Annotated in this window: 40 protein-coding genes and 1 pseudogene (1 of these 41 cut by a window edge); 33 read left to right on the forward strand and 8 right to left on the reverse strand. The window is 61.9% G+C overall.

Annotation, left to right across the window (positions count from 1 at the left end):
- Positions 1-316: 316 nt before the first annotated feature.
- From nuoA to C1N62_RS05120, 16 genes are all read left to right on the forward strand, one after another.
- Complete coding sequence (nuoA, locus tag C1N62_RS05045) at positions 317-757, forward strand: NADH-quinone oxidoreductase subunit NuoA (protein WP_137762596.1); 441 nt, start codon at positions 317-319, stop codon at positions 755-757.
- A 15-nt stretch (positions 758-772) separates the two neighbouring features.
- The gene (locus C1N62_RS05050; RefSeq protein WP_137762597.1) at positions 773-1,447 is read left to right on the forward strand and encodes an NADH-quinone oxidoreductase subunit B family protein; all 675 of its coding nucleotides are present in this window, start codon (positions 773-775) and stop codon (positions 1,445-1,447) included.
- A 145-nt stretch (positions 1,448-1,592) separates the two neighbouring features.
- Complete coding sequence (nuoC, locus tag C1N62_RS05055; RefSeq protein ID WP_137762598.1) at positions 1,593-3,392, forward strand: NADH-quinone oxidoreductase subunit C/D; 1,800 nt, start codon at positions 1,593-1,595, stop codon at positions 3,390-3,392.
- A gap of 2 nt (positions 3,393-3,394) precedes the next feature.
- A complete protein-coding gene (gene nuoE, locus C1N62_RS05060) occupies positions 3,395-3,931 on the forward strand; it encodes an NADH-quinone oxidoreductase subunit NuoE (RefSeq protein WP_168195807.1) in 537 nt (178 codons plus the stop codon).
- A complete protein-coding gene (gene nuoF / locus C1N62_RS05065; protein WP_137762599.1) occupies positions 3,928-5,298 on the forward strand; it encodes an NADH-quinone oxidoreductase subunit NuoF in 1,371 nt (456 codons plus the stop codon). Before nuoE ends, nuoF begins: the two co-directional genes overlap by 4 nt.
- 94 nt (positions 5,299-5,392) lie before the next feature.
- Entirely contained in the window at positions 5,393-8,119 is a 2,727-nt protein-coding gene (gene nuoG, locus C1N62_RS05070) for an NADH-quinone oxidoreductase subunit NuoG (protein WP_137762600.1), read from the forward strand.
- Complete coding sequence (gene nuoH, locus C1N62_RS05075) at positions 8,116-9,093, forward strand: NADH-quinone oxidoreductase subunit NuoH (protein ID WP_137762601.1); 978 nt, start codon at positions 8,116-8,118, stop codon at positions 9,091-9,093. The genes nuoG and nuoH overlap by 4 nt, the downstream gene beginning before the upstream one ends.
- Before the next feature lie 14 nt (positions 9,094-9,107).
- Positions 9,108-9,650 (forward strand): NADH-quinone oxidoreductase subunit NuoI, encoded by a 543-nt coding sequence (nuoI, locus tag C1N62_RS05080; protein WP_137762602.1) that lies wholly within the window; start codon positions 9,108-9,110, stop codon positions 9,648-9,650.
- Between the two features lie 13 nt (positions 9,651-9,663).
- The gene (gene nuoJ / locus C1N62_RS05085) at positions 9,664-10,209 is read left to right on the forward strand and encodes an NADH-quinone oxidoreductase subunit J (protein WP_137762603.1); all 546 of its coding nucleotides are present in this window, start codon (positions 9,664-9,666) and stop codon (positions 10,207-10,209) included.
- A complete protein-coding gene (gene nuoK / locus C1N62_RS05090; RefSeq protein WP_137762604.1) occupies positions 10,206-10,508 on the forward strand; it encodes an NADH-quinone oxidoreductase subunit NuoK in 303 nt (100 codons plus the stop codon). The genes nuoJ and nuoK overlap by 4 nt, the downstream gene beginning before the upstream one ends.
- Positions 10,505-12,349 (forward strand): NADH-quinone oxidoreductase subunit L, encoded by a 1,845-nt coding sequence (nuoL, locus tag C1N62_RS05095; RefSeq protein WP_137762605.1) that lies wholly within the window; start codon positions 10,505-10,507, stop codon positions 12,347-12,349. Before nuoK ends, nuoL begins: the two co-directional genes overlap by 4 nt.
- 107 nt (positions 12,350-12,456) lie before the next feature.
- Positions 12,457-13,986, forward strand: coding sequence for an NADH-quinone oxidoreductase subunit M (gene nuoM, locus C1N62_RS05100; RefSeq protein WP_137762606.1), 1,530 nt, complete (start codon positions 12,457-12,459; stop codon positions 13,984-13,986).
- A 6-nt stretch (positions 13,987-13,992) separates the two neighbouring features.
- A complete protein-coding gene (gene nuoN, locus C1N62_RS05105) occupies positions 13,993-15,450 on the forward strand; it encodes an NADH-quinone oxidoreductase subunit NuoN (RefSeq protein WP_137762607.1) in 1,458 nt (485 codons plus the stop codon).
- Positions 15,451-15,668: 218 nt separating this feature from the next.
- On the forward strand, positions 15,669-17,363 hold the full coding sequence (locus tag C1N62_RS05110; protein ID WP_137762608.1) for a ShlB/FhaC/HecB family hemolysin secretion/activation protein: 1,695 nt from the start codon (positions 15,669-15,671) through the stop codon (positions 17,361-17,363).
- A gap of 16 nt (positions 17,364-17,379) precedes the next feature.
- On the forward strand, positions 17,380-26,010 hold the full coding sequence (locus tag C1N62_RS05115; RefSeq protein ID WP_168195808.1) for a hemagglutinin repeat-containing protein: 8,631 nt from the start codon (positions 17,380-17,382) through the stop codon (positions 26,008-26,010).
- Positions 26,011-26,014: 4 nt separating this feature from the next.
- Complete coding sequence (locus C1N62_RS05120) at positions 26,015-26,452, forward strand: hypothetical protein (protein WP_137762610.1); 438 nt, start codon at positions 26,015-26,017, stop codon at positions 26,450-26,452.
- 203 nt (positions 26,453-26,655) lie between these two features.
- Here C1N62_RS05120 and C1N62_RS23130 read toward each other — a convergent pair whose 3' ends face one another.
- Positions 26,656-26,835, reverse strand: a complete 180-nt coding sequence (locus C1N62_RS23130) for a hypothetical protein (RefSeq protein WP_168195809.1) — start codon at positions 26,833-26,835, stop codon at positions 26,656-26,658.
- 58 nt (positions 26,836-26,893) lie between these two features.
- On the opposite strand from C1N62_RS23130, the gene C1N62_RS05125 reads away from it, so the two are divergent.
- From C1N62_RS05125 to menE, 11 genes are all read left to right on the forward strand, one after another.
- Positions 26,894-28,165 carry a VENN motif pre-toxin domain-containing protein gene (locus tag C1N62_RS05125; protein WP_168195810.1) on the forward strand — a complete coding sequence of 424 codons (1,272 nt, stop codon included), beginning with the start codon at positions 26,894-26,896 and terminating at the stop codon, positions 28,163-28,165.
- A 6-nt stretch (positions 28,166-28,171) separates the two neighbouring features.
- Positions 28,172-28,420 (forward strand): hypothetical protein, encoded by a 249-nt coding sequence (locus C1N62_RS05130; RefSeq protein ID WP_137762612.1) that lies wholly within the window; start codon positions 28,172-28,174, stop codon positions 28,418-28,420.
- A gap of 175 nt (positions 28,421-28,595) precedes the next feature.
- Complete coding sequence (locus C1N62_RS05135; protein WP_137762613.1) at positions 28,596-28,868, forward strand: VENN motif pre-toxin domain-containing protein; 273 nt, start codon at positions 28,596-28,598, stop codon at positions 28,866-28,868.
- A gap of 63 nt (positions 28,869-28,931) precedes the next feature.
- Complete coding sequence (locus C1N62_RS05140; protein WP_137762614.1) at positions 28,932-29,420, forward strand: DUF1097 domain-containing protein; 489 nt, start codon at positions 28,932-28,934, stop codon at positions 29,418-29,420.
- A 120-nt stretch (positions 29,421-29,540) separates the two neighbouring features.
- Positions 29,541-29,873 (forward strand): stress response protein ElaB, encoded by a 333-nt coding sequence (gene elaB, locus C1N62_RS05145; RefSeq protein ID WP_137762615.1) that lies wholly within the window; start codon positions 29,541-29,543, stop codon positions 29,871-29,873.
- Positions 29,874-30,014: 141 nt separating this feature from the next.
- A complete protein-coding gene (menF, locus tag C1N62_RS05150; RefSeq protein WP_240775727.1) occupies positions 30,015-31,367 on the forward strand; it encodes an isochorismate synthase MenF in 1,353 nt (450 codons plus the stop codon).
- Positions 31,368-31,478: 111 nt separating this feature from the next.
- Positions 31,479-33,143 carry a 2-succinyl-5-enolpyruvyl-6-hydroxy-3-cyclohexene-1-carboxylic-acid synthase gene (gene menD / locus C1N62_RS05155; RefSeq protein WP_137762617.1) on the forward strand — a complete coding sequence of 555 codons (1,665 nt, stop codon included), beginning with the start codon at positions 31,479-31,481 and terminating at the stop codon, positions 33,141-33,143.
- Entirely contained in the window at positions 33,143-33,928 is a 786-nt protein-coding gene (gene menH, locus C1N62_RS05160) for a 2-succinyl-6-hydroxy-2,4-cyclohexadiene-1-carboxylate synthase (RefSeq protein WP_168195881.1), read from the forward strand. Before menD ends, menH begins: the two co-directional genes overlap by 1 nt.
- Positions 33,915-34,772, forward strand: a complete 858-nt coding sequence (menB, locus tag C1N62_RS05165) for a 1,4-dihydroxy-2-naphthoyl-CoA synthase (protein WP_137762618.1) — start codon at positions 33,915-33,917, stop codon at positions 34,770-34,772. The genes menH and menB overlap by 14 nt, the downstream gene beginning before the upstream one ends.
- Entirely contained in the window at positions 34,772-35,728 is a 957-nt protein-coding gene (gene menC / locus C1N62_RS05170; RefSeq protein WP_137764911.1) for an o-succinylbenzoate synthase, read from the forward strand. Before menB ends, menC begins: the two co-directional genes overlap by 1 nt.
- A complete protein-coding gene (gene menE / locus C1N62_RS05175; RefSeq protein WP_137762619.1) occupies positions 35,716-37,074 on the forward strand; it encodes an o-succinylbenzoate--CoA ligase in 1,359 nt (452 codons plus the stop codon). Before menC ends, menE begins: the two co-directional genes overlap by 13 nt.
- A gap of 39 nt (positions 37,075-37,113) precedes the next feature.
- Here menE and katA read toward each other — a convergent pair whose 3' ends face one another.
- Entirely contained in the window at positions 37,114-38,553 is a 1,440-nt protein-coding gene (gene katA / locus C1N62_RS05180) for a catalase KatA (RefSeq protein ID WP_137762620.1), read from the reverse strand.
- A gap of 336 nt (positions 38,554-38,889) precedes the next feature.
- Here katA and C1N62_RS05185 point away from each other — a divergent pair, with 336 nt between their 5' ends.
- The 3 genes from C1N62_RS05185 (at position 38,890) to mltB (ending at position 41,942) form a co-directional block, all read left to right on the forward strand.
- Positions 38,890-39,432: a YfaZ family outer membrane protein gene (locus C1N62_RS05185; protein WP_137762621.1), complete on the forward strand. Its 543-nt coding sequence runs from the start codon at positions 38,890-38,892 to the stop codon at positions 39,430-39,432.
- 121 nt (positions 39,433-39,553) lie between these two features.
- Positions 39,554-40,744 (forward strand): nicotinamide mononucleotide deamidase-related protein YfaY, encoded by a 1,191-nt coding sequence (locus tag C1N62_RS05190; protein ID WP_137762622.1) that lies wholly within the window; start codon positions 39,554-39,556, stop codon positions 40,742-40,744.
- Positions 40,745-40,859: 115 nt separating this feature from the next.
- A complete protein-coding gene (gene mltB, locus C1N62_RS05195; protein WP_137762623.1) occupies positions 40,860-41,942 on the forward strand; it encodes a lytic murein transglycosylase B in 1,083 nt (360 codons plus the stop codon).
- A gap of 71 nt (positions 41,943-42,013) precedes the next feature.
- Here mltB and yfaE read toward each other — a convergent pair whose 3' ends face one another.
- The 4 genes from yfaE to ubiG all read right to left on the reverse strand — a co-directional run bounded on the left by yfaE (position 42,014) and on the right by ubiG (position 47,024).
- Positions 42,014-42,295: a class I ribonucleotide reductase maintenance protein YfaE gene (yfaE, locus tag C1N62_RS05200; protein ID WP_137762624.1), complete on the reverse strand. Its 282-nt coding sequence runs from the start codon at positions 42,293-42,295 to the stop codon at positions 42,014-42,016.
- A gap of 1 nt (position 42,296) precedes the next feature.
- Positions 42,297-43,427, reverse strand: a complete 1,131-nt coding sequence (nrdB, locus tag C1N62_RS05205) for a class Ia ribonucleoside-diphosphate reductase subunit beta (protein WP_137762625.1) — start codon at positions 43,425-43,427, stop codon at positions 42,297-42,299.
- Positions 43,428-43,480: 53 nt separating this feature from the next.
- On the reverse strand, positions 43,481-45,766 hold the full coding sequence (gene nrdA, locus C1N62_RS05210; protein WP_137762626.1) for a class 1a ribonucleoside-diphosphate reductase subunit alpha: 2,286 nt from the start codon (positions 45,764-45,766) through the stop codon (positions 43,481-43,483).
- 511 nt (positions 45,767-46,277) lie between these two features.
- Complete coding sequence (gene ubiG / locus C1N62_RS05215; RefSeq protein ID WP_137762627.1) at positions 46,278-47,024, reverse strand: bifunctional 2-polyprenyl-6-hydroxyphenol methylase/3-demethylubiquinol 3-O-methyltransferase UbiG; 747 nt, start codon at positions 47,022-47,024, stop codon at positions 46,278-46,280.
- 220 nt (positions 47,025-47,244) lie between these two features.
- Here ubiG and gyrA point away from each other — a divergent pair, with 220 nt between their 5' ends.
- Together gyrA and rcsC are read left to right on the forward strand one after the other, a co-directional pair.
- Positions 47,245-49,881 carry a DNA topoisomerase (ATP-hydrolyzing) subunit A gene (gyrA, locus tag C1N62_RS05220; RefSeq protein ID WP_137762628.1) on the forward strand — a complete coding sequence of 879 codons (2,637 nt, stop codon included), beginning with the start codon at positions 47,245-47,247 and terminating at the stop codon, positions 49,879-49,881.
- A 149-nt stretch (positions 49,882-50,030) separates the two neighbouring features.
- Positions 50,031-52,961, forward strand: a complete 2,931-nt coding sequence (gene rcsC, locus C1N62_RS05225; RefSeq protein WP_137762629.1) for a two-component system sensor histidine kinase RcsC — start codon at positions 50,031-50,033, stop codon at positions 52,959-52,961.
- Between the two features lie 84 nt (positions 52,962-53,045).
- On the opposite strand, the gene rcsB is transcribed toward rcsC, so the two are convergent.
- Positions 53,046-53,696 (reverse strand): response regulator transcription factor RcsB, encoded by a 651-nt coding sequence (gene rcsB, locus C1N62_RS05230; RefSeq protein ID WP_137762630.1) that lies wholly within the window; start codon positions 53,694-53,696, stop codon positions 53,046-53,048.
- Positions 53,689-56,367: a phosphotransferase RcsD gene (gene rcsD / locus C1N62_RS05235; protein WP_137762631.1), complete on the reverse strand. Its 2,679-nt coding sequence runs from the start codon at positions 56,365-56,367 to the stop codon at positions 53,689-53,691. The genes rcsB and rcsD overlap by 8 nt, the downstream gene beginning before the upstream one ends.
- 845 nt (positions 56,368-57,212) lie before the next feature.
- Between rcsD and C1N62_RS23560 the strand changes: the two are divergent.
- Positions 57,213-57,671: pseudogene (locus tag C1N62_RS23560) on the forward strand (Ig-like domain-containing protein); its annotated part runs 7,806 nt beyond the window's last position; the annotation flags it as partial.

Raw genomic sequence — 57,671 nt, forward strand, 5'->3', positions numbered from 1 at the left:
GTTGTTCGCGACTGCTTACCCCTTTTCACATCCTTCTGTTAACGCTCATTTTTTAACTGACACGATTTAGCGCATCCTAGCGCACCTCATGTTAATAAAATGATAACCATGTAAATTAATATGGAGTTACTTTTGTTAAAGTTGACAAAAGGTTATAGAAAGGAGTAAAAAGCCCACATTAAAACACTGCCTTAACGACCTTAAACGCACTGTTTTGTTGTGGTTATTAATCCTTCCCTTGAATCGATGTGGTGCAGAAGCTGCCGGAAAAAAGAGCAGATCCATGGTCGCCGCTTTTGATGAGTAAGCTAAGAGTATGTCAACAACCACTGAAGTCATGGCCCATAACTGGGCGTTCGCCATCTTCCTTATCGTTGCTATTGGGCTTTGCGGTCTTATGCTTCTCGGCGCGTTTTATCTGGGTGGGAGAGCCCGGGCGCGTGGAAAAAATATTCCGTTTGAGTCAGGGATAGATCCGGTAGGGTCGGCAAGAATGCGGCTTTCAGCCAAATTCTATCTGGTAGCCATGTTTTTCGTCATTTTCGACGTGGAAGCCCTGTATCTGTATGCATGGTCCACCTCCATCCGCGAGAGCGGCTGGACCGGGTTCGTCGAAGCCGCCATTTTCATTGTCGTGTTGCTGGCCGGGCTGGTGTATCTGGTGCGTATCGGCGCACTGGACTGGGCACCGGCGCGCAACACTGGCCGCCGCCGGCCAGAGGCAATTACAAACAACACCCAACGTCATCCGCAGTAACAGCGAGGCATTAAGATGGACTATACGCTGACCCGCGTAGAACCTGACGGTGAGAACGACCGTTACCCCCTGCAAAAACAGGAGATCGTTACCGATCCCCTGGAGCAACATGTCCACCGCAGCGTCTATATGGGGAAACTCGAGCACGCATTGCACGACATGGTGAACTGGGGACGCAAAAACTCTCTTTGGCCCTATAACTTCGGCCTGTCCTGCTGCTATGTGGAGATGGTGACCTCCTTCACCGCCGTGCATGACGTGGCGCGTTTTGGGGCGGAAGTATTGCGCGCCTCACCGCGTCAGGCGGACTTCATGGTGGTGGCCGGTACGCCGTTCACCAAGATGGCCCCGGTCATCCAGCGCCTGTATGACCAGATGCTGGAGCCGAAGTGGGTGATCTCGATGGGCGCCTGCGCCAACTCTGGCGGCATGTATGACATCTACTCCGTGGTGCAGGGCGTGGACAAATTCCTGCCGGTGGACGTCTACATTCCCGGCTGCCCGCCGCGCCCGGAGGCCTACATGCAGGCGCTGATGCTGCTGCAGGAGTCGATTGGCAAAGAGCGTCGTCCGCTCTCTTGGGTGGTGGGTGACCAGGGTGTCTACCGCGCCAACATGCAGTCAGAGAGAGAGCGCAAGCATGGCGAGCGCATTGCCGTGACAAACCTGCGCACGCCTGACGAGATTTAACGCTGCGGTCGCCTGTTCGTTCATTGGGCAGCCGCACCGCACCCCTGATTGGCCCGGGCGTTGAGCAAGCGCCGTTACCGGCAGGGAAGAAGAATAAGCGGCGGCAGACCCGGTCAACGCAGACCATTTTGTGTGGTGAAAAATTATGACAGATTTAACGACGCAAGACCTCGCCCAGCCAGCCTGGCAAAGCCGTGACCATCTCGATGATCCGGTTGTAGGTGAATTGCGCAACCGTTTTGGGCCGGATGCCTTCACTGTTCAAGCGACCCGCACCGGGATGCCCGTGGTATGGGTAAAACGTGAACAACTACTGGAAGTGGCCACCTTTTTACGCAAGCTGCCAAAACCCTATGTGATGCTGTATGACCTGCATGGCATGGACGAGCGCCTGCGTACCCACCGCCACGGCTTGCCGGAGGCGGATTTCTCCACGTTTGTGCACCTGCTCTCCATTGAGCGCAACCGGGACATCATGCTCAAGGTGGCGCTGAAGGAGAATGACCTGCACCTGCCTTCGCTGACCTCCATCTACCCTAATGCCAACTGGTATGAGCGTGAGACCTGGGAGATGTTCGGCATCACCTTCGACGGCCACCCGCACCTGACGCGCATCATGATGCCGCCGACCTGGGAAGGGCACCCGCTGCGCAAGGACTACCCGGCGCGCGCCACCGAGTTTGACCCCTTCACGCTGACCAAGCAGAAAGAGGCGCTGGAGATGGAGGCGCTGACCTTCAAGCCAGAAGAGTGGGGCATGAAGCGTGGCACCGAGAACGAGGACTTCATGTTCCTCAACCTCGGCCCGAACCACCCGTCTGCGCACGGGGCTTTCCGCATCATCCTGCAACTGGATGGCGAAGAGATTGTCGATTGCGTCCCGGACATCGGCTACCACCACCGTGGCGCTGAGAAGATGGGCGAACGTCAGTCCTGGCACAGCTACATCCCCTACACTGACCGCGTCGAGTACCTCGGCGGCTGCGTCAATGAGATGCCCTATGTGCTGGCGGTAGAGAAGCTGGCCGGCATCGTGGTGCCGGATCGCGTCAACGTCATCCGTGTGATGCTCTCCGAGCTGTTCCGCATCAACAGCCACCTGCTCTACGTGAGTACCTTCATTCAGGACGTCGGCGCCATGACGCCGGTCTTCTTCGCCTTTACCGACCGCCAGAAAATTTATGATCTGGTGGAGGCAATCACTGGCTTCCGTATGCACCCGGCGTGGTTCCGCATCGGTGGCGTGGCGCACGACCTGCCGCGCGGCTGGGATCGCCTGCTGCGTGAGTTCCTCGACTGGATGCCGGCGCGCCTCGACTCCTATGTCAAAGCCGCACTGAAGAACAGCATCCTGAAGGGGCGTTCTCAGGGTGTCGCTGCCTACAACGCCAAAGAGGCGCTGGAGTGGGGTGTGACTGGCGCGGGCCTGCGTGCCACCGGCATCGATTTCGACGTGCGCAAGGCGCGCCCGTACTCCGGCTATGAGCACTTCGACTTTGAAGTGCCGCTGGGCGATGGCATCAGCGACTGCTACACCCGCGTGATGCTGAAGGTGGAAGAGATCCGCCAGAGCCTGCGCATTCTGGAGCAGTGCCTGAAGAATATGCCAGAGGGGCCGTTCAAGGCCGATCACCCGCTGACCACGCCGCCGCCGAAAGAGCGGACGCTGCAACACATCGAGACCCTGATCACCCACTTCTTGCAAGTGTCGTGGGGGCCTGTGATGCCGGCGAATGAGTCATTGCAGATGATTGAGGCGACCAAGGGGATCAACAGCTACTACCTGACCAGTGACGGCAGCACCATGAGCTACCGCACGCGCATCCGGACGCCGAGCTTCCCGCACCTGCAACATATTCCCTCGGTAATCCGTGGCAGCCTGGTATCCGACCTGATCGTGTACCTCGGCAGTATCGATTTCGTCATGTCAGATGTGGACCGCTAACGATGACAGAGTTCAATAAAGTGACCCAACCCCAAGCCATCAACATCGTGACGCCAGACGCGACGGAGGCGTTCGTGCTCTCCGCAGCGGAACGCGACGCGATTGAGCATGAGAAGCACCACTACGAAGATGCGCGCGCAGCCTCCATTGAGGCGCTGAAGATTGTGCAGAAGCAGCGCGGCTGGGTGCCGGACGGCGCCATCTATGCCATCGCTGAGGTACTGGGCATCCCGGCCAGCGACGTAGAGGGCGTGGCGACGTTCTACAGCCAGATCTTCCGCCAGCCAGTGGGCCGCCACGTGATCCGTTACTGCGACAGCGTGGTGTGCCACATCACCGGCTATCAGGGCATTCAGGCGGCCATTGAGAAGAAGCTGAGCATCAAGCCGGGGCAAACCACCCCGGATGGCCGGTTCACCCTGCTGCCCACCTGCTGTCTGGGCAACTGCGACAAGGGGCCGACCATGATGATTGATGAGGATACCCACAGTCACCTGAAGCCGGACGATATTGACGGGCTACTGGAGCAGTATCAATGACAACCACGGGCTTTACTCCAAGAACCATCGTGCGCACCGCCGAGCAGCACCCGCTGACCTGGCGTCTGCGTGATGACAAGCAGCCAATCTGGCTGGACGAGTACCGCAGCAAGAATGGCTACGCTGGCGCGGAAAAGGCACTCAAGGGCATGGCGCAGGATGAAGTCGTGACGCTGGTCAAGGACGCCGGGCTGAAGGGCCGCGGCGGCGCGGGCTTCTCCACGGGCTTGAAATGGAGCCTGATGCCGAAAGACGACAGCATGAACATCCGTTACCTGCTGTGCAACGCCGATGAGATGGAGCCGGGCACCTACAAAGACCGCCTGCTGATGGAGCAGATGCCCCACCTGCTGGTGGAGGGGATGCTGATCGCCGCCTACGCGCTGAAAGCCTACCGTGGCTACATCTTCCTGCGTGGCGAATATATCGAGGCGGCGGTGAACCTGCGTCGCGCCATCGCCGAGGCCACCGAAGCGGGCCTGCTGGGCAAAAACATCTACGGCAGCGGCTTCGATTTCGAACTGATCGTGCACACCGGTGCTGGCCGCTACATCTGCGGCGAGGAAACCGCGCTGATCAACTCGCTGGAGGGGCGCCGCGCCAACCCGCGCTCCAAGCCGCCATTCCCGGCCTCTGCTGGCGTTTGGGGCAAGCCGACCTGCGTGAACAACGTTGAAACCCTGTGCAACGTGCCAGCGATCATTGAGCACGGCGTGGAGTGGTACAAGGGGCTGTCCGCAGGCAAGAGCGGCGACGCTGGCACCAAGATGATGGGCTTCTCCGGCCGCGTGAAAAACCCAGGCGTCTGGGAGCTGCCATTTGGCATCACCGCCCGCGAGATCCTGGAGGATTACGCTGGCGGTATGCGTGACGGGTTGAAGTTCAAGGCATGGCAGCCGGGCGGGGCGGGCACTGACTTCCTGACCGCCGATCACCTCGACCTGCCGATGGATTTCGACAATATCGGCAAGGCTGGCAGCCGTCTCGGCACCGCGCTGGCGATGGCAGTTGACCACGAGATCAACATGGTGTCGCTGGTGCGCAACCTGGAAGAGTTCTTCGCGCGCGAATCCTGTGGCTGGTGTACGCCGTGCCGCGATGGCCTGCCGTGGAGCGTGAAGATCCTGCGCGCTCTGGAGCGCGGCGAGGGGCAGCCCGGCGACATCGAGACGCTGCAACAACTCTGCCGCTTCCTTGGCCCCGGCAAAACCTTCTGCGCCCACGCGCCGGGGGCGGTCGAGCCATTGCAGAGCGCGATTAAATATTTCCGGGACGAATTCGAGGCGGGCATCGCCAAGCAGCACTACAGCAATGCGCGCGCGATTGGCGGCATTCAGACCAACAACCTGCTGAAGCAACGCTTTTAACGCCCGCGTGGGGACGGGGTTTGCCCCGTCCGCGCCCAACAGAATTTTTGATTAACGCCCGTGCCTGCACGGGCCTTGTGGAAGCATGCTGACTATGGCTACGATTCATGTAGACGGCAAAGAGTATGAAGTCGACGGAGCGGACAACCTGTTGCAGGCCTGCCTCTCCCTCGGTCTCGATATACCCTATTTTTGCTGGCATCCGGCGCTGGGAAGCGTCGGCGCTTGCCGCCAATGTGCGGTCAAGCAGTTCCAAAATGCGGAAGACACCCGTGGCCGCTTGGTGATGTCCTGTATGACCCCCGCGTCAGACGGCACCTTCATCTCCATTGATGACCAGGAAGCGAAAGAGTTTCGCGAAAGTGTCGTTGAGTGGCTGATGACCAACCACCCGCACGACTGCCCGGTCTGCGAGGAGGGGGGCAACTGCCACCTGCAGGATATGACGGTGATGACCGGCCACAGCTTCCGGCGCTACCGCTTTACCAAACGCACCCACAACAACCAGGATCTGGGGCCGTTCATCTCCCATGAGATGAACCGCTGCATCGCCTGCTACCGCTGCGTGCGCTACTACAAAGATTATGCCGACGGCACCGATCTGGGCGTCTATGGCGCACATGACAACGTCTACTTTGGCCGGCCGGAAGATGGCCCGCTGGAGAGCGAGTTCTCCGGCAACCTGGTGGAGGTGTGCCCGACCGGCGTCTTCACTGACAAAACCCACTCCGAACGCTATAACCGCAAATGGGACATGCAGTTCGCACCGAGCATCTGCCAGCAGTGCAGCGTCGGTTGCAACACCAGCCCCGGCGAGCGTTATGGCGAGCTGCGTCGCATCGAAAACCGCTACAACGGCACCGTCAACCAGTACTTCCTGTGTGACCGCGGCCGCTTTGGCTACGGCTACGTGAACCTGAAAGACCGGCCGAAGCACCCGCGCCAACTGCGCGGCAGCGACTGGATCACCCTCAACGCCGCGCAGGCGCTGGAGGGGGCGGCGGACACGCTGCGTCAGGCGCGTCGCGCCATTGGCATCGGCTCACCGCGCGCCAGCCTCGAGAGCAACTTTGCGCTGCGCGAGCTGGTGGGGGCGGAGAACTTCTACACCGGCATCGCCGCGCCGGAACTGTCACGCCTGAACATGATGCTCAACATCCTGCAACAGGGCGGCGTGCACACGCCAGCGCTGCGCGAGATTGAGAGCTATGACGCAGTGCTGATTCTGGGTGAGGATCTGACCCAGACCGGCGCGCGCATCGCGCTCTCCGTGCGTCAGGCGGTGAAGGGCAAGGCGCGCCAGATGGCTGCCGCCCAGCGCGTGGCCGACTGGCAGATCGCCGCGGTACTGAACATCGGCCAACATGCCAAACACCCGCTGTTTATGACCAGCGTCGACAGCACCAAGCTGGACGATATCGCCGCCTGGAGCTATCGCGCCCCGGTGGAGGAGCAGGCTCGCCTCGGTTTCGCCATCGCCCATGCGCTGGACGAGGGCGCACCAGCGGTCAATGACCTGCCAGATGCGCTGAAAGGCAAGCTGGATGTGGTGGTGCAGGCACTGGCTGGCGCGCAGAAACCGCTGATCATTACCGGCAGCAACGCTGGCAGCGAGGCGATCATCGCCGCTGCCGCCAACGTGGCGCAGGCGCTGAAACGCCGTGGCAGCCAGGTCGGCATCACCTTTGTCGCCCCGGCCGCCAACAGCATGGGTCTGGCGCTGATGGGTGGTGGCTCGCTGGATGACGCGCTGGCGCTGCTGGAGAACGGCAACGCGGATACCGCTATCGTGATGGAGAACGATCTCTATCGCCATGCGCCGCTCAGCCGCGTCGACGCCGCGCTGGCGAAGGTCAGCAATCTGATTGTTACCGACCACCAGCACACCGCCATCATGGATCGCGCCTCGCTGGTACTGCCGGCCGCCAGCTTTGCTGAGGGCGACGGTACGCTGGTCAACCAGGAGGGGCGCGCCCAGCGTTACTTCCAGGTCTATGACCCGGCCTACTATGACCACAGCGTGGCAATTCTGGAGAGCTGGCGCTGGCTGCACTCGCTGCACGCCCTGCGCCACAACCGCCAGATAGATTGGAGCGATCTCGACCATGTGATCGAAGCCTGCGCCACCGCGCTGCCGCAACTGGCTGGCATCCGTGATGCCGCGCCGGACGCCTCGTTCCGCATCCGTGGGCAGAAGCTCTCCCGCGCGCCGCACCGTTACAGTGGCCGTACCGCCATGCGCGCCAACATCAACGTGCATGAGCCGCGCCAGCCGGTGGACCGTGACACCATGTTTGCCTTCTCGATGGAGGGGAACAACAACCCGCTGGCCGACCGCAACCAGGTGCCTTTCGCCTGGGCACCGGGCTGGAACTCACCACAGGCCTGGAACAAGTTCCAGGACGAAGTGGGCGGCCACCTGCGCCATGGCGATCCGGGCGTGCGCCTGATCGAGGCAGGGGAGGGGACACTGGCGTACTTCAAGGAGATCCCGCCAGCCACCGTCACCACCGACGGCCAGTGGCGCATTGCGCCTTACTACCACCTGTTCGGCAGTGAGGAGCTTTCCCAGCGCGCGCCGGTCATCCAGCAACGGATGCCGCAACCCTACGTGATGGTCAGCCGTGAGGACGCCGCCCGTCTGGGCGTGAACCTTGGCGCGCTGGTGGAGTTCACCTGCGCTGGCCAGACGCTGCGCCTGCCGGTGCGCCTGAGCGACACGCTGCATCAGGGCCAGTTGGGCCTGCCTATTGGCTTGCCGGGCATTCCGCCGGTGCTGGTGGGTGCGAAGGTTGAAAATCTGCGGGAGGCGGCATTATGAGTTGGTTTAACTCCGAGGTGATCGACGTGCTGATCGCCATCCTGAAGGCGGTGGTGATCCTGCTGGTGGTGGTCTCCTGCGGTGCCTTCATGAGTTTCGGCGAGCGCCGTCTGCTCGGCCTGTTCCAGAACCGCTACGGGCCAAACCGGGTGGGCTGGGGCGGGTCGCTCCAGCTGGTCGCCGACATGATCAAGATGTTCTTCAAAGAGGACTGGGTGCCGCCCTTTACTGACCGGGCAATCTTCACCCTGGCGCCGATGATCGCCTTCACCTCGCTGCTGCTGGCATTTGCGATTGTGCCGGTCAGCCCGACGTGGGCGGTCTCCGACCTTAACATCGGTATCCTGTTCTTCCTGATGATGGCCGGTCTGGCGGTATACGCCGTGCTGTTCGCCGGCTGGTCCAGTAACAACAAATACTCGCTGTTGGGGGCGATGCGCGCCTCAGCCCAGACCCTGAGCTACGAGGTGTTCCTCGGCCTCTCCCTGATGGGCGTGGTGGCACAGGCTGGCTCCTTCAACATGAGCGACATCGTCAACAGCCAGGCAAACGTCTGGAACATCATCCCGCAATTCTTCGGCTTCGTGACCTTTGCGATCGCCGGCGTCGCGGTGTGCCACCGTCACCCGTTTGACCAGCCGGAGGCCGAGCAGGAGCTGGCCGATGGTTACCACATTGAATACTCCGGCATGAAGTTCGGCCTGTTCTTTGTGGGTGAGTACATCGGGATCGTGACGGTCTCCGCCCTGATTGTGACGTTGTTCTTCGGCGGCTGGCAGGGGCCATTCCTGCCGCCGTTTATCTGGTTCGCGCTGAAAACCGCCTTCTTCATGATGATGTTCATCCTGATCCGCGCCGCGCTGCCGCGCCCGCGCTACGACCAGGTGATGTCATTTGGCTGGAAAGTGTGCCTGCCGCTGACCCTGCTGAACCTGCTGGCGACCGCCGCGGTCATTTTGTACAACGCTCAATAAGGGGTGAATGAACCATGACATTGAAAGAGTTAGTGGTTGGTTTCGGCACCCAGCTACGCAGTATTTGGATGATCGGCCTGCACGCGTTCAGCAAGCGTGAAACCCGCATGTATCCTGAAGAGCCGGTCTACCTGCCGCCGCGCTACCGTGGCCGCATCGTGCTGACGCGCGATCCGGACGGCGAAGAGCGCTGCGTGGCCTGTAACCTGTGCGCCGTCGCTTGCCCGGTCAGCTGCATCTCCTTGCAGAAGGCCGAGATGAAGGATGGCCGCTGGTATCCTGAGTTCTTCCGCATCAACTTCTCACGCTGCATCTTCTGCGGCATGTGTGAAGAGGCGTGCCCGACCACCGCCATCCAGCTGACGCCGGATTTCGAACTGGGTGAGTTCAAGCGTCAGGATCTGGTGTACGAGAAGGAAGATCTGCTGATCTCTGGGCCGGGTAAATATCCGGAATATAACTTCTACCGGATGGCCGGTATGGCGATTGACGGCAAAGCGAAAGGCGATGCGGAAAATGAAGCCAAACCGATCGACGTCAAGGGCCTGATGCCTTAAGGAGCCAGCAAGCATGGAATTCGCCTTTTATATTGCCGCGTTGGTGGCGGTGGCCGCGACCATTCGCGTCATCTCGCACACCAATCCCGTGCATGCCCTGCTGTACCTGATTATCTCCCTGCTGGCGATTGCCGCGGTGTTCTTTACCCTTGGCGCGTACTTCGCCGGGGCGCTGGAGATCATCGTCTACGCCGGTGCCATCATGGTGCTGTTCGTCTTCGTGGTGATGATGCTCAACCTCGGCAACTCGGTGCAGGAGCAGGAGCGCAACTGGCTGAAACCCGGTGCCTGGATTGGGCCGGGCCTGCTCTCGCTGGTGCTGCTGGTGGTGCTGGTCTATGCCATCCGCACCATCAACGATCAGGGCATCGACGGCCAGGTAGTGGACGCCAAGGCAGTCGGTATCAGCCTGTTCGGCCCTTATGTACTGGCGGTGGAGCTGGCCTCAATGCTGCTGCTGGCTGGTCTGGTGGTCGCCTACCATGTGGGCCGCGAGCACAAGCCCGGCGAGGTGCTGAGCAGTGACGCGGTAAAACGTAAAACGGAGGAAAAAGCATGATCCCTCTACAACATGGCCTGATTCTGGCGGCCATCCTGTTTGTGCTGGGGCTGACGGGGTTGCTGATTCGCCGCAACCTGCTGTTCATGCTCATCAGCCTTGAGGTGATGATCAATGCAGCCGCATTGGCGTTCGTGGTGGCAGGAAGCTATTGGGGACAGGCCGACGGCCAGGTGATGTATATCCTGGCGATCAGCCTGGCGGCGGCGGAGGCCAGCATTGGCCTGGCGTTGCTGCTCCAGCTCTATCGCCGTCGTCATACCCTGAATATCGATACTGTCAGTGAGATGCGCGGATGAACTTACTCTACTTAACTGTTCTGATACCGCTGATCGGCTTTTTGCTGTTGGCATTCTCCCGTGGCCGCTGGTCGGAGAACCTGTCGGCCACCGTTGGCGTCGGCTCCATTGGGCTGGCGGCGCTGGTCACCGTCTACGTGGCGATGGATTTCCTCTCCCAGCGCGCCACCGGGGTGCAGGTGTTTAACCAGAACCTGTGGAACTGGATGCAGGTGGGCGACTTCAACATCGCCGCCACCCTGACGCTCGATGGCCTGTCGCTGACCATGCTGTCCGTGGTGACTGGCGTCGGCTTCTTCATCCACATGTTCGCCTCCTGGTACATGCGCGGTGAAGAGGGCTACTCCCGCTTCTTCGCCTACACCAACCTGTTTATCGCCAGCATGGTGGTACTGGTGCTGGCAGACAACCTGCTGCTGATGTACCTCGGTTGGGAAGGGGTGGGGCTGTGCTCCTATCTGCTGATTGGGTTCTACTACTCCAATCCAGAGAATGGCAAGGCAGCGATGAAGGCGTTTATCGTGACCCGCGTGGGTGACGTGTTCCTGGCCTTTGCGCTGTTTATCCTCTACCACGAGCTGGGCACGCTGAACATCCGTGAGGTGATGGAGCTGGCACCGCAGCGTCTGGCGGTCGGCGACACGGCGATCACCTGGGCGACCCTGATGCTGCTGGGCGGCGCGGTTGGTAAATCGGCACAGCTGCCGCTGCAAACCTGGTTGGCGGACGCGATGGCTGGCCCGACGCCGGTCTCTGCGCTGATCCACGCCGCGACCATGGTGACCGCGGGCGTCTACCTGATCGCCCGTACCCACGGCCTGTTCTTGATGGCACCGGAGGTGCTGCATCTGGTGGGCATCATCGGCGCAGTGACCCTGCTGCTGGCCGGTTTTGCCGCGCTGGTGCAGACCGACATCAAACGCGTGCTGGCCTACTCCACCATGAGCCAGATTGGCTACATGTTCCTGGCGCTGGGCGTTCAGGCGTGGGATGCGGCTATCTTCCACCTGATGACCCACGCCTTCTTCAAGGCGTTGCTGTTCCTCTCCTCCGGTTCGGTGATCCTGGCCTGCCACCACGAGCAGAACATCTTCAAGATGGGCGGATTGCGCAAAACCATTCCGCTGGTCTACATCTGCTTCCTGGTGGGTGGCGCGGCGCTGGCGGCCCTGCCTCTGGTGACTGCGGGCTTCTACAGTAAGGATGAGATCCTGTTCGGCGCCTACGCCAACGGCCATATCAACCTGATGCTGGCCGGGCTGGTAGGGGCATTCCTGACCTCCCTCTACACCTTCCGCATGATCTTCATCGTGTTCCACGGTGAGGCGCACACCAAGGCACATGCGGGCAAGGGCATTACCCATCACCTGCCGCTGATTGTGCTGCTGGTGCTCTCTACCTTCGTCGGCGCGCTGATTACGCCGCCGCTGGCGGGCGTACTGCCAGAGGGCCACGCCAGCGAAGAGGGCAAGGTGATGCTGGAAGTGACCTCCGGGATCGTGGCGATCGTGGGCATCCTGCTGGCTGCCGCGCTCTACCTTGGCAAACGCACGCTGGTCAACAACGTGGCGAAAAGCGCGCCGGGCCGCTTCTTCTCGGTCTGGTGGTTCCATGCCTGGGGCTTTGACTGGCTCTATGACATGGTCTTCGTTAAGCCTTACCTGCTGGTGGCGCGCATCCTGCGTAGCGATCCGCTGAACTCGCTGATGAACCTGCCGGCCCTGCTGACACGCGTCGGCAACCGTGGGTTGGTGCTGAGTGAGAACGGCCAGGTGCGCTGGTACATGGCCTCAATGGGCATCGGGGCAGTGGTCGTACTGGCGCTGTTGTTGATGGTTTAACGAACAAGAGTTTGTCAAACAATGCAACGCGGGCAGGCGGCACAGGGTATGGGCCGCCTGCCGGAGAGCAGGTTTCACGTTTATTCAAATAAGGGACACCAAACGCCATGCTACTACCTTGGCTAATTCTTATCCCCTTTATCGGCGGTCTGCTGTGTTGGCAGTGCGAGCGTTTCGGCAGCAAAGTACCGCGCTGGATCGCCTTGATCACCATGGGGCTGACGCTGGCGCTGTCGCTGCAACTCTGGTTGCAGGGGGGCTACTCATTAACCGTGCCGCAGGGCATCCCGCAATGGCAGACTGAGTTCAGCCTGGCGTGGATCCCGCGCTTTGGCATCGATTTCCACCTGGCGCTGGATGGTTTGTCACTGCTAATGGTGGTGCTGACCGGCCTGCTGGGCGTGCTGGCGGTACTCTGCTCCTGGCGTGAGATTGAGCGCTATCAGGGCTTCTTCCACCTGAACCTGCTGTTTATCCTTGGCGGCGTGATTGGCGTGTTCCTGGCCATCGACATGTTCCTGTTCTTCTTCTTCTGGGAAATGATGTTGGTGCCGATGTACTTCTTGATCGCGCTGTGGGGCCACAAGGCCTCCGACGGCAAGACACGCATCACCGCCGCGACCAAGTTCTTCATCTATACCCAGGCCAGCGGTCTGGTGATGCTGATCGCCATCCTTGGGCTGGTGTTTGTCCACTACGACGCGACCGGTGTCTGGACCTTCAACTATGAAGATCTGCTGAACACGCCGATGTCACGTAACGTGGAGTACCTGCTGATGCTGGGCTTCTTCATCGCCTTCGCGGTGAAAATGCCGGTGGTGCCGCTGCATGGCTGGCTGCCGGATGCCCATAGTCAGGCACCGACCGCCGGTTCCGTGGATCTGGCGGGCATCTTGCTGAAGACCGCGGCCTACGGCCTGCTGCGCTTTAGCCTGCCGCTGTTCCCGCACGCTTCGGCAGAATTTGCCCCGATCGCCATGTGGCTGGGCGTGATTGGCATCTTCTACGGTGCGTGGATGGCCTTCGCCCAGACCGACATCAAACGCCTGATTGCCTACACCAGCGTCTCGCACATGGGCTTCGTGCTGATCGCCATCTACACCGGCAGCCAGCTCGCCTATCAGGGCGCGGTGATCCAGATGATCGCCCACGGCCTCTCCGCCGCTGGCCTGTTCATCATCTGCGGCCAGCTCTATGAGCGCCTGCACACCCGCGACATGCGCCAGATGGGCGGCCTGTGGGGACGCATCAAGTTCATCCCGGCGCTGTCGATGTTCTTCGCGGTGGCAACGTTGGGGATGCCGGGCACCGGTAACTTTGTCGGCGAATTTATGATTCTGTTCGGCAGCTTCAGTGTGGTACCGGTGATCACCGTGATCTCCACCTTTGGTCTGGTGTTCGCCTCGGTCTACTCGTTGATTATGTTGCAGCGCGCCTACTTCGGTGCGCCGAAATCCGATCAGCCACTGCCAGGGATGTCGCTGCGTGAGCTGTTCATCATTCTGCTACTGGTGGTGTTGCTGGTGCTGCTGGGGATCTACCCGCAGCCGATTCTGGACACCTCCCATGCGGCGATGAGCAACGTGCAGCACTGGTTCGGGTCTGTGATTCCATCCATTTCAACAACAAGGCCGTAATTCGCCATGACATTTACTCCTCAACACCTGATCGCACTATTGCCACTATTGATCGTCGGATTGACGGTGGTGGTTGTGATGCTGTGCATTGCGTGGCGACGCGACCACTTTTTCAACGCGACCCTGTCGGTCATCGGCCTGAACCTGGCGCTGCTGTCACTCTATCTGGTGTGGCAGAACGGGATCTATGACGTCACGCCGCTGCTGCGGGTGGATGGCTTCTCGATGTTCTACAGCGGGCTGGTGCTGCTGGCCAGCCTGGCGACCTGTACCTTTGCCTACCCCTGGCTGGCGGGTTACCCCGACAACAAGGAGGAGTTCTACCTGCTGGTGCTGATCGCGGCGATGGGTGGCCTGCTGCTGGCGATGGCTAACCATCTGGCGGCGCTGTTCCTTGGGATTGAACTGGTCTCGCTGCCGCTGTTTGGTTTGATTGGCTACGCCTACCGCCAGAAGCGTTCGCTGGAGGCCAGTATCAAGTACATGCTGCTCTCCGCTGCCGCCTCGTCGTTTCTGTTGTTTGGTATGGCGCTGCTCTACGCCAACTCCGGCGAGCTTTCCTTCGCCGGTCTGGGCAAAAACCTCAGCGACAGTATGCTGCAACAGCCGCTGCTGCTGGCCGGTTTGGGCATGATGATTGTGGGCCTCGGCTTCAAGCTGTCACTGGTGCCGTTCCAACTCTGGACGCCAGACGTCTATCAGGGCGCGCCGGCCCCGGTTTCGACCTTCCTGGCAACCGCCAGCAAGATCGGCATCTTCGCGGTGGTGATGCGCATGTTCCTCTATGCGCCGGTCACCGACAGCGAGGCGGTGCGCACCGTGCTCGCCATCATTGCCGTCTGTTCGATCCTGTTCGGTAACATCATGGCGGTGAGCCAGAGCAACATCAAACGCCTGCTGGGCTACTCCTCCATCGCCCACCTCGGCTATCTGCTGGTGGCGCTGATTGCGGTGCAGACCCATCAGCTGTCGATGGAGACGGTGGGCGTCTACCTGGCGGGCTACCTGTTCAGCAGCCTGGGTGCGTTTGGCGTGGTCAGCCTGATGTCCAGCCCCTACACCGGGCCGGATGCGGAGTCACTGTTCTCCTACCGTGGCCTGTTCTGGCACAAGCCGATTCTGTCGGCGGTGATGACCGTGATGATGCTCTCGCTGGCGGGTATCCCGATGACGCTGGGCTTTATCGGCAAATTCTTCGTGATTGCGATGGGTGTCAGCGCCCACCTGTGGTGGCTGACCGGTGCAGTGGTGGTGGGCAGTGCGATTGGCCTCTACTACTATCTGCGCGTGACCGTCAGTCTCTACCTGAATGCGCCAGCCGAACTGCAACGCGACACCCCTACCAACTGGGCCTTCACTGCCGGTGGCGTCGTGGTGCTGATCTCCGCCATTCTGGTGCTGCTGCTGGGTATCTTCCCGCAACCGCTGATTACGCTGGTACAGGCCGCGCAACCTATCCTGTAACCGACGAACCTGTGATAAGCCGCCCTCGGGCGGCTTTTTTTATGGCGGCAAATAAATATCTCCCTTATTGATAGGAAATATATTAATTAATATTTTCATCTCCGACGTATTATTTTCTCTGCTTATTCCTGCTGCTATTTTTCTTCGGTAAATAGCTTTGCACTTTACTTCTTTCATTTGCGGTGTATTTTCTCTCTCGCCAAATTCAGGGAGTAAGTATGCCAAGGAAATGTCTCTTATTTATTTTAACTACCGTTCTATTTTTATTTAACTTTTCACCCCTGTGGGCGGCGGAGGCGTTGCCTCATGCCGCCTCTGGGCGACAGCAGCTTATCCACCAGCAACAGCAGCAACAGGCCCGCGAGGCCGCGCTGGCGCAACCCGCACCAGACGTGCGCACACCCGTGGCCCAAGCCGCCACCGGCCGCGGCTTCCCGCAGGAGACGCCCTGTTTCCACTTTAACAGCGTCTACCTTGAAAACCTGGCGTCAATGCCGGTCTGGCTCCCGCTGGACAGGGTGGCGCAACAGGGCGTTGGCCCCTGTCTGGGCAGTGAGGGAATATCCCAACTGATGGCGCGCATTCAAAATAAAATCATTGAGCACGGTTATATTACTAGCCGGGTATTGGCACCGGCGCAGGATTTAACCGGCGGCAAGCTGACGCTGGTTATTGTGCCGGGGAAAATCAATAAAATAATAATAAATAATTCAGCCGATGCATATATTCAGCCCTATACCCTGTTGCCGTCGCGCGAAGGGGCGCTGCTGGATCTACGGGATATTGAGCAGGGGCTGGAGAATATGCAGCGCCTGCCTACCGTGCAGGCGGATATCCAGATTGCCCCCGGCAGTGAGCCGGGCAGCAGCGACCTACGGGTGGCGTGGGCGCAATCCCGCCATTGGCGGCTGGGCCTGTCACTGGACGATGCCGGCAGTGAAAGCACTGGCCGCTATCAGGGCGGCCTGACGCTCTATCTGGATAACCCGCTCTCCCTGAGTGATATGTTCTACCTCTCCTTGGGGCAGGATGTGACGCCGGGCAACGCCCTTGGCAGCGACAACCACACGCTGCACTACTCGGTGCCGCTGGGCTACTGGTCGCTCGGCATCACTGGCAGCCGCAACGGCTACTACCAGACAGTGGCGGGCGCGGGTGACGACTACCAGTACCGGGGTGACAGCGATAACCTCAGTTTCTCTCTTAGCCGCGTGCTGCACCGCAATGCCAACCAGAAAACCAGCGTCAGCTATGACGTGCTGTTGCGGCGGTCACGCAACTTCATTGATGACACCGAAGTGGAGGTGCAGCGCCGCGCCACCACCGCCTGGAAGCTGGGGCTGCAACACCGCCACACCCTCGGCACCTCCACGCTGGATGCCGCCGTCTCCCTGCAACAGGGCACCCGCTGGTTTGGCGCACAGCCCGCCCCGGAGGAGATGTTTGACGAGGGCGACGCGCTGGCGCGGATCGTCCAGATCTCTGCCTCTTGGGAGATGCCGTTCACGCTGTTCGGCCAGTCATTCCGCTACACGCCCAGCTACTTCCGCCAAATCAGCCACACGCTGCTGACGCCACAGGATCAGATTGCCCTCGGCGGGCGCTGGAGCGTGCGCGGCTTCGATGGCGAGTTGAGCCTCTCCGCCGATCGCGGATGGTACTGGCGCAATGACCTTGCCTGGCGCACGCCGTTGCCCATGCAGGAGCTTTACTTTGGCGTCGATTACGGCGAAGTGGGGGGCGACAGCGCCAACTGGCTGGTGGGCAAACACCTGGCGGGCGGCGTCATTGGGCTGCGCGGCAGCCTGTGGCAGGTCGGCTATGACCTGTTCGCTGGCGTCCCGCTCTCCAAATCGGCGGGTTTCCGCACCGACCCCGCCACCTTCGGCTTCAACCTCAACTGGAACTACTGACGATAAGGAGATCGCCATGAACAAACACTGTTACCGCATCATTTTTAACCGTCAGCGCGGCATGTTGATGGTGGTGCCGGAGATTGCCCACAGCGGGCAGGGCAAGTCAGGGCGGCCGCGTGGCGCGCGCCCCTCTGCACATCCGCTGTTGGCGGTGCTACGCCCGCTCCGGCTGGCGCTATGGGGCGCACTGGGCATGGCGCTGCTCTCTCCCGCGCAGGCAGCGCTGGTGGCAGATGGCAGCGCGCCCGGCAACCAGCGGCCCACCATTATCAACAGCGCCAACGGGACGCCACAGGTCAATATCCAGACCCCCAGTGCGGCGGGGGTGTCGCGCAACCGCTTCAGCGAATTCAACGTGGATGGCAAGGGCGCGATCCTCAATAACAGCCATGCCGCCACCCAGACGCAGTTGGGCGGGCTGGTGACCGGCAACCCCTGGCTGGCGCGCGGCGAGGCAAAGGTAATTCTCAATGAGGTCAACGCGCGCGATCCCAGCCAACTGAACGGCTATATCGAAGTCGCTGGCCGACAGGCGCAGGTGGTGATCGCCAACCCGGCTGGCATCACCTGTGAGGGCTGCGGCTTTATCAACGCCAACCGCGCCACCCTCACCACCGGCCAGCCGCAGTGGCAGGAGGGGGCGCTGAGCGGCTATCAGGTCAATGGCGGCGAGATCGCCATCCAGGGGCGCGGGCTGGACAGCAGCGGGCAAAGCTATACCGACCTGATCGCTCGCTCGGTGAAGGTCAACGCTGGCGTCTGGGCGCAGGATCTACGCGTCACGGCCGGGGCCAATCAGGTGGATGCGGCGCACGAGCGCGTCACGGCGCAATCGGGCAGCGCGCCGGGGCGTCCGACGGTGGCGATTGACGTGGCGCAGCTTGGCGGCATGTATGCCAACAAAATCCGTTTGATTGGCACCGAACAGGGCGTCGGGGTACGCAACGCCGGGCTGATTGGCGCGGCGGCGGGCGAGGTGCACATCTCTGCCGACGGGCGTATCGAAAACAGCGGCAGCCTCAGCGGTCAGGGCATAAATCTCACCGCGCAGGAGACGCTGAACAGCGGCACTCTCTACAGTGAGCAGGCGCTAGCGGTTCGCAGCCAACAGATCACCAATCAGGGCACGCTGGCAGCGGCCGGGAATGCCATGTTGCAAGGTGGCACGTTGGTCAATCAGGCCGGGGGCGTAATGGCCGCTGGCATGGCGGCAGAGGGTACGCTGACCTCAGCGGGCAACCTGACCCTCACTGCCGAGGGCCAACTCACCAGCCACGGCAGCGTGCTGGCGGGCGGCGCGCTGACGCTCACCGGCGATGCGCTGGATCTCAGCCAGGGGCAGGGGTATGGCCAGTCGGTGGATCTCACTGCCCGGCAGGGGGAGATTGTCACCCGCGACGCCAACATTGAGGCGGCTGGCACCCTGCGCGCCACCACCCGCCAGACCCTGCGCAATGATGGCGGCACCTTGCAGGCAGATACCCTGCAACTTACAGCGGATCGCCTCTCCAACCAGCACGGCAGCGTTCGCCAGTTCGGCGACGGTGACCTGCGGCTGGCGCATCAGGACGGCATTGATAACCGGGGCGGCACCCTCGCCAGCAACGGCCAGAACCTTCTCCTCTCCACCGAAACCTTTGACAACACCGGCGGTAGCCTGCTCCATGCGGGCAGCGGCCTGCTCACCGTCACCACCGGGACACTCACCGGCGCGCAGGGTGAAATCATCACCAATGGCGAGCTGCGCCTCTCCGGCAATAGGCTGGGGCTGGATGGCGCCACCACCGGTGCACGGCGCATTGACCTGAGCGCCAATACGTTCAGCCATCAGGGCGGCCTGATGCAGGCGGAAGAGGCGTTTTCGCTGGCGGTGCGTGACCAGCTCGACAACCACGGCGGCACCCTCGCCACCGCTGGGGCGCTGACCGTAGTGAGCGGCGCACTGGATAACCAGAACGGCGTGATGCAGGGCGGGCAGGTAGCGATCACCTCGGCCGCCGCCCTCAACAACCAGCAGGGACAGATCGCGGCGGAGGGCGCGCTGACCCTCGACGCGCAGGGGCTGGATAACCACGCTGGCATGATAACCGCCGACCGCGCCACGCTGGCACTGCACCAGCAGGCGCTGGATAACCGCGCTGGCACTCTGGCCGCCAGCGGGGATCTTACGCTGGATAGTGGCCGCCTCGACAACAGCGCCGGGCTGATTCAGGCCGGGCGTGATCTCACCCTCAACACCCACGGCCAGCAGGTAATCAACCGAGACAACGGCACGCAGGGCGGCCTGATTGCGCAGGGCACCTTGCGGCTGGAGGGGGGCGATCTGGACAATACCGGTGGCCTGATTGGCGCGCAGCAGATCAGCCTGAGCGGCGGGCACCTCACCAACGCGCAGGGGCAACTGGGCGCGGCGAGCGAGCTGTCGCTGATGGTGGGCGATCTTGATAATTATGGCGGTACCGTGAGCGCTGGCGAGCGCCTGACCCTCTCCGCGCACACGGTGGATAACCGGGCAGGCACCCTGCTCGGCAAGGACACCACGCTCACTACCGCCGATGTCGATAACCGTGGCGGCGTGGTGGCGGCGCTGGCTGCCCTGACCCTCAACAGCGCTGCGCTAAATAACGCCGACGGCGGCCTGATCCAGAGCGGCGGCGCGCTCCATCTCGACACCCACGGCCACGCGCTCAACAACGCCCGCAGTGGCACACAGGGCGGCATCATTAGCCAGGGCGATCTCACGGTGCACAGCGGCACACTGGATAACCAGCAGGGCGCGATTATCGCCAATGGCCAGTTGGCCCTCACTACTCTCGGTTTGCTGAATGATAACGGGCTGGTGGCTGGGCTGTCGGGGCTGGAGGCTACCACCGGGGCGGTGAGCAACCATGCCGGGGCCATCCAGTCGGGCGGCGCGCTCTACTGGCAGGCGGCGGGGCAACGTATTGACAACCAAGAGGGGCTGATCAGCGCGGCGAATGCCCTCTCGATCATCGCCCTCGAGCTGGTCAACCTCAGCGGCGAGGTGCTCTCCGGCGGGGCGCTGGCGGTAGAGGCCGCCGCCCTCACCAACCGCGACGGGCTGATCGCCAGCCAGGGCAATGGCACGCTGCACAGCGAGGTGCTGGATAACCACGCCGGGGCGGTGCAGTCAGTCGGCGATCTGGTGCTGGAGGTGCAGGGCGACTTCACCAACGAAGGCACCTTGCAGGCCAATGGCGACCTGGCCCTCAGCAGCGGCGGCACCGTCACCAACACCGCACTGATTGCCGCTGGCCAGCAACTGGCCCTCTCCGCCACCGCGCTGGACAACCAGCAGGGCGGCGAGATCAGCGGCGGCCAGATCGACCTGCGTGCCGGGCAGTCCATCACCAACCGTGGCCTGATTGATGGCCTCTGGACGCGCCTCAGCAGCCAGACCCTCACCAACATTGGCAGCGGCCGCATCTACGGTGACCACCTCAGCCTGCAGGCCGAGGTACTCAATAACCTCGCCGAAGGCGGCAGCGCCGCCACATTGGCCGCCCGCGAGCGGCTGGATCTGGGCGTCGATACCCTCAACAACCGCGAACATGGGCTGATCTACAGCGGCGGCGATCTGGCGATAGGCGGCACGCTGGATGAGCACGGGCTGGCGACCGGCTCAGCGCGGCGGGTTAACAACGTCAGCGCCACCATTGAGTCAGCCAGCAACCTGTGGCTGGACGTGGCGACGCTCAACAACCTGAATGATCACTTTGCCACCGAGGTAGTGCAGGTGTCACAGGATCATATCGAAGAGTACTTTGTGGTGGACTATGAGGATCTCATCTATGGGCCGGATGAGGTGCGCATCAAAAATAAGGAGGTCGATTTCCTGATCACCAAGGATTTCCCGACCACCGCCACCGACAAAAACGACCATTGGGTGCACCGCGACTACATCCTCACGGTGGATGAGACGCGCATCACCGAGAGCGATCCGGCGGTGATCCGCGCCGGCGGCGATCTCTCGATTCACGGCCAGCAGGTGCTGAATGACAAGAGCCAGATTATCGCGGGCGGCACCCTCTCGATTGATGCCGGTACGCTCGATAACGTCGAGGTGGCTGGCGAGCGCATTACCACCCGCGATGGCTGGGCCGAGACCTTCTGGCGCATCCGCGATCGCGGTGGTGATAATCAGGGGCACAGCAAAAAAGCGCTTCCCGATGCGCCGGTGATAGAGGCGATCACCCTGCGTCCGGGCAGCATTGAGGAGCACGCCAGCGCGGGCGGTGAACGCCCGGCGATTGACCGCCTCACCCCCGGCAGCGTGGCTAACCCGGCGCTGGGGCCACTGGATGGGGCTGGCTGGCAGTCACTGGACGGCGGCGTGCGGGTGCCGCCGGGCAAGACGTTCGAGGTGCCCGCCGCGCCACAAAACGGCAGCGCCAGCGTGGTGCGCATCACCGGCCCGGAGACGCGCCTGCCCGACAGCAGCCTGTTCCACATTCTGCCCGCCAGTGACGCGGACTATCTGGTGGAGACCGATCCGCGCTTCACCAACCAGCAGGCGTGGCTCAGCTCTGACTATATGCTGGCCGCCTTCCAGAGCGATCCCGACCGCACCCTCAAGCGGCTGGGGGATGGCTACTACGAGCAAAAATTGGTGCGCGATCAGGTGGCAGCGCTGACCGGCCAGCGTTATCTGTCAGGCTATACCAGCGACGAAGAGCAATACCGGGCGCTGATGAACGCTGGCATCGCCTTTGGTCAGCAGTACCAGTTGACACCGGGAGTGGCACTGACCGCCGAACAGATGGGCCAGCTCACGCAGGACATCGTCTGGATGGTGGCGCAGCCGGTCACCCTGGCGGATGGCAGCGTGCAGCAGGTACTGGTGCCGCAGGTCTATGCCCATGTCCAGCCGGGCGATGTGCAGGGCAGCGGCGCGTTGCTGGCCGGACGCGACGTCAACATCAACCTCAGCGGCGATTTCAATAACAGTGGCCGGGTACTGGCATCTCAGTCGGCCACACTGGTCGCTGACAACATCACCAACCGGGGCGGCACCCTGTATGCCGACACGCTGGCGTTGCAGGCGCGCACGGACATCAACCATCTGGGCGGGTTGATCGGTGGTGAACAGGGGCTGACGGTGGTGGCTGGCCGCGATATCCATGCCATGACCGGCACCCGCAGCGCCGCCAGCGCCGGGGGCGACTTTGCCACCACCACCCTCGATCGGCTGGCCGCGTTTCAGGTCACAGAGGGCGACATGCTGTTGCAGGCCGGGCGTGACCTGACCCTGACAGCAGCGCAGATCACCAACCAAGGCGCGCAGGGGCAGACCCAGCTTCAGGCGGGGCGCGATCTGAGGCTGGATACCGTGACCACCGCCGCGCATGAGCAACTCAACTTTAGCGCGGATCAGCGGCATGGGCAGTCCAGTTCGCAGCAGGTGGGTAGCACGCTGGCGGTGGCGGGCGATCTGGCTTTGATAGCCGGGCGCGACATGGCCCTTCAAGCGGCCAGCGCCACCGCAGGCGGCACACTGGCGCTGGCGGCGGGCAACGATCTCAGCATCACCCACGGCGAGCGGCAGAGCCACGTCGAGTCCTACAGCAAGGTCACGGGCAGCAACGGTATCGCCTCACGTACCACTCAGGAGACCCACGCCACCCGCGACACTCTCACCGCGCAGGGCAGCCTGATCAGCGGCGACCGGGTGCTGATGCAGGCCGGGCATGATTTGACGCTGCAAGCCAGCAACGTGGTGGCTGACCGCGATCTGGTGCTCTTGGCGGGCAACGCGCTCAGCCTGACCACGGCCACGGAGCATGACCTCCAGACCCGCGAGCAGCGCGAGGAGAAGTCCGGCCTGATGGGCAGCGGCGGCATTGGCTTCACCCTTGGCCGCCAGAGCAGCGTGCTCGACACGCTCAGCGACAGCCAGTATGAAACAGGCAGCACCCTGGGCAGCCTGAACGGCAACGTCACGCTGAACGCCGGGGGGGCGCTCACTGCCCGCGCCGCCGATCTGATGGCGGCGGGCGACCTGACGCTGGCTGGCGACAGCGTCACGCTGGAGGCGGGAGTGACGCGCCAGCACAGCGAGCAGCACTATGAGATGAGCCAGAGCGGGCTGTCGGTGGCGCTCTCCGGCAGCGTCGGTTCGGCGATCAACAGCGGTTTCCAGACCGCGCAGGCGGCAGACGACAACGGCAACAGCCGACTGGCGGCGCTTCAAGCGATGAAGGCCGGGCTGACCGGTTATCAGGCCTATCAGGCGACGCAACTGGCGGGCAACAACAGCGGCGAGAACAGCTTTGTCGGCATGGCGGTGTCGCTGGGCAGCCAGCAGAGCGAGTCCCATCAGACCTACGACCAGCGCATCACGCAGGGCAGCGCCCTGACAGCTGGTGGCGACCTGCACATTCTGGCGCGCGACGGCGACATTGTGGCGCAGGGCGCGGCCATGCAGGCCGGCCATGACCTGACGCTACAGGCCAGCGACAACATCAGCTTGCTGGCCGCCCAAAACAGCCAGACGATGCGCGGCGAGAGCAGCAGCCACGGCGGCCGCATCGGTGCCAGCATTGGCCTGAGCGGTAACGGCGGCGGCGTGAGCCTGTTTGCTGACGCCAGCGCCTCGCAGGGGCAGCAGGCGGGCAACGGCACCACCTGGACGGAGAGCACGGCACAGGCGGGCAACCGGCTCGCCTTCATCGCCGGGCAGGACGTGACGCTGGCTGGCGCTCAGGCCAGCGGCACCCGCATTCTGGCTGACATCGGCGGCGACCTGAGCCTGATTAGCCTGCAAGACAGCGACCGCTACCAGAGCGACCAACGCAGCCTGGCCGCCGGCCTCAGCGCCGGGAGCACGGGCGGCGGCGGGTACATCAGCGCCGGGCGGCAGCAGATGGACTCTGACTACCTGAGCGTGGCGGAGCAGAGCGGGCTGTTTGCCGGCACCGGTGGCTTTGACCTGCGGGTCGGCGGCCACACCCAGTTGGAGGGGGCGGTGATTGACTCCCGCGCCCTGCCAGCGCTGAACCAGCTGGAGACCGGCTCACTGGGCTGGCGCGACCTCACCAACCGGGCAGAGTTTGAGGCGCAGAGTCAGGGGGCAGGGTTCAGCAGCAGCGGCAGCATCGGCCAGCAGTTCACCGGCAACATGGCGAACACGCTGCTTAACGGCGGCAGCCAGAGCGGGGAGGCGCAGAGCAGCAGCCGGGCGGCCATCGCCGACGGCACGCTGACGGTGCATGACGGCAGCGGGCTGGACATCAGCCGCGACACTGCGCACAGCCATGAGCGGCTGTCGCCCATCTTTGACGCAGAGCAGGAGCAGGCGCGCATGGAGGCGCGGCAGCTGATAGCGGAGCTGGGCACCCAGGTCAGCGATATCCTGCGCACCGAGGGCAAGCTGGCGGCGCAGACGGCGGTAAACGACCCCACCCGACGGGCCGAGGCCGAAGCGGCACTGCGGGCAGAGGGCATTATCCCGACCGGCGAGGCCATCAGCCAGCGCGCCTATGAGCTGGCGCAGCGGGAGTACGGCACTGGCAGCCGGGCGCAGCAACTGACGCAGGCCATCACCGCCGCGATGCAGGGTGCGTTGAGCGGGGATATCGGCAGCGCACTGGGCGGCGCAGCGGCTCCGTATGTGGCGGAGTATGTCAAAACCCACACCGACGCCGGAGCCGAGCGCATCATCAGCCACGCAGTGGCAGGTGCCGTGCTGGCCGAACTGCAACAGGGCAACGCACTGGCCGGAGCCACCGGTGCCGGCCTCGCCGCCGGCGGCGCGGAGTATCTGGCAAACCAGCTCTACCCCGGCAAGAGCCCGTCGAGCCTGAGCGAAGCAGAGAAGCAGACCGTCGCCGCCCTCACCACCCTCGCCGCCAGCATCGCCGGCGGCCTGACCGGAGGCGACCTTGCCGCCGCCGTAGACGGCGGCAGGGCGGGAAGGAATGAGGTGGAGAATAATGCATTGGGCAAAGCGATCACCACCGGATGCAGTCTCATTCCGTCCTGTAAGTCAAAATTGGCCGGACAGTTGCTGGAAATAGGGGTGAAGGCTGGTCTTACAGGCGTTGTAGTAAATGAGATCGCGGGAAATATCTCTTCGGAGGATTTGGACCACCTCATCACACTGCAAATGATGGGGAATGATGAGTTAACCAGTAAATATCTCAGCTCGCTTCAGGATAAATATGCGCCTTCCCATACTGGTGGTAACCAGCTACCTGAAACATTGCCCAGTCATACGGGTAATAATACCGGGTCTATGGATGCGGGACCAAGCCATACAGGGAATGATAATAATCATATTGATTCCGATCCGAATAACACTGGTAATATTGATGGCTTGCCAGATGCCGGTGTAAATACTACAGTAACGCCGATCCCTGACGGGCCGAATAAGGATGATATTGCTTATCTGACATTAAAAGGAAAAGAAGCTCAGGATGCTGCAAGCAATTTAGGCTTCGATCGCAGAATCCCACCTCAGAAAGCGCCATTTAATTCACACGGTCAGCCAGTATTTTATGATGGCAAGAACTACATTACTCCTGATATTGATAGCCATAATGTTACTAATGGCTGGAAGATGTTCAACAGTAAAGGTAAGCGTATTGGTACTTACGATAGCGAACTAAACAAGATTAAGGACTAGTTGTATGTTTGGAATATTCCCTAAAGGTAAGCCAGTGAGTATGGAAGGTGAGTTGTTTCAACCATCATCCATAGTTATTAGTAAATTCGAGGAAGAATTATATTTACCACTATCCTATTGGGATATTAAAGATTATAAAAAATCTTGGATAAATTCTCTTGAAGAAGGGTTGTCCAATAAGAGGCATTCCGCATTGGTTGTTTCAATGTATGAGCCTGAAAAAACTAACTTTATATTTACATGGATTTTATATTTCGAAGGTGAGAAGGTTTATGTGCAAAACACTGTCATTTTTTTAGAGGAATACCATGATTTTTCTCCAGAAAATATAAATAATTTTATAGAGACACGAACTACTCATGACGAAGATGGCATGAAAATATCTGAATGGTGTACTGATATAAAGAGTGTTTTGGTTTTTTTAAATAGCCTTAGTGACTGAAAACGTTCCCGGCTTCAGAGCCGGGAACGTTTTATCAGCGGTCAGGCTTACCTAAACGGTGGCTTTGACCTGCGGGTCGGCGGCCATACCCAGTTGGAGGGGGCGGTGATTGACTCCCGCGCCCTGCCAGCGCTGAACCAGCTGGAGACCGGCTCACTGGGCTGGCGCGACCTCACCAACCGGGCGGAGTTTGAGGCGCAGAGTCAGGGGGCAGGGTTCAGCAGCAGCGGCAGCATCGGCCAGCAGTTCACCGGCAACATGGCGAACACGCTGCTCAACGGCGGCAGCCAGAGCGGGGAGGCGCAGAGCAGCAGCCGGGCGGCCATCGCCGACGGCACGCTGACGGTACATGACGGCAGCGGGCTGGACATCAGTCGCGACACTGCGCACAGCCATGAGCGGCTGTCGCCCATCTTTGACGCAGAGCAGGAGCAGGCGCGCATGGAGACGCGGCAGCTGATAGCGGAGCTGGGCACCCAGGTCAGCGATATCCTGCGCACCGAGGGCAAGCTGGCAGCGCAGACGGCGGTAAACGACCCCACCCGACGGGCCGAGGCCGAAGCGGCACTGCGGGCAGAGGGCATTATCCCGACCGGCGAGGCCATCAGCCAGCGCGCCTATGAGCTGGCGCAGCGGGAGTACGGCACTGGCAGCCGGGCGCAGCAACTGACGCAGGCCATCACCGCCGCGATGCAGGGCGCGTTGAGCGGGGATATCGGCAGCGCACTGGGCGGTGCGGCCGCGCCGTATGTGGCGGAGTATGTCAAAACCCACACCGACGCCGGGGCTGAACGCATCATCAGCCACGCAGTGGCAGGTGCCGTGCTGGCCGAACTGCAACAGGGCAATGCACTGGCCGGAGCCACCGGTGCCGGCTTCGCCGCTGGCGGCGCGGAGTATCTGGCAAACCAGCTCTACCCCGGCAAGAGCCCGTCGAGCCTGAGCGAAGCAGAGAAGCAGACCGTCGCCGCCCTCACCACCCTCGCCGCCAGCATCGCCGGCGGCGACCTTGCCGCCGCCGTGGACGGCGGCAAGGCGGGAAGAAATGAGGTGGAGAATAACCTGTTCAATCAGGGTATGCAGTCCGTAATAAATGCTCAAGGTTCACTATGGACAAATACAGATAATCAAATGGATGGGAATGGCAAGCAGATTAAATCACTAACTTATGAAGAGAAAAAAGCACTTTCTAAGAAAATAGCCACCGGTGATTTACCCGAGGGGGCCAATATCGCGAAAGCTATAGTGGATGGGTATGAGGATGGGGTGCTGATCGCAGGTGCAACTTACCTTGGGCCAGCGACATCAATAAGTAAAATGATAGCAGGCGGCCTTATCGCTGAAGGAGCTAATGGCTATTTCCAATGGGGTAGTTTAAATCAACCAGGTAATGAAAGTGGAAGCTGGAATTATAAAAGCAGTGCAGCAGCGTTTGCTGGCGGCATGTTAGCACCGGGAAGAGGGATTGCAGCCAACATTGGTATTAATATGGGAGGAGCATGGTTCTCTGATGGTCTAGATTTAAATTCACAATCGGGGGCTTTTTGGGGTTCTGTAGCTAGTAGTGCATTTGTTAAATTTATATCTTTGGGTATCGATGAAGTAATAGGTAAAGAGTTACCCGGTATTGCTTATGACATGGGTGGAGCTTGCTACTTTGAATATACTAATGAAGTGGTTAAAGATGTCCTCAATGGAACTGGAGATAAATGAATTTCTATGAAAAATGGTTTATTATACTTGCGTTTGCTTGTACGTTCTGTTCTTTTTTTGTCATTAACGGGCATGGTAGTGTGGTTCATTGTTTCCTTAATGTTTTGGTGGAAAACTGGTGAATTTTATATCAATTTTGGTAAGGCCATTCTCGGATTGAGAATGGCAGTAGTTTATGGTTTTGGAATTACCTTGGCTGCGTTTATTTTTAATATGCTTGACAAGATTAAAAAAAGAAAAAAAGAAAAGGATTAAAAAAATAAATGCACTCGATTATTCTCTTATCGCTTTCGCTAACGGAAAAAGCTTACTCGGAAAAGTAGCTCTGGATTAGCGCGGCCCCACTAGACGAGCCGAGGCCAAGGCCGCACTGTGGGCAGAGGGTATTCTTACAACTGAGGAGGCTATCAGCCACGCAGTGGCAGGCGCCGTGCTGGCTGAACGGCAACAGGGCAACGCACTGGCCGGAGCCACCGGTGCCGGCCTCGCCGCCGGCGGCGAGGAGTATCTGGCAAGCCAACTCTACCCCGGCAAGAACCCGTCCAGCCTGAGCGAAGCAGAGAAGCAGACCGTCGCCGCCCTCACCACCCTCACTAGCCACCAAACCCAGCCCCTCCAGCAACACCCCCAACGCCCATCACCCAAACGTGATACAGATCACACTTACAATGAAATAATAGAAACACGCATACTCATTAAGTGATCATAATCACATATTTCCGCCCATGATCGCGTACACTGCGCCGTTTTTAATGGGGGCTGGCTAATGAACGTACTTCTCGCAATTGCATTGACCACCGGGGTGCTCTCGGGCGTATGGGGCTGGGTGGCGATCTCTCTGGGGTTGTTGAGCTGGGCCGGGTTCTTGGGGTGTACGGCTTACTTTGCCTGCCCGCAGGGCGGGGTGCGGGGGCTGGCGCTGACCGGCCTGACCACCGCCAGCGGTGTGTTCTGGGCGCGAATGATCATTGATGGCGCGGCCTTCCAGCCGGAGTGGGCGCTGCTGGGCTACCTGCTCACCGGCGTGGTGGCGTTTTTGATGTGTATACAGGCGGCCCACCGCTGGCTGGCGTTTGTGCCGGGCACCTTTATTGGCGCGTGCGCGACCTTCGCCGGGCAGGGCGACTGGCGGTTGGTGTTGCCCTCCCTGCTGCTCGGCGCGGTGTTCGGTTATGCGATGAAAAACAGCGGGCTGTGGCTGGCGGCGCGCAGTGGCAAAACAGGGGTGCCGAAGGCGGCGAAAACCGATCCCTGAGTGGCTTCAGAAGGTTCTTAAACTGATTCAGTAAGATAAAATCACGGGTTGTCACTAAGCAAACTGGTGAAAAAGTGACTATGGTTAGTACTATCAAGTCATAAAACCAAGGAGACATGCATGGCGACTACCGCAGATCCAAAACAGTCTGAGCTTCCGGAAGAACCTCAAACTTCCCTTGATGACGATCTGAAGATGCTGTCGGATACGTTGGAAGAGGTGCTCTCTTCATCCGGTGACAAGGCAGACCAGAAGTACATCGAAATCAAGCACCGTGCCGAAGAGGCGCTGCATAAGGTGAAAAAACGCCTGAGCGCCAAATCTGACGCCGCATACTACAAGGCGAAACAGGCGGCATGCAGTGCAGACAGCTACGTGCACGAGAAACCGTGGCATGCCGTGGGTATGGGCGCCGCAGCCGGGATGATCCTCGGCCTGCTGATGCGTCGCTAGGCCAACGGAACCGTCAGGGCACAGACTCTGGCAAAGAGGGGCGCACCGTGGTGTGCCCTTTTTTTTGCCCGACGGCCGGCTTCTCATCCCATTCGGGGTACGTATAATGCCCACACTTTATGTTTGGTTATTGAGGTGACGGTGTCGATACTTCCTGGGGTGTTCCAACAGTTGGACGCGGCGCTGGCGCAGGCGCTACTTGATCCCGCGTGGCCGTCGGCCAGCGGGGTCAGGCAGTTGAGTCTGACCTTTATGGCAGATGACGACGAGCCACTGCTGGACTGGCTGGCCGCCCAGCCGCACTATCCCAAGTTCTACTGGCAGCCCAGAGAGGGTACGGAGAGGGTGGCAATCTGCGGGCAGGTGGCGCAGTTCGGCACCCTGCGGCAGGCCAGCGACTACGTGCGGCAGCACAGTGACACAGCCGGGCGGCTGCGTGTCTGGGGCGTGAATGCCTTTGATGCCGCGCCCGTGGAGGGCACCCCGCAAGCCGCCTGCCTGTTCGTGCCGCGCCTGACCCTGCATCAGCAGGCGCATACCCTAACGCTCACCCTGACGTTGGCCGACCCCTATGCGCTGCATGGCGATCTGGCGCGCGCCGCCGCCTTCCTGCAACAACTCCAACCCGCCGCTGTCCTGCCGCCGCTGCACACCACGCTGGTTCACGCCAGCCACCAGCCGGATGAGGAGGGGTGGCAGGAGATGGTGGAGCAGGCACTACAACAGATAGACGCGGGCGAGCTGGAGAAAGTGGTGCTGGCGCGCCAGACGGTACTGACGTTCAATCAGCCGGTCGAGCCGGGCCAGATGCTGGCGGCGAGCCTGGCGGTCAACCATCACTGCTACCACTTTATGATGGCCTTCTCGCCCGAGGAGGCGTTCCTGAGCGCCAGCCCGGAGCGGCTGTTCCTGCGGCAGGGCGACCAACTGACCACCGAGGCGCTGGCTGGCACGGTCGCCAACAGCGAGGAGGCGGATCAGGCGCAGGCGCTGGCGGCGTGGCTGATGGGCAGCGAAAAGAACCAGCGGGAAAACTGGCTGGTGGTGGATGACATCTGCCAGCGGCTACAGGGCGGCGCGCAGGCGCTGGATGTGATGCCGCCGGAGATCGTGCGGTTGCGCAAGGTGCAGCACCTGCGCCGCCGCATCCACGGTCGCCTGCGGCAGGCGGAGGATGGCGACTGTCTGGCGCGCTTGCAACCCACCGCCGCGGTGGCTGGCCTGCCGCGCCAGCCGGCGCGCAGCTTTATCCTCTGCCACGAGCCGTTCCCGCGCCACTGGTACGCCGGGTCGGCGGGCTACCTGTCGCGTGACCAGTCGGAGTTCGCCGTCTCGCTGCGATCGGCGCTGATCCGTGCTAATCAGGTACACCTCTATGCCGGAGCAGGCATCGTGGCTGGCTCTGATCCGGCGGGGGAGTGGCAGGAAGTTGAGAACAAGGCCGCTGGCCTGCGTTCGCTGCTGCACCCCGATGATGGCCAATCACCCCTTTAGCCTGTCTAAATCAATAATAGATCCATAGAAAAAAAATATACTTTTTGACGCCTGGCCGGGTTGGCCCGGCGTCACGTCCCCCTTTTGGCAACTGTACCGCACAGGCTTCGTATGTTAACCAGTGAATTTAACCGCCGTTGGGCGGCGCTCATCCTCGAGGCGCTGACCCGGCATGGCGTCCGGCATCTCTGCATCGCCCCCGGTTCCCGCTCCACCCCGCTGACCCTGGCCGCCGCCGCCCATCCCCACCTGATCTGCCATACCCATTTTGATGAACGCGGCCTCGGGCATCTGGCGCTGGGGCTGGCGAAGGGGAGTGGTGAGCCGGTGGCGGTGGTGGTCACCTCTGGCACGGCGGCGGCCAACCTCTACCCGGCGCTGATCGAGGCGGGGCTGACCGGCGAGCGGCTGGTGATGCTGACGGCGGATCGCCCTCCGGAGCTGCTGGAGTGCGGGGCGAACCAGACCATCCGCCAGACGGGCATGTTCGGCGACCACCCGGCTGGCACGCTCAACCTGCCGCGCCCGACGCCCGATATTCCGGCGCGCTGGCTGGTGTCGGCAATCGATCAGGCGATGGCGGAGCTGGCGGGTGGCGCGCTGCACATCAACTGCCCCTTCAGCGATCCGCTGTATGGCGAGGATCGCGGCGACTACCAGCCGTGGTCGGCGGCGCTCGGCGACTGGTGGCAGGGGCGTGGGCCTTGGTTGGCGGCCGGGGCGAAGCCCGCCTGCCAGCCGGAGCCAGGGTGGGCGCAGTGGCGGCAGCGGCGCGGCGTGGTGGTGGCTGGCCGCCTGTCGCCAGCGGAGGGGGAGGCGGTGGCACGCTGGGCGGCGGCGCTGGGCTGGCCGCTGGTGGCGGATGTGCAGTCGCACACTGGCCAGCCCCTGCCTTGCGCCGAGCTGTGGCTCAATCACCCACCGGCACGGGCGCGGCTGGCGCAGGCGGAGCTGGTGGTGCAGTTCGGCAGTTATCTCACCGGTCAGCGGGTGCTGGCGTGGCTTGCCGAACTGCGGCCGGATAACTGGTGGCTGGTGGCACCGCTGCCGGGGCGGCGCGATCCGGGCCAGCATCCGGGGCGGCGCATTGTGGCACCGGTGCTGGAGTGGCTGGCGCAGCACCCAGCGGGCGTGCGCCACCCTTGGGCGGCGGATCTGGCGGAGTGGGCCGATCGCGCCCACCGGCAGGCGCAGCGGGTGGAGCCTTTCGGCGAAGGGCGGCTGGCGGCGCAGCTGCCATCGCTGCTGCCTGTGGGCGGCCAGCTGTTTATCGGCAACAGTCTGGCGGTACGGCTGGTGGATGCGCTGGCGCAGTTGCCAGCGGGCTACCCGGTCTACGGCAACCGCGGGGCCAGCGGCATTGACGGACTGATCTCCACGGCGGCGGGAGTATCGCGCGCCACCGCCCGGCCGACGCTACTGCTGATCGGCGATCTCTCGGCGCTCTATGACCTCAACGCGCTGGCGCTGCTCCAGCATCCGCCCGCACCGGTGGTGATCCTGCTGGTGAATAATCAGGGCGGGCGCATCTTCTCGCTGCTGCCGACGCCCGCCGCCGAGCGCGAACGCTTCTATTGTATGCCGCAACAGGTGGACTTCTCCCATGCGGCGGCGATGTTCGGGTTGCGCTATGCCTGCGCCACGGAGTGGCAGGCGCTGCGGGGCGCGCTGGCCGAGGCGTGGCAGAGCGAAGGCACCACGCTGATTGAGATGCAGACCGAGCCGGACGCTGGCGCGCACCTGCTGCGGCAGCTGCAACAGGCGGGTGGACAGTGATGCTCGCCGCCCACCATTTCCCCAGTGCGCCGATGGACGACGCGCGCCCCTGGCTGGTGTTCCTGCATGGGCTGCTGGGATCGGCCGCCGACTGGCAGGCGGTGGCCGCGCAGTGTCACGGCTGGCGCACGCTGGCGCTCGATCTGCCGGGGCATGGCGCGTCCGCGGGCATCAGTCCCTCTGGCTTTGCCGCGCTCGACCAGCAACTGCGCGCCACGCTGCGCCACCGCGGCGTGGCCCGTTACTGGCTGGTCGGGTACTCGCTGGGCGGCCGGGTGGCGATGTACCACGCCACGCGCCAGCCAGCGGGGCTGTGCGGGCTGGTGGTGGAGGGCGGCCACCCCGGCTTGATGACGGCTGCCGAGCGGCAGGCGCGGCTGGCCCATGACCAACGCTGGGCGCAGCGACTGCTGCAACAGCCGTTGGAAACGGTGCTTGATGCCTGGTATCGCCAGCCGGTTTTTGCCGATCTGGCGGAGCCGCAGCGGCAGGCGCTGATTGCGCTGCGCCGCCACAACGCGCCAGCGGGCGTCGCCCAGATGCTGCTCGCCACCTCCCTCGGCCACCAGCCGCCGCTGGATGCCGCCCTCGCGCGGCTGCATCACCCTTTTCACTACTTGTGCGGCGGGCGGGACAGCCGGTTCCGGGCGCTGGCCGAGGCACGCCGCCTGCCGCTAACGCTGCTGGCTGGCTGCGGCCACAACGCCCATTTTGACGATCCCGGCCTGTTCACCCGGCACCTGATATCCATTATTGACCAAGGAGTTACCCATGATTGCTGTTGATGAGCGCGCGCTCTATGCGCCCGTGGAGTGGCAGGATTGCTCGACCGGTTTCGAGGACATCTGCTACCACACCTCGCCGGATGGCATCGCCAAAATCACCCTTAACCGGCCGCAGGTGCGCAACGCCTTCCGGCCGCAGACAGTGCGGGAGATGATGCGCGCGCTGGAGACGGCGCGCCACGATGCGCGCATCGGCGTCATCATCCTGACCGGCGCAGGCAATCTGGCCTTCTGCGCCGGGGGCGACCAGAAGGTGCGCGGCGACTACGGCGGCTACCGTGATGAGCAGGGTGTACACCACCTGAACGTGCTCGACTTCCAGCGCCAAATCCGCACCTGCCCAAAACCGGTAGTGGCGATGGTGGCGGGCTACGCCATCGGCGGCGGCCACGTGCTGCACATGATGTGTGACCTGACGCTGGCGGCGGAGAACGCGGTGTTCGGCCAGACCGGGCCGAAGGTTGGCTCCTTCGACGGTGGCTGGGGTGCGTCATACATGGCGCGCATCGTCGGCCAGAAAAAGGCGCGCGAAATCTGGTTCCTCTGCCGCCAGTATGATGCCCGGCAGGCGCTGGAGATGGGGCTGGTCAATGCGGTGGTGCCGCTGGCGGAGCTGGAGCGCGAAACGGTGCGCTGGTGCCGTGAGATGTTGCAAAACAGCCCGATGGCGCTGCGCTGCCTGAAGGCGGCGCTCAACGCCGACTGCGACGGACAGGCTGGCTTGCAGGAGCTGGCGGGCAACGCCACCATGCTGTTCTACATGAGCGAGGAGGGGCAGGAGGGGCGCAACGCCTTCAATGAGAAACGCGCCCCCGACTTCAGCAAATTCACCCGGAACCCATGATGCGCCACGCGACACTCTATCGTTACCGCTTGCCGCTGGTGGCCGGGGCGGCGCTGCGCGATCGGCGGCTCACCTGCCGCGAGGGGCTGCTGCTGCGGCTGTGCGCGGACGGTGCCAGCGGCTGGGGTGAGATCGCCCCGCTGCCGGGCTTCAGCGGGGAATCACTGGCAGAGGCAGAACAGGCCGCCCGGCAGTGGCTGGCGGATTGGCTAACGGGCGAACCGCCTGCGTGCGGCCTGCCGTCGGTGGCGTGGGGCACCAGCATGGCGCAGGCGGAGCTGGCTGGCACTTTGCCCACCGCCCTGAGCCACAGCGTGCCGCTCTGCCACGGCGACCCGGACGCGCTCTTCGCCCGGCTGGCCGGGGTGCCGCTGACGAAGATGAAGGTGGGGCTGTATGAGGCGGTGCGCGACGGCATGTTGGTGACGCTGCTGCTGGAGGCGCTGCCACAGCTGCGGCTGCGGCTGGATGCCAACCGCAGCTGGACGCCGGAGCGGGCGCGCCAGTTCGCCCGCTATGTGCCACCCGCGTTGCGGGCGCGTATCGCCTTTATTGAGGAGCCGTGCCACTCGCCAGCGGCATCGCGGGAGTTTGCCCGGCAGAGCGGCATTGCCATTGGCTGGGACGAGAGCGGCCGCGAGCCGGGTTTTGCCCTTCAGGCGGAGCCGGGGGTGGCGGCGCTGGTGATCAAACCGATGCTGGTGGGCAGCCTGGCGCAGGTAATGGCACAGGTGGCGCAGGCGCGGGCCGCCGGGCTGGAGGTGGTGATCAGCGCTGCTATCGAGAGCAGCCTTGGCCTGACGCAACTGTCACGGCTGGCCGCCTGGCTGACGCCGCAAACGCCGCCGGGGCTGGATACGCTGTCGATGATGAACGCACAGTTGCTGCGCGTCTGGCCCGGCAGCCCGCTGCCGCTCTGGGGCATCGACCAACTGGAGGTGGCATGGCAGGGCTGACAACGTGGCCGTGGCGGCACTGGGCGCAGCACTCGCCCGATCGGCCAGCGCTGGCGGGGGCGGGCGGCAGCCTGAACTGGGCGCAACTGGCGACGCGACTGGAGCGCCGCGCTGCGGGCTACCGCGCGCAGGGCGTCACTGAGGGGTGCGGCGTGGTGCTGCGCGGTGCCAATAGCCCGGCGCTGCTGCTCGACTATCTGGCGCTGATCCGCTGTGGCGCGCGCGTGCTGCCCCTCAACCCGCAACTGCCGACGGCACTGCTGGCACAGCTGTTGCCGGGGCTGGACATGGTGTGGCTCTGCGGCGAGGGCGCGGGGGTGCCGCTGCCACGGTTGGGGGTCGAGGCGCGGCCGGGAAGGGTGCCGGTTGACTGGCAGCCGTCGCGGCTGGCGACCCTGACGCTCACCTCCGGCTCCAGCGGCCTGCCGAAGGCGGCGGCCCATAGCCCCGCCGCCCATCTGGCCAGCGCCGCGGGCGTGCTCGCTTTACTGCCCTTCAGCGCCGAGGATAGCTGGCTGCTGTCGTTGCCGCTCTGCCACGTCTCCGGGCAGGGGATTATCTGGCGCTGGCTGACGGCAGGAGCGACGCTGCATGTGCCAGCAGCGGGCGGGCTGCTGGCGGAGATCGGGCAGGCCACCCACGCCTCGTTGGTGCCGACGCAACTGGTGCGGCTGCTCGCCTCACCGGCGGGCAGTGGTCGGCTGCGTGACGTGCTGCTGGGCGGCGCGGTGATCCCGCCGGAGCTGGCGGCGCGTGCCGAACAGCGCGGCCTGCGCTGCTGGTGCGGCTACGGCATGACCGAGATGGCCTCCACCGTCTGCGCCAAGCGGGCAGATGGCGGGCCGGGCGTCGGGCGGCCGCTGGCGGGGGTGGCGATCCGGCTGGCGGGGGAGGAGGTGTTGATCCGCGCGCCCGGCATGGCGGCAGGCTACTGGCGCGACGGCGCGCTGCACCCGCTGGTGGACGATGAGGGGTGGTATCACAGCCGCGACCGTGGCCGCTGGCAGGGCGGGGAGCTGCACATTCCCGGCCGACTCGATAACCTGTTTTTCAGCGGCGGTGAGGGCATCCAGCCGGAGGAGGTGGAGCGCGTGCTGCTGGCGCATCCGCAGGTGACGCAGGCCTTTGTGCTGCCGGTGGCGGATGAGATCTACGGCGAGCGGCCGGTGGCAGTGCTGGCGACCGACGGCCCGCTGCCCGCACAGGTGCTGGATCGCTGGCTGGCGGGGCGGCTGGCGCGTTACCAGCAGCCCGATCGCTATTATTCGCTGCCCGCCGATCTGGCGCAGGGCGGCATCAAGGTAGCGCGCGCGGCCGTGCGCCAGTGGCTGGCACAGCAGGCATAAAAAAGGGCCGCATAAGCGGCCCCGGTTAGCGAGTGCGGGTTAACGGACGGCGTTCAGCGCATCAACGATGCCCTGACCATACGCCGGGTGCACCTGGAAGAACAGGTCAAGCTGGCGCTGGCGGATGTTCTCCGGCACCTGTGCCAGTTCACCGGCGATACGGGTGAACATGCGCTGGTGCTCCTCCTCGCTCAGCAGGTTGAACAGCGCGCGCGGCTGGCTGAAGTAATCCTCATCCTCGCGGTGGTTCCAGTGGTCAGCGGCACCCTCCAGCGACAGCGGCGGCTCGCTGTAGTCAGGCTGCTCCTGGAACAGGCCGAAGCTGTTTGGCTCGTAGGTCGGGCCATTGCCGCTGTTGCCATCCACGCGCATCGCGCCGTCGCGGTGGTAGCTGTGGAACGGGCAGCGCGGCTGGTTCACCGGGATCTGGTGATGGTTGACGCCCAGACGATAGCGGTGCGCATCGCCGTAGGAGAAGAGGCGGCCCTGCAACATGCGGTCTGGCGAGAAGCCGATGCCCGGCACCACGTTGGCCGGGGTCATCGCCACCTGCTCCACTTCCGCGAAGTAGTTGTCCGGGTTGCGGTTCAGCTCAAACTCACCCACCTCGATCAGTGGGTAGTCGCCGTGCGGCCACACCTTGGTCAGGTCGAAGGGGTTGTACGGCACGCTGGAGGCCTCTTTCTCCGGCATCACCTGCACAAACATCTTCCAGCGCGGGAAGTCGCCGCGCTCCACTGCTTCGAACAGGTCACGCTGGGAGCTTTCGCGGTCACGGCCAATCAGGACGGCGGCCTCATCATCCATCAGGTTCTCAATCCCCTGCTGGCTGCGGAAGTGGAACTTCACCCAGAAGCGCTCGTTGTCATGGTTGATGAAGCTGAAGGTATGGCTGCCGAAGCCGTGGATATGGCGGTAGGAGCGCGGCAGGCCACGGTCGCTGAAGTCGATGGTGAGCTGGTGCAGCGCCTCCGGCAGGTGGGAGAAGAAGTCCCACTTGTAGATTGGGTTGCGCAGGTTGGTGCGCGGGTCGCGCTTCACCACGTGGTTCAGGTCGGGGAATTTCAACGGGTCACGCAGGTAGAAGACCGGGGTGTTGTTGCCGACCAGATCCCAGTTGCCCTCTTCGGTATAAAAGCGCATCGAGAAGCCGCGGATATCACGCTCGGCGTCCGCGCCGCCGCGCTCGCCGGCCACGGTGGAGAAGCGGACAAACATCTCGGTCTGCTTGCCGATGTCGGCGAACAGTTTGGCGCGGGTATAGCGGGTGATGTCATGGGTGACGGTGAAACGGCCATAGGCGGCGGAGCCTTTGGCATGCATCCGGCGCTCTGGGATCACCTCACGGTCAAAGTGCGCCAGCTTCTCCAGGAACCACACGTCCTGAAGCAGCATCGGGCCGCGGCGTCCGGCGGTCATCACGTTGTTGTTGCTGACAACCGGGGCGCCTGCTGCTGTAGTCAAACCTTTTTTCGTCATCGCTGTTCCTGCTCTATTGTTATGTCCCCGCCGGGGAGGCTGAGGAGAGGGTAAAAAGGGCTACCGACGGGTAAGGAGAGAGGGAAAACCCCTCCCGGTGATTGCTGCCGTGCCACTCTACGCCGCCAGTTTCGCGGCAGTGTTGATCCGGGGCAAATCGGTCTGATTTATCATTAATATTGGTTATATGATCAGTGCTTATCGATAGGGGTTTTTGTTACATTTGCCAACGGCTCTCTGCCCATTTCCTGCGCTAAGCCACTGGTTTTGTGTGGTCTTTGGTTTAGACTCTGCGCCACTACTGCGCACTGTTTTGATGATCAAAGGAAATCCACCATGAAAACCACCTCTCTTGTTCTGGCCGCCACCCTGCTGTGCAGCGCTGCCACGGCACAGGCAATCAGCATCAGCGGCCAGGCTGGCCAGCACTACACCAGCCTGGGCGCTGACTTCGGCGCGGACACCGCGGGCCTCACCACCAACCTCAACTGGGCGCACAGCGACAATGATGGCGACATCGCCGGTATCGGGCTGGGGCTGAACGTGCCACTGGGGCCGGTGATGGCGACGGTCGGCGGCAAGGCGCTCTATCTGGGGCCACAGGATGGCGATGAGGGCTACGCGCTGGCGGTCGGTGGCGGCCTGAGCCTGCCGATGGGCCGCTACTTCGCGCTCTACGGCGAGGGCTACTACGCGCCGGACTCCCTCTCCAGCGGCGTCAATGACTATGCCGAGGCCAACGGCGGCCTGCGGCTGAACGTCATCCCGCTGCTGTCGGTGGACATTGGCTACCGCTACATGGCGATGGCGGGCAAGGATGGGCACCGCGACAACGTGCTGGCGGACGGCCCCTATTTGGGCGCGGCGCTGCACTTCTGACAGGCGCTGCCAGCGTATCAGGCCGGGGAGACCCGGCCTTTTTATTGGCGCGAACAAATGGCGATTGTATTTGGCGCGCGCCCTTTCTACAGTGTTAGCAGGCTAACCATAGGAGTGAGAGATGCTTAGGATTGAGATGCTCAGCACTGGCGACGAAGTGCTGCATGGCCAGATTGTCGATACCAATGCCGCCTGGCTGGCGGACACACTGTTTGAACAGGGCTTCCCCCTCACCAGTCGCGAGACGGTGGGCGACGCGATGGAGGCACTGGTGGACGTGCTGACCGAGCGCAGCCAGATTGCCGACGTGCTGATCGTCAACGGGGGGCTGGGGCCGACCAGCGACGACCTGAGCGCGCAGGCGGCCGCACTGGCCGCCGGGGTGGAGGTGGAGGAGCGGCCAGAGTGGATCGCGCGCATGGAGGCCTATTTCAACCACCGGGGGCAGGCGATGTCACCCGCCAACCGCAAGCAGGCGCAGATCCCGGCCAATGCCGAACTGCTCGACAACCCGGTCGGCACCGCCTGTGGCTTTGCGCTGCGCCTTAACCGCTGCTGGATCTTCTTCACTCCCGGCGTGCCCTCCGAGTTCAAGGTGATGGTCGAGCAGCAGATCGTCCCGCGCCTGCGCCAGCAGTGGCCGGAGAGCGAGCCGCCACTCTGCCTGCGCCTCACCACCTTTGGCCGTGGCGAGAGCAGTCTGGCGGCGGAGCTGGATCCGCTGCCGTTGCCGCCGGGCGTGGTGCTGGGCTATCGCTCCTCCGCGCCGATCATTGAGCTGAAGCTGACCGGCCCGCGCGCGCAGGAGGCGGCAATGCGTCAGGCGTGGGAGCGGGTGCGCGAGGTGGCGGGCGAGAGCACGCTGTTTGAGGGCACCGGCGGCCTGCCAGCACGGCTGGCGGAGCAGATGCTGACCCAGTCGCTGCAACTGGCGCTAAGCGAGCACTTCACCGGCGGGCTGCTGCACTGGCGCTTGCAGGCGGCGGGCGTGCCGCTGGCCGGCGGCGAACTGCCAGCGCGGGAGGAGGCGGGGCTGTCACCGCTGCTGGCGCGCGCCGCGACGCTGGCGGCCCAACGCGGCGCACCGCTGGCGCTGGCCATCGGCCCGCTGGTGGAGGGGGAGATCAGCCTGGCGCTGCACACCCCGGCCGGTACCGTCGGCCAGACCCTGCGCTACAGCGCACGCCACCACAGCCCGACGCTGCAACAGGAGATGGTGGCGATGGTGGCGATGGACATGCTGCGGCGCTACCTCAACGGCTGGCCGCCGGTGGCCAACTACCCGTGGCTGGCGCGGGTGGCCGAAGCCTGACCCCATGCCGCCTGCGGGCGGCTTTTTTTACACTTCCTGACGGGCCAGCCTGTTCCCGGCGGCTTAAGCAATGCTTTACTATAGCGCCCACTTTTTCTGGTTGTATGGATACCCGATGCGTCAATTAGCTGCCTTGTTACCCCTCGCGCTGCTGCTCTCCGCCTGTAGCAGCACGCCGAAGCCTGCCGATATCACCGCGCAGCCCACCTCCAGCGGCGGCTTTTTGCTCGAGCCGCAGCACGCGGTACACCCGCTGAGCGGCGACTTCGCCAACAACCCCAATACCGCGCGCTTTATCGACCAGATGGTGCGCAAGCATGGCTTTGACCGCCAGCAGCTGCACGATGTGCTGGATCAGGCCCAGCGGCTCGACTATGTACTGCGGCTGATGAATCAGCAGGCACCGACGCCGAAAACCCCCGGCCAGCAGCAGCGGCCAAGCGGGCCGAATGGCGCGTGGCTGCGTTACAGCAAAAAATTCATCACGCCGGACAACGTGCAGAACGGCGTGGCCTTCTGGAACCAGTATGAGGGGGCGCTGGAGCGCGCCTACGCCACCTACGGCGTGCCGCCAGAGATTGTGGTCGGCATCATCGGCGTGGAGACGCGCTGGGGCCGGGTGATGGGCAAGACGCGGATTATCGATGCGCTGGCAACGCTGGCCTTTGACTACCCGCGCCGCGCCGAGTACTTCAGCGGCGAGCTGGAGACCTTCCTGCTGATGTCGCGCGCCGAGGGGCGTGACCCGCTCTCGCTGCGCGGCTCCTTCGCGGGCGCGATGGGCTACGGCCAGTTTATGCCGTCGGCCTTCAAGGAGTATGCGGTGGACTTCGACGGCGACGGCCATGTTGACCTGTGGAACCCGGTTGACGCCATCGGCAGCGTGGCGCACTACTTCGCCGCGCACGGCTGGGTGAAGAATGGCACGGTGGCGGTGCAGGCCAGCGGCCAGGCGCCGCTGATGCAGCAGGGCTACACCACCAAATACACCGTGGGGGCGCTCTCCGCCGCTGGCCTGCGGCCGCTCAGTCCGCTGCGCGATGACCAGCAGGTGAGCCTGCTGCGGCTGGACATCGGCACCGCCTACCAGTACTGGTACGGCCTGCCGAACTTCTATGTCATCACCCGCTACAACCACAGCACCCACTACGCGATGGCGGTGTGGCAGTTGGGCGAGGCGGTCAGCCGGGCGCGCTAAGGCGCTCGGGCATCAACAGGCACAAAAAAAACGGGCTGATAATCAGCCCGTTTTTTTATGCTTTGGCGGCGTCAGATATCGAGTTCGATATCCCCTTGCGGCAAACAGCAGCAGGGGAGGATCTCCCCCTCCTGAATGAAGGCCAGCGGCGTCTGGTGGTAGTTGACGCTGCCGTTGAGCAGCTTCACGCGGCAGGAGCCGCAGTAGCCCTCGCGACACTGGTACTCCACCGGCACACGGTGGCTCTCCAGCGTCTCCAGCAGGCAGCGGTGCTCTGCCGCGCAGGGAAGCTGCGCGCCAGAGCTGCGTACCAGAATGGTGTGGCCGCCAAGGGTAACCGTCGCGCCTGCCATATCAGAGCTGGAAGTCGCTCAGGTCGTCGGCATTGACCTCGGAGTCGATCTGGCCGACCAGATAGGAGCTGACCTCCACCTCTTGCGGCGCCACCTGCACGTTGTCCGACACCAGCCAGCTGTTGATCCACGGGATCGGGTTGGAGCGTGCCTTGAACGGCAGATCCAGGCCCACTGCCTGCATACGGATGTTGGTGATGTACTCCACATACTGACAGAGGATGTCGCGGTTCAGGCCAATCATCGAGCCGTCGCGGAACAGGTAGTCCGCCCACTCTTTCTCCTGCTGCGCCGCCAGCACAAACAGGTCATAGCTCTGCTGCTGGCACTCTTTGGCGATCTCCGCCATCTCCGGGTCATCCGCGCCAGAGCGCATCAGGTTGATCATGTGCTGGGTGCCGGTGAGGTGCAGCGCCTCGTCACGGGCGATCAGGCGGATGATCTTGGCGTTGCCCTCCATCAGCTCGCGCTCGGCGAAGGCGAAGGAGCAGGCGAAGCTGACGTAGAAGCGGATCGCTTCCAGCGCATTGACGCTCATCACGCACAGGTAGAGCTTCTTCTTCAGCTCACGCAGGTTCACCACCACGGTTTCACCGTTGATCTGGTGGGTGCCCTCACCGAACAGGTTGTAGTAACCGCTCATGGTGATCAGGTCATCGTAGTAACCAGAGATGTCCTTGGCGCGCTTCAGGATCTCTTCGTTGGTGACGATGTCATCGAATACCAGCGACGGATCGTTAACGATGTTGCGGATGATGTGGGTGTAGGAGCGCGAGTGGATGGTCTCGGAGAACGACCAGGTCTCGATCCAGGTCTCCAGCTCCGGGATGGAGATCAGCGGCAGCAGCGCCACGTTCGGGCTGCGCCCCTGGATGGAGTCGAGCAGCGTCTGGTACTTCAGGTTGCTCAGGAAGATGTGCTTCTCATGGTCCGGCAGGCCCTGGAAGTCGATGCGGTCGCGCGAGACGTCCACCTCTTCCGGGCGCCAGAAGAAGGAGAGCTGCTTCTCGATCAGCTTTTCGAAGATCTCATGCTTCTGCTGGTCGAAACGGGCGACGTTAACCGGCTGGCCGAAGAACATCGGCTCAAGCAGCTGGTTATTTTTGTTCTGGGAAAACGTGGTGTAGGCCATTGTGCTAATCCTGTCTGTCAGCAGGGGCCGGGCAGGTGCCCGGCCCTGCCAGATTAAATCTTGCAGGCGCCGCTTTCGCAGCCGTCATCCTGAATGGATGGCGCCAGGTCATCCTGGGCATCTTCCGCGCCGTCGCGGGTGTTCTGGTAGTAGAGCGTTTTCACGCCAAACTTATAAGCGGTCAGCAGATCCTTCAGCAGCTGTTTCATCGGCACCTTGTTGCCGGTGAAGCGTGACGGGTCATAGTTGGTGTTCGACGAGATCGCCTGATCGATAAACTTCTGCATCACGCCGACCAGTTGCAGGTAGCCGTCGTTGTTCGGCATCTCCCACAGCAGTTCGTAGGCCTCTTTCAGGCGCTCGTACTCCGGCACCACCTGACGCAGGATGCCATCTTTCGACTGCTTGATGCTGACGTGGCCGCGCGGCGGCTCAATGCCGTTGGTGGCGTTGGAGATCTGCGAGGAGGTCTCGGACGGCATCAGGGCAGAGAGCGTGGAGTTGCGCAGGCCAAACTCTTTGATGTTGTGGCGCAGGGTGTCCCAGTCCAGGTGCAGCGGCTCGCTGCACACCTGATCCAGGTCACGCTTGTAGGTATCAACCGGCATGATGCCCTGTGCATAGGTGGTTTCGTTGAACCACGGGCAGGCACCCTGTTCGCGCGCCAGCTCGTTGGAGGCTTTCAGCAGGTAGTACTGGATCGCCTCAAAGGTGCGGTGCGTCAGGTTGTTGGCGCTGCCGTCGGAGTAGCGCACGCCATGTTTCGCCAGGTAGTAGGCGTAGTTGATCACGCCAATGCCCAAGGTGCGGCGGCCCATCGCGCCACGCTTGGCGGCCGGGATCGGGTAGTCCTGATAGTCCAGCAGCGCATCCAGCGCGCGCACTGCCAGCACCGCCAGCTCCTCCAGGTCGTCCAGGCTCTCAATCGCGCCCAGGTTGAAGGCGGAGAGGGTGCACAGGGCGATCTCGCCGTTTTCGTCGTTGACGTCCTCCAGCGGTTTGGTCGGCAGCGCAATCTCCAGGCAGAGGTTGGACTGGCGCACCGGCGCGATGGCCGGGTCAAACGGGCTGTGGGTGTTGCAGTGGTCAACGTTCTGGATGTAGATACGGCCCGTGGAGGCGCGCTCCTGCATCATCAGGGAGAACAGCTCTACCGCCTTCACCTTCTGCTTGCGGATGCTCTCATCCTGCTCGTACTTCACGTACAGGCGCTCGAACTCATCCTGATCGGCGAAGAAGGCGTCATACAGCCCCGGCACGTCAGACGGGCTGAACAGGGTGATGTCTTCGTTCTTCACCAGACGCTGGTACATCAGCTTGTTGAGCTGCACGCCGTAGTCCATGTGGCGCACGCGGTTGGCTTCCACGCCACGGTTGTTCTTCAGAACCAGCAGGCTCTCCACTTCCAGGTGCCACATCGGGTAGAAGAGGGTGGCCGCGCCGCCGCGCACGCCGCCCTGCGAGCAGGACTTCACCGCGGTCTGGAAGTGCTTGTAGAACGGGATGCAGCCGGTGTGGAACGCCTCACCGCCACGGATCGGGCTGCCGAGCGCACGGATGCGGCCAGCGTTGATGCCGATGCCAGCGCGCTGGGAGACATACTTCACAATCGCGCTGGAGGTGGCGTTGATGGAGTCCAGGCTGTCGCCGCACTCAATCAGCACGCAGGAGCTGAACTGGCGGGTCGGGGTACGCACGCCGGACATGATCGGGGTCGGCAGCGAGATCTTGAAGGTCGATACCGCGTCATAGAAGCGCTTGACGTAGTCGAGGCGCGTCTCACGCGGGTAGTTGGAGAACAGGCACGCCGCCACCAGAATGTAGAGGAACTGGGCGCTCTCATAGATCTCGCCAGTCACGCGGTTCTGCACCAGATACTTGCCTTCCAGCTGCTTGACGGCCGCGTAGGAGAAGCTCATGTCGCGCCAGTGGTCGATAAAGCTGTCCATCTGCTCGAACTCTTCAGCCGTGTAGTCTTCCAGCAGATGCTTATCGTATTTGCCCATGTCAATCATGCGGGTGACGTGGTCATAGAGCTTCGGCGGCTCGAACTGGCCGTAGGCCTTCTTGCGCAGGTGGAAAATCGCCAGGCGCGCGGCCAGGTACTGGTAGTCCGGCGCATCGCGGGAGATCAGGTCAGCGGCGGCCTTGATAATGGTTTCATGAATGTCGGCCGTCTTGATGCCGTCATAAAACTGGATGTGGGAACGCAGTTCTACCTGGGAAACGGAGACGTTTTGCAGCCCTTCCGCGGCCCAGTCAATGACACGGTGGATTTTATCAAGATTGATGCGTTCTTTGCGGCCATCACGTTTAGTAACAAGCAGACTCTGGTTCATGGGGTGCGTACCTTAAAGGTTTATAAACGAGACTCGCCTGATCGCGCCCCCAGGGCACGACCGCTGTCGAAGTATAGGCGGTTGGTCAGGATATAAACACAATATATTGTGGGTGACTTCAATTCGGCCAACAAGATAGTGGCAGTCGGGGCGAATGACAAGGGGCAAAAAAGCACAGGTTTGTGGATAACTATGGGGGTAAAATGTTAAGCGCGGTGTAAGGCCGCATCAGCGCTGGGATGCTTTGGCTGTCAATATCTCCGATATGAATTTCTTATATTTTTTTAAAAAGTGATCGATCGCTGATTTATTAAACGTTAGAAAAAATCGCTATATTGGCGGCAGTAACTATTCTAAAAAAACTCTTTGAAAGCCCTGATCGTGCCAAATGCCTAAAAATAAAGATCTATTCTGGCCGCCTGCCTAAGTGGCTGGCGCAATTCCTAAAAAAGCGCTGGCGATGGCCGGGGAAATGTGGCAGGGGAGGGCGCGCCGCCCCTGCCGGCTGGGGTTACTTCTCCAGCGGGTAGTGGGTGTGCACCATGTAGTTGACATCCACGTTCGGTGCCAGCTTGAAGCGGTTGGTCAGTGGGTTGTAGTGCAGGCCAATCATGTGGCGTCCCACCAGCGGGGTGTGATCCACCCAGTGCAGCAGCTCAGAGGGCTTGATGAACTTCTTCACGTCGTGGGTGCCCTTCGGCACCATGTTGAGCACATACTCCGCGCCCACCACCGCCATCAGCCACGCCTTGTTGTTGCGGTTGATGGTGGAGAAGAAGACATGGCCGCCCGGCTTCACCAGCTTGGCGCAGGCCACCACCACCGAGGCCGGGTCAGGCACATGCTCCAGCATCTCCATGCAGGTCACCACGTCATACTGCTGCGGGTGCGCCTCGGCGTGCGCCTCCACCGTCTCCTGCACGTAGTCGAGCGCCACGCCCGCCTCCAGCGCGTGCAGGCGCGCCACCTGCAACGGCTCGGCACCCATGTCCAGCCCGGTCACCTTCGCGCCCTCGCGCGCCATGCTCTCCGCCAGGATGCCGCCGCCGCAGCCGACGTCCAGCACCTGCTTGCCGAACAGGCCGTCGGCGCGGGCCATGATGTAGTTCAGGCGCAGCGGGTTGATGCGGTGCAGCGGCTTGAACTCCCCCTCCAGATCCCACCAGCGTGAGGCGACGGCCTCAAACTTGGCGATTTCCTGCTGGTCAACGTTTTGGGGCGCGGCCTGAGTGGCCGGGCCGGTAGCTTGTTCATTCATCGGTTTTGTCACTCCTTAAACCTGGTTAAGGCGGATTATACATATTCCCGCGCTGCGGCGCAGATTTGTGGCGCGCCAGCGTGGCCGGAACAGCATGAAATATGGGGCGATCGGGGCGGGTTTGTTTCCCTCAGATGGCCGATTTGTGGTATAGTTTTACACCTTTGCCTATCCACAGGCAGCGGGCAGATGAACAATTCAGTAGAGGGATAGCAGCTCCATGAGCGACCTTGCCAGAGAAATCACACCGGTCAACATCGAAGAAGAGCTTAAGAGTTCGTATCTGGATTATGCGATGTCCGTTATTGTCGGACGCGCCCTTCCAGATGTGCGCGATGGGTTGAAGCCGGTGCACCGCCGCGTACTGTACGCCATGAATGTCCTGGGCAACGACTGGAACAAAGCCTATAAGAAATCGGCCCGTGTGGTCGGTGACGTCATCGGTAAATACCACCCGCATGGCGACACTGCGGTCTATGACACCATTGTCCGTATGGCGCAGCCCTTCTCGCTGCGCTACATGCTGGTTGACGGGCAGGGCAACTTCGGTTCCATCGACGGCGACTCCGCCGCGGCGATGCGTTACACCGAAGTGCGCATGTCAAAAATTGCCCACGAACTGCTGGCGGATCTCGAGAAAGAGACGGTCGATTTCGTCCCCAACTATGACGGCACCGAGCAGATCCCGGCGGTCATGCCCACCAAGATCCCGAACCTGCTGGTTAACGGCTCCTCGGGCATTGCCGTCGGCATGGCGACCAACATTCCGCCGCACAACCTTTCCGAGGTGATCAACGGCTGTCTGGCCTACATTGACGATGAGAACATCAGCATCGAAGGGCTGATGGAGCACATTCCGGGGCCAGATTTCCCGACCGCCGCCATCATCAATGGCCGCCGCGGCATCGAAGAGGCGTACCGCACCGGGCGCGGCAAAATCTATATCCGCGCCCGTGCCGAGGTGGAAGCGGACGCCAAGAGCGGCCGTGAGACCATCATCGTCCACGAAATCCCCTATCAGGTGAACAAGGCGCGTCTGATCGAGAAGATCGCCGAGCTGGTGAAAGAGAAGCGCCTTGAGGGGATCAGCGCGCTGCGTGACGAGTCCGACAAGGATGGGATGCGCATCGTGATTGAGATCAAACGCGACGCGGTGGGTGAGGTGGTGCTGAACAACCTCTACTCCCTGACCCAGTTGCAGGTCTCCTTCGGCATCAACATGGTGGCGCTGCATCAGGGCCAGCCGAAGATCCTCAACCTGAAGGATATCCTGTCAGCCTTTGTGCGCCACCGCCGTGAAGTGGTGACGCGCCGCACTATCTTTGAGCTGCGCAAGGCACGCGACCGCGCCCACATTCTGGAAGCGCTGGCGGTGGCACTGGCCAACATCGACCCGATCATCGAGTTGATCCGTCAGGCACCGACCCCGGCCGAGGCGAAAGCCGCGCTGGTGGCCCACCCTTGGGCGCTGGGCAACGTCTCCGACATGCTCTCCCGCGCCGGTGATGACGCCGCCCGCCCGGAGTGGCTGGAGCCGGAGTTTGGCATCCGTGACGGCAAGTACTACCTGACCGAGCAGCAGGCACAGGCGATTCTGGATCTGCGCCTGCAAAAGCTGACCGGTCTGGAGCACGAGAAGCTGCTGGACGAGTACAAAGAGCTGCTCGACCAGATTGCCGCGCTGATCTTTATCCTGGAAAGCCCGGACCGCCTGATGGAGGTGATCCGCGAAGAGCTGATCGCCATCCGCGAGCAGTACAACGACGCGCGCCGCACCGAGATCACCGCCAACTCGGCGGACATCAACATCGAAGACCTGATCAGTCAGGAAGACGTGGTGGTGACCCTCTCGCATCAGGGCTACGTCAAGTACCAGCCGCTGAGCGACTATGAGGCGCAGCGCCGTGGTGGCAAGGGCAAGTCCGCCGCCCGCATCAAGGAGGAGGACTTCATTGACCGCCTGCTGGTGGCCAACACCCACGACACCATCCTCTGCTTCTCCAGCCGGGGCCGTCTCTACTGGATGAAGGTCTACCAGCTGCCGGAAGCGAGCCGTGGCGCGCGTGGCCGCCCGATCGTCAACCTGCTGCCGCTGGAAGCCAACGAGCGCATCACGGCGATCCTGCCGGTGCGCGAGTATGAGGAAGGGCGCTACGTCTTTATGGCGACCGCCAGCGGCACGGTGAAGAAGACCGAGCTGACCGAGTTCAGCCGTCCGCGCAGCGCGGGCATCATCGCCGTGAACCTCAACGAGGGCGATGAGCTGATTGGCGTTGACCTGACCGACGGCAGCAACGAAGTGATGCTGTTCTCCGCGGCCGGTAAAGTGGTGCGCTTCTCCGAAGCGGCCGTGCGCAAGATGGGCCGTACCGCGGCGGGCGTGCGTGGCATCAAGCTGGCCGAAGAGGACAGCGTGGTATCGCTGATTGTGCCGCGCGGCGAGGGTGACATCCTGACCGTGACGCAGAACGGCTTCGGCAAGCGTACCGCCGCCGCCGAGTACCCGACCAAATCCCGTGCGACGCAGGGCGTGATCTCCATCAAGGTCAGCGAGCGCAACGGGCCGGTGGTCGGCGCGGTGCAGGTAGAGGGCAGCGACCAGATCATGATGATCACCGATGCTGGCACGCTGGTGCGTACCCGCGTCTCCGAGGTGAGCATCGTGGGCCGTAACACCCAGGGCGTCACGCTGATCCGCACCGCGGAAGAGGAGAGCGTGGTGGGCCTGCAACGGGTGGCCGAGCCGGTTGAGGACGAAGAGCTGGATGGCGTGATCGCCATTGAGGGCGAACTGCCGGTGGAAGAGGAGGAGCCGGAAGAGCCGGACACCGACGACGCCGAGGGTGAAGAGGAGTAATTCCTCGCCCGCGTAAAAAGCCAGCCTACGGGCTGGCTTTTTTTATGGCCGCCGCGCCATTTTTTTCTCGTCGGCCAATGGTGTATCCTGTGCGCGGCCCGCCCCGGCGCACTGGCGCCCTTCGTCTGTCACTTTACAATGGTATACGCTTGAAATATCTGGCTTCGTTCCGTACAACGCTAAAGATTTCCCGCTACCTGTTCCGGTTGCTGGCGATCATGCTCTGGTCGCTCGGCGCGCTGTTGACCACCTTCTATATTCTCAACATCTTCCATGAGAAAGAGTCGCAGATTCGCCAGGAGTACTACCTCAACTACGATCAGGCGCAGAACTACTTCCGCCACTCGGCGGACATCATGCGCGACATCCGCTACATGGCGGAGAACCGCCTGAATGGCGCGGTTAATGGTCTGGACATCCTGAACGGCGTGTTCGCCGGCAAAACCAACCAGCCGCGCATCTACCCGCTGTTCGCCGACTCCGACTGCGCGCAACTCAATGATGACTACCGCAACTCGCTACAGGCGCTGAGCAACACCATCCACTACTGGAAGGATAACTTCTCCGCCGCTTACGACCTGAACCGGGTCTTCTTCATTGGCGGCGACAGCCTCTGCATGGCGGACTTCAACATCAACAACACCCGGCCGCTGGAGCGCGAAAACGTGCTCAAGTCGCTGCATGAGCGCATCCTGAAGTTCCGCAACGGCAAAAATCAGGAGAAGGACAACAGCCTCTACTGGATCAGCCCCGGCCCGCGCGCCGACGTTGGCTACCTCTATGTGCTGTCGCCCATCTACGTCGGCAACAAGCTGGAGGCGCTGATCGGCATTGAACAGGTGCTGCGGCTGGAGGACTTCTCCAACCCCAGCGCGCTGCCGATTGGCGTGACGCTGCTCGGCCCCTCGAATGAGCCGCTGCTGCGCTTTAGCGAGGGGGAGCGCTACATCTCCATGCTCGGCCGCTACCCGGATGTCAGCAGCTACTTCGGCTATGTGAATGGCTACAACGACCTGATCATGAAGAAGAGCCTCCAGCCCTCGTCCCTCAGCATTGTCTACTCGCTGCCGGTGCGTACCCTGCTGGAGCGCTTCAAGATCCTGATCCTCAACGCCTTCCTGCTCAACATCTTCTCGGCGATTTTGCTGTTCACGCTGGCCTGGCTGTTTGAGCGCAAGATGTTCTTCCCGGCGGAGGAGAACGCCTTCCGGCTGGAGGAGAACGAGCAGTTCAACCACAAGATTGTCGCCTCCGCGCCGGTGGGCATCTCGATTTTACGCATCAGTGACGGCGTCAACCTGCTCAGCAACGAGCTGGCGCACAACTACATCAAGATGCTGACCCACGAGGATCGCCAGCGCATCACGCGCATCATCTGCGACCAGCAGGTCAACTTCGTCGATGTCATCACCAGCAATAACAACAACCTGCAACTGAGTTTCGTCCACTCGCGCTACCGCAACGAGGATGTGGCGATCTGCGTGCTGGTGGATGTCAGCGCCCGCGTCAAGATGGAGGAGTCCTTGCAGGAGATGGCGAGCGCCGCCGAGCAGACCAGCCAGTCGAAATCGATGTTCCTGGCGACGGTCAGCCATGAGCTGCGCACGCCGCTCTACGGCATCATCGGCAACCTGGATCTGTTGCAGACCAAGGGGCTGCCGGAGGGGGTGGAGCGGCTGGTGACGGCGATGAACAACTCCTCCAACCTGCTGCTGAAGATCATCAGCGACATCCTCGACTTCTCCAAGATTGAGTCAGAGCAGCTGAAGATTGAGCCGCGCGAATTCTCCTGCCGTGAAGTGCTGACCCACATTGCCGGTAACTACCTGCCGCTGGTGGTGAAGAAGCGCCTCGGCCTCTACTGCTTCATTGAACATGACGTGCCGGAGTTCCTCTCCGGCGACCCGGTGCGGTTGCAGCAGGTACTCTCCAACATCCTCAACAACGCCATCAAGTTCACCGATACCGGCTGCATCGTGCTGCATGTCTGTACCCGCGACAATTATCTGGTGTTCCAGGTGCGCGATACCGGCGTCGGCATCCCGGCGCGCGAGATCACGCGGCTGTTCGACCCCTTCTTCCAGGTCGGCACCGGCGTGCAGCGCCACTTCCAGGGCACCGGGCTGGGGCTGGCGATCTGCGAGAAGCTGGTCAACCTGATGGATGGCGACATCGCCGTCGAGTCCGAGCCGGGGCTGGGCAGTGCCTTCACCATCCGGCTGCCGATGTATGAGGCCAAGTTCGCCGCGCCGCCGGACGCCACGCTCTGGCAGGGCCGCCGGCTGGTGCTGGAGGTGCGCAACGCCCGGCTGGAGGAGTATCTGGAGCCGATGCTGCGCCAGTATGGCGCGGAAGTGGTGCGCTACCAGCCGGAGATGATGACCCACGAGTGCGACGTGTTGCTGACGGACTACCCGCTCAACCACCCGCTGCCGCTGCTGGGGCAGATTGAGTTCTCGCTGGAGCACATCGGCCCGCCGGTGGAGACGCGCCCCGGCTACTGGCTGCACAGCACCTCGACGCCGCTGGAGCTGACCAGCCTGATCAACCGCCTCTATAAGCTGGAGGAGGAGAGCTCACGCGCCATGCTGCAACTGCCAGCGCTGAACGCCGAGGCGCAGCAGGCCAACCATGAGATCCAGCTGCTGGTGGTGGATGACCACCCGATCAACCGCCGCCTGCTGGCTGACCAGCTCGGCTCGCTGGGCTACCAGATCCTCACCGCCAACGACGGGCTGGACGCGCTGGAGGTGATGCGCGCCAACACCATCGACATCGTGCTGACCGACGTCAACATGCCGAAGATGGATGGCTACCGCCTGACCCAGCGGTTGCGGCAGATGGACTACATCCGCCCGGTGATTGGCGTGACCGCCAATGCGCTGGCGGAGGAGAAGCAGCGCTGCATTGAGGCGGGCATGGATAACTGCCTGTCGAAACCGGTGACGCTGGAGACGCTGCGCACCACGCTGGCTTACTACAGCGCGCGCACCCGGCAGATCCGTCAGGCGGAGCAGCGGGCGCGGGAGCGCCAGTTGGCGGAGGCCAGTCAGGGCCAGCCCGGTGACGCCTCCGCCTGATGGCGGGGCAATAAAAAAGGCGCCTGCGGGCGCCTTTTCTGATCGCGGCCGGGATGGGCCGCAATACCGTTAACCGTGATAGCGTTAGCCGCGATCCACCGGGGTAGTGCTGACGGAGGAGAGGTAGTTGAGCAGGGCGATGTCGTTGTCCACGCCCAGTTTCATCATCGCCGACTTCTTCTGGCTGCTGATGGTCTTGATGCTGCGGTTCAGCTTCTTGGCGATCTCGGTCACCAAAAAGCCCTCGGCGAACAGGCGCAGCACTTCGCTCTCTTTCGGCGAGAGGCGCTTGTCGCCATAGCCGTTGGCGCTGATCTTCTCCAACAGCTTGGAGACGCTCTCCGGCGTGAACTTCTTGCCTTTTTGCAGGGCGGCCAGCGCTTTCGGCAGGTCAGTGGGCGCGCCCTGTTTCAGCACGATGCCCTCAATATCCAGATCCAGCACCGCACTCAGGATCGCCGGGTTATTGTTCATGGTCAGCACAATGATCGCCAGCTGCGGGTAGTGGCGTTTGATGTATTTGATCAGCGTAATGCCGTCGCCGTACTTCTCGCCCGGCATCGACAGGTCAGTGATCAGGACGTTGGCATCCAGCTTTGCCAGGTTGTTGATCAGCGCGGTGGAGTCCTCGAACTCCCCAACCACATTCACCCACTCTATCTGTTCCAGTGACTTACGGATGCCAAACAGGACAATAGGATGGTCATCGGCAATAATTACATTCAGGTTATTCATGTTTTTGGCTACCTTGCTGTAGCAGTCTGCTGACAAATTGATCAATCTGACTGATGTTATTCTCGATTTTCAGCATATCAGTTTCCACGATGTGCTGTTCTAAGTGTTCACATAACCGCTTTCCGGGGGCCAGGTTCAACATGGCAAAGACCCCTTTCAGGCGGTGTGCTGTCTGGGAGAGTGACGTAAAATCATGCTGTTGACTCTCGACATACAGTTTATCCAGATCCTCCGGCACCGTCTCCACAAACAGCGAGTAGTAGTCGCTGGCGAGGAGCTGCGCGCGGTAATCCGGTTCTTCATCGGTCGGCGCCTCCAGGGAGGCTGGGCCGTCGACGGCCGCCATCTGCTGCTCGATCAGCACCAGGATGGCATCAATGACAGCGCTGCTGATATTATAATTGACGCGAATATAGTCCCGTTGTAACTGCTGGAAGCCCGCCTCGTCACTCGAAAGCAGCAAGGTGTAGCGATCACAGCTATGGGGATTATCTGTCAACATGACGTCATAATCACGATTAATCTGCCTGTCGTCCGGGGTAATGCAGTTGGCGCCATAGGCTGCCAGCAGCCGGGTGACGATCGAACGCACCTCTTCCGAGGTCACATCCAGCAGTACGGTCACCTCATCCAGCAGCTTCTCGCTCTCCTCCTCCTCCTGCGGCTCCAGCCCCAGCAGGATGCGCACCGTATAGCGGGTGCCGATGTCCGCCTTGCTGCGGATCTCCAGCTGGCCGTTCAGCTTTTTGCACAGCTGGTTGCAGAGGAAGAAGGTCAGGCCGGAGCCGTGGTTGAAGCGGTCAATCAGCGACTGGCTGAGGAACGGATAGTTCAGGTTGCGGATCTCCTCTTTCGAGATGCCGCTGCCGGTGTCGGTGATGTGGAAGATCAGCTGCTCCGGGTGCTGCGGCTCGCTCTCGACAATCAGCGAAATCTTGCCAAAGGCGGTGGTGACGATGGCGTAGTCCAGCAGCAGCGACAGCACCTTCTTCAGCGCCTGCACATCCCCGACGTAGGTCTGGGTCACGTCCAGTTGGAAGTGGTTGAACAGCGACAGCCCCTTGCGGTTGAGGGCGGGCAGCGTCTCAAGCAGCAATTCATCCACCATGCCGGAGAGCGAGAAGTGGTGCTTCGACGGCTGCCAGTCCTGGGTCTCCAGCCGCGTCAGCAGCGTGATGTTCTCAATCAGCGTCAGCACTGACTGCGACTGCCAGGCCAGCTCCGCCAGCATCGGGGCGCGCTCTACCTCCGGCGCCTGTTGCAGCGTCTCGGCCAGCGTATGGATCTGGTTCAGCGGCTGGTTCAGCTCAATGCCGAGGTTGTGCAGCATCAGCTTGCGCGCCTGCAAATTCTTTTCGTACTCCTTGCGCGCCTGTTGCAGCTTCTTGTTGACCATCACCTCTTTGTCCTGATCGTGCAGCAGGAACAGGTAGGTCTCCGGCGCATACTTGCTGCGGGACATGCGGATCTCATACACCTCATTATTCACCGTCGCCTGAATGGAGCCGTGGTGCTGCTCCGCCATCGAGGCGATGTTCTGCAAACTGAGGTGCGGCAACAGGTTCTCGGCAATCTTATTGCTGAGAACCGTCTGGTTGGTATTGAAGTTGTGCACCACCAGCCCGGTGGAGAGGCTGGCGACAATCTCCTGATTCAGCACCTGTTGGGCGCGCAGCTGCGCGGCCATGTTCTCGCTCGGGCGGATGAACTGGTGGCGGATAAAGTAGATGCCGCTCATGGAGAGCGCCAGCAGCGCCAGGTGGATCAACAGCAGCCAACTATTATTGTGCGCCAGATCCAGCGCCAGACTGGGCAGCGGCACGCGGTAGACCACCTGCAACGGCGCGTTGCTGAGCGGCGCGGTGAACTCCAGCCACCAGCCGCTGCGCGTCACCTGCGCATTGCTGCTCTGGTCATCATCACCGGCGGGGGAGGTCGCCTCACGCAGCGCAAAGTTGGCGCGCGCCAGATGTGACGGCAGCAGGTCATTCACCGGCAGGTCGAAGGCGATCACCGTCGCCAGGTGGCCGGGGTTATTAAAGGTGGTGCGCAGCGAGAAGAAGTAATCATTGCTGAAGCGCGACTTGCGCAGGGTGGAGAAGCTTTCACGCTCATCCAGCATATTGGCCTGTTGCAGCATCTCGGCACGGCGGGCGTCGGCGGAGGTGGTGAGGTAGCTCTCCTTGAAGCGCGAGGTCAGCTCCTGCAACGGCTGGGTGGTGACCATGATCAGGCTATTGTCCTGCCCATTCAGGTAGTAAAGGGTGTAGGGCTGGGTTTTGCCGCCCCAGCGCAGGTCCAGGTAGTTGGAGACCTGCAACGTCAGGTCGAGCGTCGCGCTGTCATGGTTGCCGAAGATCACCGCGTCGGTTTTGCGGCGGGTTTTCTGCACATAGAACACATCTGGCCGCAGGCGAATCTCCTGCGCCGGTGTCACGCCCTGTGGGGAGCCAGTGTAATTGTCATAAATCTGGTAGGTATTGTAGCGATAGATGTCGATCCGTTGCTGCATCCGGCTGGCGACGTTCTCCATCACATGCTTTTTCTCATTCAGGTAGGTGCTGGTGTAGTTGTAGCCATATACGCCCAGCGCCACCAATAGCAGCAAAATCAGCACCAAAAAGAAGCGGGTGATGTTGGCGGAAGTCAACGACAGGTATTTGCTTTGCATAACAGTGGATAGAGGTCCTTGATTACCGCATCAAAATCGGGGGCGTCGCGTGAACGGGCACGCCAGCCGGGCCGCCGGGGGCGGGCATACCGTGCTCGGCACGGTGGGGCTGGAGTGGGTGATGGTTCACGCTGAAACGTCCCTTGTCAGGCCAAAAAGAGGGTGCAGGATACCCTGTTTACCAATCTGGTAAAACCAGTTACGCCGATGTTACTCCTTTGGCGACGCCCGGTCGAGTTGCCGCGGTAGGCAAGCGCGTCATGTTAACAGAAAGGGCGGGGGGCTTAATTGGCATTATTCTGAAAATGCCCCGATTTCACGCAGTGCGGATTAAAAATAGGGAGGGTTCGATCCAGCTCCCAGAAACGTTAAATATTCTTAACTGGCCCCCGACCGACTTTAAATCTGTGAAAATTTGTGTATATCATGCCAGACTTAAGTAAAATTATAATTCAAGTTGTTAAATTCTAATTCCATATATTAACTAAGGTCGCGGTAGCCTGAATATATATCCCGAGGCCCACGCGAAACGTTTCAACTTTTTTAGAAAAAAAACCAGTTTGCCGATTACGGCATTTATTACAAGGTTTTGTTTTTATTAAGTAAGTTATATTCAAGTTTGCGCACCGCCTTGTTATTCCTCTAAAAGAGCCTTTTTTCTGATAATGCGCTGCAGCCGATTTTTTTTATTTCGTTCTATTTGTGATGTGCCGAAACAGAGTCGAAGACGTGACGCCCTGAATCAATGGGCTTTTATATGAATTCCCATGCGCGCTTTCCTTCCCGAATAACTCAGGAGAAAGAGGCCATGGAATTTTTACTTCGTTCCCAATACGAGGCAACAAATGGCAACCTCAAACCAAAATTCCCGCAATACCAGCGACATCGACGCCCAAGTGACCGCTGGCGCGCTGGCTAACAGTGACACCCAAAACGCAGAGAGCCACACCGCCGTCGCGGCCGCCGAGGCTCCCACCCTACAGGCAGTGCCGACCCTGACGATTGACCCCTTTGCCGGTGACAACATCCTGACCCGCAGCGAAAGCATCACGGTGCAGGCGCTGAGCGGCACCACCACCGGCGTGGAGGCGGGCAAGACCGTCAACATCACCCTGGGTGACTGGGTCTATGCCTATGCCACCGTGCAGGAGGATGGCCGCTGGAAAGTGGACGTCGAAAACTGGCAGATGAGCAACCTGATGCAGTTCAACGCTGGCAGCGAGCAGCCGTTGAGCGCTGCGGTGATCAACGAGGCCGGCGAAGTGGCCGAGTCCACCGTGCAGGTCGCCATCGAGCCGGACTGG

Source organism: Nissabacter sp. SGAir0207 (assembly GCF_005491205.1).
GTDB lineage: Bacteria > Pseudomonadota > Gammaproteobacteria > Enterobacterales > Enterobacteriaceae > Chimaeribacter.

Bases quoted from the DNA above. Each gene is read 5' to 3' on its own strand.
- C1N62_RS05125 (WP_168195810.1), top strand. From the start codon at position 26,894: ATGGAGACGCGGCAGCTGATAGCGGAGCTGGGCACCCAGGTCAGCGAT.
- nrdB (WP_137762625.1), bottom strand. From the start codon at position 43,427: ATGGCCTACACCACGTTTTCCCAGAACAAAAATAACCAGCTGCTTGAG.
- nuoG (WP_137762600.1), top strand. From the start codon at position 5,393: ATGGCTACGATTCATGTAGACGGCAAAGAGTATGAAGTCGACGGAGCG.
- menE (WP_137762619.1), top strand. From the start codon at position 35,716: ATGGCAGGGCTGACAACGTGGCCGTGGCGGCACTGGGCGCAGCACTCG.
- nuoA (WP_137762596.1), top strand. From the start codon at position 317: ATGTCAACAACCACTGAAGTCATGGCCCATAACTGGGCGTTCGCCATC.
- C1N62_RS05140 (WP_137762614.1), top strand. From the start codon at position 28,932: ATGAACGTACTTCTCGCAATTGCATTGACCACCGGGGTGCTCTCGGGC.
- nuoM (WP_137762606.1), top strand. From the start codon at position 12,457: ATGCTACTACCTTGGCTAATTCTTATCCCCTTTATCGGCGGTCTGCTG.
- elaB (WP_137762615.1), top strand. From the start codon at position 29,541: ATGGCGACTACCGCAGATCCAAAACAGTCTGAGCTTCCGGAAGAACCT.
- C1N62_RS05050 (WP_137762597.1), top strand. From the start codon at position 773: ATGGACTATACGCTGACCCGCGTAGAACCTGACGGTGAGAACGACCGT.
- C1N62_RS05130 (WP_137762612.1), top strand. From the start codon at position 28,172: ATGAAAAATGGTTTATTATACTTGCGTTTGCTTGTACGTTCTGTTCTT.
- nuoI (WP_137762602.1), top strand. From the start codon at position 9,108: ATGACATTGAAAGAGTTAGTGGTTGGTTTCGGCACCCAGCTACGCAGT.
- katA (WP_137762620.1), bottom strand. From the start codon at position 38,553: ATGACGAAAAAAGGTTTGACTACAGCAGCAGGCGCCCCGGTTGTCAGC.
- rcsB (WP_137762630.1), bottom strand. From the start codon at position 53,696: ATGAATAACCTGAATGTAATTATTGCCGATGACCATCCTATTGTCCTG.
- C1N62_RS05120 (WP_137762610.1), top strand. From the start codon at position 26,015: ATGTTTGGAATATTCCCTAAAGGTAAGCCAGTGAGTATGGAAGGTGAG.
- ubiG (WP_137762627.1), bottom strand. From the start codon at position 47,024: ATGAATGAACAAGCTACCGGCCCGGCCACTCAGGCCGCGCCCCAAAAC.
- nrdA (WP_137762626.1), bottom strand. From the start codon at position 45,766: ATGAACCAGAGTCTGCTTGTTACTAAACGTGATGGCCGCAAAGAACGC.
- nuoE (WP_168195807.1), top strand. From the start codon at position 3,395: ATGACAGAGTTCAATAAAGTGACCCAACCCCAAGCCATCAACATCGTG.
- rcsD (WP_137762631.1), bottom strand. From the start codon at position 56,367: ATGCAAAGCAAATACCTGTCGTTGACTTCCGCCAACATCACCCGCTTC.
- menC (WP_137764911.1), top strand. From the start codon at position 34,772: ATGCGCCACGCGACACTCTATCGTTACCGCTTGCCGCTGGTGGCCGGG.
- nuoH (WP_137762601.1), top strand. From the start codon at position 8,116: ATGAGTTGGTTTAACTCCGAGGTGATCGACGTGCTGATCGCCATCCTG.
- nuoL (WP_137762605.1), top strand. From the start codon at position 10,505: ATGAACTTACTCTACTTAACTGTTCTGATACCGCTGATCGGCTTTTTG.
- nuoF (WP_137762599.1), top strand. From the start codon at position 3,928: ATGACAACCACGGGCTTTACTCCAAGAACCATCGTGCGCACCGCCGAG.
- menB (WP_137762618.1), top strand. From the start codon at position 33,915: ATGATTGCTGTTGATGAGCGCGCGCTCTATGCGCCCGTGGAGTGGCAG.
- gyrA (WP_137762628.1), top strand. From the start codon at position 47,245: ATGAGCGACCTTGCCAGAGAAATCACACCGGTCAACATCGAAGAAGAG.
- menD (WP_137762617.1), top strand. From the start codon at position 31,479: ATGTTAACCAGTGAATTTAACCGCCGTTGGGCGGCGCTCATCCTCGAG.
- nuoN (WP_137762607.1), top strand. From the start codon at position 13,993: ATGACATTTACTCCTCAACACCTGATCGCACTATTGCCACTATTGATC.
- nuoJ (WP_137762603.1), top strand. From the start codon at position 9,664: ATGGAATTCGCCTTTTATATTGCCGCGTTGGTGGCGGTGGCCGCGACC.
- nuoC (WP_137762598.1), top strand. From the start codon at position 1,593: ATGACAGATTTAACGACGCAAGACCTCGCCCAGCCAGCCTGGCAAAGC.
- nuoK (WP_137762604.1), top strand. From the start codon at position 10,206: ATGATCCCTCTACAACATGGCCTGATTCTGGCGGCCATCCTGTTTGTG.
- C1N62_RS05185 (WP_137762621.1), top strand. From the start codon at position 38,890: ATGAAAACCACCTCTCTTGTTCTGGCCGCCACCCTGCTGTGCAGCGCT.
- yfaE (WP_137762624.1), bottom strand. From the start codon at position 42,295: ATGGCAGGCGCGACGGTTACCCTTGGCGGCCACACCATTCTGGTACGC.
- C1N62_RS05115 (WP_168195808.1), top strand. From the start codon at position 17,380: ATGAACAAACACTGTTACCGCATCATTTTTAACCGTCAGCGCGGCATG.
- menH (WP_168195881.1), top strand. From the start codon at position 33,143: ATGCTCGCCGCCCACCATTTCCCCAGTGCGCCGATGGACGACGCGCGC.
- C1N62_RS05110 (WP_137762608.1), top strand. From the start codon at position 15,669: ATGCCAAGGAAATGTCTCTTATTTATTTTAACTACCGTTCTATTTTTA.
- mltB (WP_137762623.1), top strand. From the start codon at position 40,860: ATGCGTCAATTAGCTGCCTTGTTACCCCTCGCGCTGCTGCTCTCCGCC.
- C1N62_RS05190 (WP_137762622.1), top strand. From the start codon at position 39,554: ATGCTTAGGATTGAGATGCTCAGCACTGGCGACGAAGTGCTGCATGGC.